The organism is Rhodobacter calidifons (assembly GCF_011174775.1).
GTDB classification, from domain to species: Bacteria; Pseudomonadota; Alphaproteobacteria; order Rhodobacterales; family Rhodobacteraceae; genus Tabrizicola; species Tabrizicola calidifons.
Map to the genome: position 1 here is coordinate 1 of NZ_JAANHS010000013.1, position 55,286 is coordinate 55,286.

General features: G+C 67.8%; 55 protein-coding genes and 1 pseudogene (1 of these 56 running past the window's edge). 38 read left to right on the forward strand and 18 right to left on the reverse strand.

Annotation, left to right across the window (positions count from 1 at the left end; genetic code table 11):
* The 3 genes and pseudogenes from G8O29_RS14405 to G8O29_RS14415 all read left to right on the forward strand — a co-directional run.
* Window positions 1-198: pseudogene (locus G8O29_RS14405) on the forward strand (Sec-independent protein translocase protein TatB); the annotation flags it as partial.
* Entirely contained in the window at window positions 195-1,094 is a 900-nt protein-coding gene (tatC, locus tag G8O29_RS14410) for a twin-arginine translocase subunit TatC (RefSeq protein WP_166403929.1), read from the forward strand. The pseudogene G8O29_RS14405 and the gene tatC, both read left to right, overlap by 4 nt.
* On the forward strand, window positions 1,091-1,930 hold the full coding sequence (locus tag G8O29_RS14415; protein WP_367890184.1) for an ATP-binding protein: 840 nt from the start codon (window positions 1,091-1,093) through the stop codon (window positions 1,928-1,930). The genes tatC and G8O29_RS14415 overlap by 4 nt, the downstream gene beginning before the upstream one ends.
* Before the next feature lie 84 nt (window positions 1,931-2,014).
* Here G8O29_RS14415 and G8O29_RS14420 read toward each other — a convergent pair whose 3' ends face one another.
* From G8O29_RS14420 to G8O29_RS14500, 17 genes are all read right to left on the reverse strand, one after another.
* Entirely contained in the window at window positions 2,015-3,202 is a 1,188-nt protein-coding gene (locus G8O29_RS14420) for a M23 family metallopeptidase (protein ID WP_207623844.1), read from the reverse strand.
* 57 nt (window positions 3,203-3,259) lie between these two features.
* Entirely contained in the window at window positions 3,260-3,931 is a 672-nt protein-coding gene (locus G8O29_RS14425) for a protein-L-isoaspartate(D-aspartate) O-methyltransferase (protein WP_166403930.1), read from the reverse strand.
* Window positions 3,928-4,713 (reverse strand): 5'/3'-nucleotidase SurE, encoded by a 786-nt coding sequence (surE, locus tag G8O29_RS14430; RefSeq protein WP_166403931.1) that lies wholly within the window; start codon window positions 4,711-4,713, stop codon window positions 3,928-3,930. Before surE ends, G8O29_RS14425 begins: the two co-directional genes overlap by 4 nt.
* A gap of 149 nt (window positions 4,714-4,862) precedes the next feature.
* Window positions 4,863-5,669, reverse strand: a complete 807-nt coding sequence (gene iolB, locus G8O29_RS14435; protein ID WP_166403932.1) for a 5-deoxy-glucuronate isomerase — start codon at window positions 5,667-5,669, stop codon at window positions 4,863-4,865.
* A gap of 10 nt (window positions 5,670-5,679) precedes the next feature.
* Complete coding sequence (iolE, locus tag G8O29_RS14440) at window positions 5,680-6,591, reverse strand: myo-inosose-2 dehydratase (protein WP_166403933.1); 912 nt, start codon at window positions 6,589-6,591, stop codon at window positions 5,680-5,682.
* A 7-nt stretch (window positions 6,592-6,598) separates the two neighbouring features.
* On the reverse strand, window positions 6,599-8,425 hold the full coding sequence (iolD, locus tag G8O29_RS14445) for a 3D-(3,5/4)-trihydroxycyclohexane-1,2-dione acylhydrolase (decyclizing) (RefSeq protein ID WP_166403934.1): 1,827 nt from the start codon (window positions 8,423-8,425) through the stop codon (window positions 6,599-6,601).
* Entirely contained in the window at window positions 8,422-10,332 is a 1,911-nt protein-coding gene (locus G8O29_RS14450) for a bifunctional 5-dehydro-2-deoxygluconokinase/5-dehydro-2-deoxyphosphogluconate aldolase (protein WP_166403935.1), read from the reverse strand. Before G8O29_RS14450 ends, iolD begins: the two co-directional genes overlap by 4 nt.
* Window positions 10,333-10,408: 76 nt before the next feature.
* Window positions 10,409-11,245: a MurR/RpiR family transcriptional regulator gene (locus G8O29_RS14455; protein ID WP_207623846.1), complete on the reverse strand. Its 837-nt coding sequence runs from the start codon at window positions 11,243-11,245 to the stop codon at window positions 10,409-10,411.
* 154 nt (window positions 11,246-11,399) lie between these two features.
* The gene (locus tag G8O29_RS14460) at window positions 11,400-12,494 is read right to left on the reverse strand and encodes a LysM peptidoglycan-binding domain-containing protein (RefSeq protein ID WP_166403936.1); all 1,095 of its coding nucleotides are present in this window, start codon (window positions 12,492-12,494) and stop codon (window positions 11,400-11,402) included.
* A gap of 197 nt (window positions 12,495-12,691) precedes the next feature.
* Window positions 12,692-13,801 (reverse strand): transporter substrate-binding domain-containing protein, encoded by a 1,110-nt coding sequence (locus tag G8O29_RS14465; RefSeq protein ID WP_166403937.1) that lies wholly within the window; start codon window positions 13,799-13,801, stop codon window positions 12,692-12,694.
* 95 nt (window positions 13,802-13,896) lie between these two features.
* Complete coding sequence (locus G8O29_RS14470) at window positions 13,897-14,082, reverse strand: hypothetical protein (protein WP_166403938.1); 186 nt, start codon at window positions 14,080-14,082, stop codon at window positions 13,897-13,899.
* A gap of 20 nt (window positions 14,083-14,102) precedes the next feature.
* On the reverse strand, window positions 14,103-16,364 hold the full coding sequence (locus G8O29_RS14475) for a serine/threonine-protein kinase (RefSeq protein ID WP_166403939.1): 2,262 nt from the start codon (window positions 16,362-16,364) through the stop codon (window positions 14,103-14,105).
* Window positions 16,365-16,687: 323 nt separating this feature from the next.
* Window positions 16,688-17,956, reverse strand: coding sequence for an amidohydrolase family protein (locus G8O29_RS14480; RefSeq protein ID WP_166403940.1), 1,269 nt, complete (start codon window positions 17,954-17,956; stop codon window positions 16,688-16,690).
* A complete protein-coding gene (locus tag G8O29_RS14485) occupies window positions 17,957-18,901 on the reverse strand; it encodes an ABC transporter permease (RefSeq protein ID WP_166403941.1) in 945 nt (314 codons plus the stop codon).
* Window positions 18,898-19,941: an ABC transporter permease gene (locus tag G8O29_RS14490; protein WP_166403942.1), complete on the reverse strand. Its 1,044-nt coding sequence runs from the start codon at window positions 19,939-19,941 to the stop codon at window positions 18,898-18,900. The genes G8O29_RS14485 and G8O29_RS14490 overlap by 4 nt, the downstream gene beginning before the upstream one ends.
* Window positions 19,931-21,463, reverse strand: coding sequence for an ABC transporter ATP-binding protein (locus G8O29_RS14495; RefSeq protein ID WP_166403943.1), 1,533 nt, complete (start codon window positions 21,461-21,463; stop codon window positions 19,931-19,933). Before G8O29_RS14495 ends, G8O29_RS14490 begins: the two co-directional genes overlap by 11 nt.
* On the reverse strand, window positions 21,460-22,473 hold the full coding sequence (locus G8O29_RS14500; protein WP_166403944.1) for a BMP family protein: 1,014 nt from the start codon (window positions 22,471-22,473) through the stop codon (window positions 21,460-21,462). Before G8O29_RS14500 ends, G8O29_RS14495 begins: the two co-directional genes overlap by 4 nt.
* Window positions 22,474-22,724: 251 nt before the next feature.
* On the opposite strand from G8O29_RS14500, the gene G8O29_RS14505 reads away from it, so the two are divergent.
* The gene (locus tag G8O29_RS14505; RefSeq protein ID WP_166403945.1) at window positions 22,725-23,390 is read left to right on the forward strand and encodes a GntR family transcriptional regulator; all 666 of its coding nucleotides are present in this window, start codon (window positions 22,725-22,727) and stop codon (window positions 23,388-23,390) included.
* Here G8O29_RS14505 and G8O29_RS14510 read toward each other — a convergent pair.
* Window positions 23,387-24,094, reverse strand: a complete 708-nt coding sequence (locus tag G8O29_RS14510) for a type 1 glutamine amidotransferase (protein ID WP_166403946.1) — start codon at window positions 24,092-24,094, stop codon at window positions 23,387-23,389. The two genes, G8O29_RS14505 and G8O29_RS14510, sit on opposite strands and share 4 nt — an antisense overlap.
* A gap of 62 nt (window positions 24,095-24,156) precedes the next feature.
* Between G8O29_RS14510 and G8O29_RS14515 the strand changes: the two genes are divergently transcribed.
* The 34 genes from G8O29_RS14515 to G8O29_RS14680 form a co-directional block, all read left to right on the forward strand.
* Window positions 24,157-25,413: a cytochrome P450 gene (locus G8O29_RS14515; RefSeq protein WP_166403947.1), complete on the forward strand. Its 1,257-nt coding sequence runs from the start codon at window positions 24,157-24,159 to the stop codon at window positions 25,411-25,413.
* Between the two features lie 16 nt (window positions 25,414-25,429).
* Window positions 25,430-26,722, forward strand: a complete 1,293-nt coding sequence (locus G8O29_RS14520; RefSeq protein ID WP_166403948.1) for a type I glutamate--ammonia ligase — start codon at window positions 25,430-25,432, stop codon at window positions 26,720-26,722.
* A 10-nt stretch (window positions 26,723-26,732) separates the two neighbouring features.
* Window positions 26,733-27,059: a 2Fe-2S iron-sulfur cluster-binding protein gene (locus tag G8O29_RS14525; protein ID WP_207623848.1), complete on the forward strand. Its 327-nt coding sequence runs from the start codon at window positions 26,733-26,735 to the stop codon at window positions 27,057-27,059.
* Between the two features lie 94 nt (window positions 27,060-27,153).
* Window positions 27,154-27,912: an inositol monophosphatase family protein gene (locus G8O29_RS14530; RefSeq protein WP_166403950.1), complete on the forward strand. Its 759-nt coding sequence runs from the start codon at window positions 27,154-27,156 to the stop codon at window positions 27,910-27,912.
* Window positions 27,913-28,029: 117 nt separating this feature from the next.
* Entirely contained in the window at window positions 28,030-30,000 is a 1,971-nt protein-coding gene (locus G8O29_RS18840) for an aminotransferase class V-fold PLP-dependent enzyme (RefSeq protein WP_367890185.1), read from the forward strand.
* A gap of 54 nt (window positions 30,001-30,054) precedes the next feature.
* Window positions 30,055-30,534 carry a homoprotocatechuate degradation operon regulator HpaR gene (hpaR, locus tag G8O29_RS14540; RefSeq protein WP_166403951.1) on the forward strand — a complete coding sequence of 160 codons (480 nt, stop codon included), beginning with the start codon at window positions 30,055-30,057 and terminating at the stop codon, window positions 30,532-30,534.
* Between the two features lie 86 nt (window positions 30,535-30,620).
* On the forward strand, window positions 30,621-30,917 hold the full coding sequence (locus G8O29_RS14545) for a DUF993 family protein (RefSeq protein WP_242679126.1): 297 nt from the start codon (window positions 30,621-30,623) through the stop codon (window positions 30,915-30,917).
* Window positions 30,917-31,807 carry a substrate-binding domain-containing protein gene (locus G8O29_RS14550; protein ID WP_166403953.1) on the forward strand — a complete coding sequence of 297 codons (891 nt, stop codon included), beginning with the start codon at window positions 30,917-30,919 and terminating at the stop codon, window positions 31,805-31,807. Before G8O29_RS14545 ends, G8O29_RS14550 begins: the two co-directional genes overlap by 1 nt.
* Entirely contained in the window at window positions 31,807-33,054 is a 1,248-nt protein-coding gene (locus G8O29_RS14555) for a glycerate kinase type-2 family protein (RefSeq protein ID WP_166403954.1), read from the forward strand. The genes G8O29_RS14550 and G8O29_RS14555 overlap by 1 nt, the downstream gene beginning before the upstream one ends.
* Window positions 33,055-33,421: 367 nt before the next feature.
* On the forward strand, window positions 33,422-35,053 hold the full coding sequence (locus G8O29_RS14560; protein ID WP_367890186.1) for a GMC oxidoreductase: 1,632 nt from the start codon (window positions 33,422-33,424) through the stop codon (window positions 35,051-35,053).
* On the forward strand, window positions 35,053-35,838 hold the full coding sequence (locus G8O29_RS14565) for an SDR family oxidoreductase (RefSeq protein ID WP_166403956.1): 786 nt from the start codon (window positions 35,053-35,055) through the stop codon (window positions 35,836-35,838). Before G8O29_RS14560 ends, G8O29_RS14565 begins: the two co-directional genes overlap by 1 nt.
* 100 nt (window positions 35,839-35,938) lie before the next feature.
* Window positions 35,939-36,868: an ACP S-malonyltransferase gene (gene fabD / locus G8O29_RS14570; RefSeq protein WP_166403957.1), complete on the forward strand. Its 930-nt coding sequence runs from the start codon at window positions 35,939-35,941 to the stop codon at window positions 36,866-36,868.
* 11 nt (window positions 36,869-36,879) lie between these two features.
* Complete coding sequence (fabG, locus tag G8O29_RS14575; RefSeq protein ID WP_166403958.1) at window positions 36,880-37,617, forward strand: 3-oxoacyl-[acyl-carrier-protein] reductase; 738 nt, start codon at window positions 36,880-36,882, stop codon at window positions 37,615-37,617.
* A gap of 134 nt (window positions 37,618-37,751) precedes the next feature.
* A complete protein-coding gene (locus G8O29_RS14580; RefSeq protein ID WP_128515501.1) occupies window positions 37,752-37,985 on the forward strand; it encodes an acyl carrier protein in 234 nt (77 codons plus the stop codon).
* Window positions 37,986-38,207: 222 nt separating this feature from the next.
* Complete coding sequence (locus G8O29_RS14585; protein ID WP_166403959.1) at window positions 38,208-39,155, forward strand: arginase family protein; 948 nt, start codon at window positions 38,208-38,210, stop codon at window positions 39,153-39,155.
* A gap of 171 nt (window positions 39,156-39,326) precedes the next feature.
* The gene (gene fabF / locus G8O29_RS14590; protein WP_166403960.1) at window positions 39,327-40,586 is read left to right on the forward strand and encodes a beta-ketoacyl-ACP synthase II; all 1,260 of its coding nucleotides are present in this window, start codon (window positions 39,327-39,329) and stop codon (window positions 40,584-40,586) included.
* Between the two features lie 3 nt (window positions 40,587-40,589).
* Entirely contained in the window at window positions 40,590-41,768 is a 1,179-nt protein-coding gene (mltG, locus tag G8O29_RS14595; protein ID WP_166403961.1) for an endolytic transglycosylase MltG, read from the forward strand.
* A gap of 261 nt (window positions 41,769-42,029) precedes the next feature.
* Window positions 42,030-42,287 carry a hypothetical protein gene (locus G8O29_RS14600; protein WP_166403962.1) on the forward strand — a complete coding sequence of 86 codons (258 nt, stop codon included), beginning with the start codon at window positions 42,030-42,032 and terminating at the stop codon, window positions 42,285-42,287.
* The gene (locus G8O29_RS14605) at window positions 42,280-43,575 is read left to right on the forward strand and encodes a DNA-packaging protein (protein WP_166403963.1); all 1,296 of its coding nucleotides are present in this window, start codon (window positions 42,280-42,282) and stop codon (window positions 43,573-43,575) included. Before G8O29_RS14600 ends, G8O29_RS14605 begins: the two co-directional genes overlap by 8 nt.
* An 89-nt stretch (window positions 43,576-43,664) precedes the next feature.
* A complete protein-coding gene (locus tag G8O29_RS14610; protein ID WP_166403964.1) occupies window positions 43,665-44,840 on the forward strand; it encodes a phage portal protein in 1,176 nt (391 codons plus the stop codon).
* Window positions 44,837-45,082 carry a GTA head formation protein, RCAP_rcc01685 family gene (locus G8O29_RS14615; RefSeq protein ID WP_166403965.1) on the forward strand — a complete coding sequence of 82 codons (246 nt, stop codon included), beginning with the start codon at window positions 44,837-44,839 and terminating at the stop codon, window positions 45,080-45,082. Before G8O29_RS14610 ends, G8O29_RS14615 begins: the two co-directional genes overlap by 4 nt.
* 4 nt (window positions 45,083-45,086) lie before the next feature.
* Complete coding sequence (locus G8O29_RS14620) at window positions 45,087-45,638, forward strand: HK97 family phage prohead protease (RefSeq protein ID WP_166403966.1); 552 nt, start codon at window positions 45,087-45,089, stop codon at window positions 45,636-45,638.
* A 37-nt stretch (window positions 45,639-45,675) separates the two neighbouring features.
* A complete protein-coding gene (locus tag G8O29_RS14625) occupies window positions 45,676-46,872 on the forward strand; it encodes a phage major capsid protein (protein ID WP_166403967.1) in 1,197 nt (398 codons plus the stop codon).
* 81 nt (window positions 46,873-46,953) lie between these two features.
* Window positions 46,954-47,550 carry a head-tail connector protein gene (locus G8O29_RS14630; RefSeq protein WP_166403968.1) on the forward strand — a complete coding sequence of 199 codons (597 nt, stop codon included), beginning with the start codon at window positions 46,954-46,956 and terminating at the stop codon, window positions 47,548-47,550.
* Entirely contained in the window at window positions 47,547-47,885 is a 339-nt protein-coding gene (locus tag G8O29_RS14635) for a head-tail adaptor protein (protein ID WP_166403969.1), read from the forward strand. The genes G8O29_RS14630 and G8O29_RS14635 overlap by 4 nt, the downstream gene beginning before the upstream one ends.
* Complete coding sequence (locus G8O29_RS14640) at window positions 47,882-48,277, forward strand: DUF3168 domain-containing protein (protein ID WP_166403970.1); 396 nt, start codon at window positions 47,882-47,884, stop codon at window positions 48,275-48,277. Before G8O29_RS14635 ends, G8O29_RS14640 begins: the two co-directional genes overlap by 4 nt.
* Window positions 48,278-48,363: 86 nt before the next feature.
* The gene (locus G8O29_RS14645) at window positions 48,364-48,777 is read left to right on the forward strand and encodes a phage major tail protein, TP901-1 family (protein WP_166403971.1); all 414 of its coding nucleotides are present in this window, start codon (window positions 48,364-48,366) and stop codon (window positions 48,775-48,777) included.
* A gap of 1 nt (window position 48,778) precedes the next feature.
* Window positions 48,779-49,099 carry a gene transfer agent family protein gene (locus tag G8O29_RS14650; protein WP_166403972.1) on the forward strand — a complete coding sequence of 107 codons (321 nt, stop codon included), beginning with the start codon at window positions 48,779-48,781 and terminating at the stop codon, window positions 49,097-49,099.
* The gene (locus G8O29_RS14655) at window positions 49,096-49,347 is read left to right on the forward strand and encodes a rcc01693 family protein (RefSeq protein ID WP_166403973.1); all 252 of its coding nucleotides are present in this window, start codon (window positions 49,096-49,098) and stop codon (window positions 49,345-49,347) included. Before G8O29_RS14650 ends, G8O29_RS14655 begins: the two co-directional genes overlap by 4 nt.
* The gene (locus G8O29_RS14660; protein WP_166403974.1) at window positions 49,304-49,954 is read left to right on the forward strand and encodes an RcGTA-type gene transfer agent tail tape measure protein; all 651 of its coding nucleotides are present in this window, start codon (window positions 49,304-49,306) and stop codon (window positions 49,952-49,954) included. The genes G8O29_RS14655 and G8O29_RS14660 overlap by 44 nt, the downstream gene beginning before the upstream one ends.
* A gap of 9 nt (window positions 49,955-49,963) precedes the next feature.
* Window positions 49,964-50,596 carry a DUF2460 domain-containing protein gene (locus G8O29_RS14665; protein ID WP_166403975.1) on the forward strand — a complete coding sequence of 211 codons (633 nt, stop codon included), beginning with the start codon at window positions 49,964-49,966 and terminating at the stop codon, window positions 50,594-50,596.
* The gene (locus G8O29_RS14670; RefSeq protein ID WP_166403976.1) at window positions 50,593-51,489 is read left to right on the forward strand and encodes a phage/gene transfer agent baseplate hub protein; all 897 of its coding nucleotides are present in this window, start codon (window positions 50,593-50,595) and stop codon (window positions 51,487-51,489) included. Before G8O29_RS14665 ends, G8O29_RS14670 begins: the two co-directional genes overlap by 4 nt.
* Window positions 51,486-51,929, forward strand: a complete 444-nt coding sequence (locus G8O29_RS14675) for an NlpC/P60 family protein (RefSeq protein WP_166403977.1) — start codon at window positions 51,486-51,488, stop codon at window positions 51,927-51,929. Before G8O29_RS14670 ends, G8O29_RS14675 begins: the two co-directional genes overlap by 4 nt.
* Window positions 51,930-55,286, forward strand: partial view of a baseplate multidomain protein megatron gene (locus G8O29_RS14680; protein ID WP_166403978.1) — the 5' portion only. The gene runs 537 nt beyond the window's last position; the window shows 3,357 of its 3,894 coding nt (coding positions 1-3,357); the start codon lies at window positions 51,930-51,932; the stop codon falls past the right edge of the window. It begins immediately after the preceding gene.

Here is a 55,286-nt window from a genome sequence, read left to right on the forward strand (position 1 = left end):
GCACCGGCCGCTGCCGGCCCGGCCACGGCCGCGCTGTACGAAAAGAAGGCCGCGCGCAAGGCGGTGCTGGACGAGGCTGCGGCCAGGCTGCGCGCCATATCGGAGCCGACGCCGACCGGCGCCGCCCCGGCGCCGGCCGCCAAGGCCCCCGGTCGCCGCCGCAGGAAGGCCGACCCGCAGGATGGTGACGCCGCATGAGCGCGAAGGACGACATCGACGACAGCTCGGCCCCCCTGGTGGAGCATCTGGCGGAACTGCGCAACCGGCTGATCTGGTCGGTTTCGGCCTTCATCGTGGCGATGCTGGCCTGTTTCGTGGTGGCCGATCCGATCCTCGATTTCCTGCTGGGTCCCATCGAACGCGCGATGCGCGATCTGGGCAACCCGAACCCGGTGATGCAATACACCGCACCGCAGGAATATTTCTTCACGCTGGTCCATATCTCGGTGGTGGCCGGGCTGATGGTCAGCTTTCCGGTGATCGCCTACCAGCTGTGGCGCTTTGTGGCGCCGGGGCTTTACCGCAACGAGAAGCAGGCCTTCCTGCCCTTCCTGATCGCCTCTCCGGTGCTGTTCCTGCTGGGGGCGACCTTCGCGCATTACGTGGTGACGCCCATCGCGATGCGGTTCTTTCTGGGCTTCGCCGACAGCGCCTCGATCCTGTCGGTGCTGGCGCCCCTGGTCACCGATACGCCGCCGGATGTTCCGGCAGCCGCACCGAGCTCTGGCATCGAGATCATCTTCCAGGGCAAGGTGAACGAGACCCTGGACATCAGCCTGAAGCTGATCATCGCCTTCGGCCTGTGCTTCCAGCTGCCGGTCCTGCTGACGCTGATGGGCAAGGCGGGGCTTGCCTCGTCGCGCGGTCTGGCGGGGATGCGCAAATATGCCATCGTCCTGATCCTGATCGTCGCGGCCCTGGTCACGCCGCCCGACGTGATGAGCCAGCTGATCCTCTTCTTCGCCGTCTATCCGCTCTATGAGGTCTCGATCTTCCTGATCCGCCGGATCGAGAAGAAGCGCGAGGCCGAGCTGCGTGCCGAGGGCCTGTGGGACGAGGACGAGGACAGCGACGAGACGGAGAAGCCGGCGTGAACGACCCCCTGGACCGGATCGCGGCGGCGCTGGAACGGCTGGCCCCGGCGCCGATGCCCGCACCGGACTTCACGGCCGAGGCCTTCGTCTGGCATACGGGGCCCGACCGGCTGGAACCCGTCGCGCAGGTGGCGCGGGTGGACCTGTCGCTGCTGGTGGGCGTGAACCGGGCGCGGGACACGCTGCTGGAGAACACCCGGCATTTCGCCGCCGGGCTGCCCGCGAACAACGCGCTGCTCTGGGGCGCGCGGGGGATGGGGAAGTCGAGCCTGGTCAAGGCGGTCCATGCCGCCGTGCGGGCGGAAGGCCATGACCTGAAGATCGTCGAACTCAGCCGCGAGGATCTGCCCTCGGTCCAGCGCCTGCTGGCGCATCTGCGCGCCGCGCCGCACCGGTTCCTTCTGTTCTGCGACGACCTTTCCTTCAGCCACGATGACCAGCATTACAAATCGCTGAAGGCGGTGCTGGACGGCGGCATCGAGGGCCGACCGGAGAATGTGCTGTTCTACGCGACCAGCAATCGCCGCCATCTGATGCCGCGCGACATGATCGAGAACGAACGCTCCACCGCGATCAACCCGTCCGAGGCGGTAGAGGAGAAGGTCTCGCTGTCGGACCGTTTCGGGCTGTGGCTGGGGTTCCATCCGTGCAGCCAGGACGACTATCTGGAGATGATCCGCGGCTATTGCGCGGCGCATGGGGTCCAGATCCCCGAAGAGCGCCTGCGCGCCGAAGCGGTGGAATGGCAGGCCACGCGCGGGGCGCGGTCGGGCCGGGTCGCCTGGCAGTTCTTCTGCGACCTTGCCGCCCGCGAAGGGGTGCGCCTGCGGGCCTGACCGCGCGGACAGGCCGATTTCCTTCGGAAATCGGTCCGGAGCCCGCAGGGGCTCCGGTGCGGAGTTTTTCAAACTCCGCCTTCCCTACTGAAGGTAGCCCACCGGATCGAAGCTCTGCTTCGAGGTGTTGCGCACCTCGAAATGCACGAAGGGCGGATCGCCGGGTGCCACCTTGCCGATCGTCTGGCCGCGCTTGACCGTGTCGCCCTTCTTCACCGTCATGCCGTTCAACCCGACATAGACCGTCAGCAGGTCGCCCGGATGGCGGATGATGACGATACCCTTGCCGGTGGTATCCGACGAGATCACCGTCACCGTCCCCGCCTCGGCCGCCACGACAGGGCTGCCGGCTGCGGCGGCGATGTCGATGCCCTGGTTCTTCTTCGCGTCATAGCCGCGGATAATCTTGCCCGAGGCCGGCATCGCCATCTTCGAGGGTGTGGATTTCGCCGCACCGAGGTCCGGCGACGGCGGCGTGCCCTTGGGCTTGGTGCCTGTCGGCTCGGTCTTCTCGTCGGGCAGGGGTTTCTTCGCCGACGGCGGCTCGGGCGTGGGGCTGCCCGCCCCCGGAGGCGTGGGCACCGGTTCGGGGTTCGGCGCCGGACCGGTCGCGACCGGAATGATCAGCGTCTGACCTTCCCGCACCGCCATGTCCGGGCCAAGCTGGTTCCAGTCGGCCAGCGCCTTGGCCGAGACATTGTAGGTCCGCGCGATGGTGAAGGCGGTCTCGCCCCGCGCGACGCGGTGGGTCAGCGGCTGACCCGCGACCGGCTTCGAGGCCGCGGGCGAAGCCCCGCCTGCCGGTCGTGTCGCCGGGGCGGCAGTGTCCAGCGCCGTCGTCGCGATCGCGGTCACGTCGATTGCGCCAGCGGTGCCGCCTCCGGCCATGGGGGCGCTGCCGCCGATCACGACCGGCTGCGGACTGGCCGCCACGCGCCTCGGCAGCAACAGCATCTCGCCTTCGCGCAGGGGATCGGTCGCGCGCAGCGCGTTGGTCCGCGCCAGTTCCTCGGGGTTCATGCCCAGCCGGCCCGCCATGGTGGCGACGGTCTCGCCGCGCCGCGCCGTGGCCATCTGATAGCCGGGATAAGAGATGATCCCGTTCGCGTCCGGTGTCGGCGCCGCCGCAGTCGCCTGGCGTGCCGCTTCCGAGGTATCGCCGGCGCCCCGCCGCAGATCCCAGTCCAGCGCCCCGGTGTCGATGCAGCCCGACAGGGCCAGCGCGCCCGCGCCCATAAGGATGCCCGCCCGAAATCTTGTGGTTCTTGCCATCTGGTCCCGCCTGATCTTCCGTCGCCCGGGTTTGCCCCGGTTCTGTGGCCCCGCAGTCTACTCGGAGCCCATCCCCTCTACCAGTGGAACAAAGCGCACTGGGCGAAGTTCCTCGTAATCAAACCCGCGTGAGGTCCGCGTGACCTTGATCAGCGCCTGCACCGTATCGGACTGGCCGACCGGCACCACCATGATGCCGCCGGGCTTCAGCTGCTCCAGCAGCGGCCCGGGCGGATCCTCGGCCGCGGCGGTCACGATGATCCGGTCGAAGGGCGCCTGATCTGGCAGCCCGTGCGAGCCGTCGGCCGGGATCGCGGTGATGTTCACCAGGTCCAGCCGGCGGAACAGCTCGGCCGCCTCGCGCACCAGCCGTCGGTAGCGATCCACCGTATAGACCCGCCGCGCCAGCTGCGACAGGATCGCCGCCTGATAGCCGGACCCCGTGCCCACCTCCAGCACCGTGTCGCGCGGGCTGACCTGCAAGGCCTGCGTCATCAGCCCTACCACCGAGGGCTGGCTGATCGTCTGGCCGCAGGCGATGGGCAGCGGCATGTCCTCGTAGGCGCGGTCGGCAAAGATGTTGCGCACGAAGAGGCCGCGGTCGATCTTCTCCATCGCGGTCAGGACGCGGGTGTCGGTCACCCCGCGCGAGCGGAGGGCAAAGAGAAAGCGCATCTTGCGTTCGGCAAGCTCTTCGGAGGTCGGATGGTCCTCCGCTCCGTCGCTCATGCGAGCCGGGCCTCGAGGTCAGACAGCAGATCATGCGCCGTCAGGTCGGCGCGCATCGGCGTGACCGAGATGAAGCCATCCAGGTTCACCGCCGCATCGGTGCCGGGCAGGGTGGGCGTGTGCTGGTGCCCGCCCTTGATCCACAGGAACCGCCGGCCCGAGGGCGAGATATGCGGATCGACCGAGAAGGCGGTGTCGCGCCGGAAACCCTGGGCGGCCACCTTCATCCCCCGTGTCATTGCCGCAGGCAGGGGCGGGAAGTTCACGTTGTAGAAGACCCGGTAATCGGCTTCGGTCCAGAGCCCCTTGTCCAGCAGCGCCCTGACCACGCTCGCGCCATGCACCCGGGCGCTTTCGAACGGATCGGCCAGACGCGCATTCTCCGGCCCGAAGAACTGCGACAGCGCGATGGCGGGCACCCCCTGCAAGGCCGCCTCCATCGCCCCGCCGATGGTGCCGGAGTAAAGCACGTTCTCGGCCGCGTTGTTGCCCCGGTTCACGCCCGACAGCACGAGGTCGGGTTTCGCCCCGTCCAGCACGTCGTAGATCGCCGCCAGCACGCAATCGGCCGGGCTGCCTTCGGCGGCAAAGCGGCGCGGAGCAAGCTCGGCGATCATCATCGGGTGGGTGTAGCTGATGCAATGCCCGACGCCCGATTGTTCGAAGGCCGGGGCGACGGTCCAGACCTCTCCGTCCGGCCCGGCAATCTGGGTGGCGATCTCGGTCAGAACCTCCAGCCCGGGCGCGTTGATGCCGTCGTCATTGGTGATCAGGATGCGCATGGTCTGGGGGGTTCCTTCCGGTCTGCCCCTGATTAGACGAGGCCCGCGCGGCCTTCAAGGCAAAGGCGGCTGGTCGTGCGACGTCGTCTTCTCCTCGCGCGCGGCCCGGCGAGGACAAGCGACCACGCACGACGAGCGGACGACATCAGTCAGGCGTCGCGCTGGGCGATCCAGTCGTGATCGGGGTCGTTCTGGAACCGCCACTTGCGGATCGGCCCGGCCATGACGTTCAGGTAATACATCTCATAGCCATAGGGCGCCCCGCAGGGGTGATGCCCTTTCGGCACCAGCACGACATCGTGGTTCTTTACCGCCATCGTCTGATCCAGCGCCCCGTCCTCGGTATAGACCCGCTGGATGCCGAAGCCCTGGGCCGGGTTCAGCCGGTGATAATAGGTTTCCTCCAGATAGGTCATCCGGGGAAAGTCGTCCTCGTCGTGCCGGTGGGACGGATAGGACGACCAGTGCCCGGCGGGCGTGAAGACCTCGGTCACCAGCAGGCTGTCGGCCACCTCGCGGCCCTCCATCGCGATGTTGTTCACATGGCGCGTGTTCGTGCCCTTGCCACGCGGGGTCAGTTCGATCCCCTCCGGCCCCAGCCGCCGCGCCGGGTGGCCGCCCCTGCCGGGCGCCTTGCAGACGGCAAGCGTGCAGGGGGTGGTCGCCACCGCCCGCCAGCTCTGGCCGTTCGGAACGTAAAGACAATGCGGCGGGGTCTTCTCGAACACATCCATCCGCGCGCCCATCTCGCCCCAGTCCTGGCCCGCCGCCTGAACCGTCGCCTTGCCCTCGACCAGGACCAGGATCACCTCGGTCTCGCCGGTTGCTTCCTCGGCCACATCGCCCGGCTCCAGCCGGTAGAGCGTGAAGCCGACATAACCCCAGCCCGCATTGGCCGGGGTGATCTCGTGCACCTTGCCGCGGGTGCCGGTCGGGTGGCGGAGGAGGTCGGGCATGGCGTTCCCCTTACGTCGGGCGCGAATGGTCGATGGTCAGCCCGGCCTGGGCGCAGACCTTCAGGATGTGCTCGTAGCCCATCTTGGAATACTCGTAGGGCGGGGCCTTGGCCGGGTCCTGCTCGGCCTCGACCACGATCCAGCCGTGGTAATCCATCGCCTTCAGCTTGTCGGCCACCGCCTGAAAGTCGATGCAACCGTCGCCCGGCACGGTGAAGGCCCCGGCGATCACTGCATCCAGAAAGCTGCGGTTATTCGCCCGCACCTCCGCCACCACATCGGGCCGGATGTCCTTGAAATGGACATGATGCACCCGGTCCGCCCAGCGGTTCAGCACCCGCATCACATCGGCCCCGCCGAACAGCAGGTGCCCGGTGTCGAACAGCAGCTTCACCTCCGGCGTGGAGCCCTCCATCAGCGCGTTCACGTCGTCTTCGCTTTCGATGAACGACCCCATGTGGTGGTGGTAGGCCAGCGTCACGCCCTGATCCGCCATCCATTTCGCCAGTTCCGACAGCTTCGCCCCATAGGCCCGCACGTCGGCGGCGGCGAATTTCGGGCGGTTGTTCACCGGCACGGCGATGTTGCCCTGCACGGTGTTGGAACATTCCGCATAGACGATGCAGGGGGCCTTCAGCGCCGCGAACTGCTGGACCTGCTGGCGCACCGCCTCGATTTCCGTCTTCACGTCGTTGACGAGAAGATTGCCGGAACACCAGCCGCCGCACAGGAACAGCCCGTTCGCGGTCAGATAGGACCGCAACCCCTCGGTGTCCGCCGGCATCCGCCGCCCGCGTTCGACGCCGGTATAGCCGATCTCGCGCGCCTCGCGCAGGGCCTGCTCCATCGTGTAGGCGGCGGTCAGGTCCGGCAGGTCGTCGTTCTGCCAGCTGATGGGGGAAATCCCGATCCTTACGGTCATATTGTCCTCAGTTCACAAGCCTTTGGGCGCGGGCCGCCGCTTCATGTTCCTTGCGGGCCGCCAGCACTTCCTTGCGGGTAGAGACCTCGGGCACGCCGACCTCCCACCACGACCCGCCCGCGCCGGTGCCCGGACCGGGATCGGTGTCGATCACGATGACCGTGGGGATGCTGGCGCCGCGGGCATCGGCCAGAGCCGCCTCCAGCTCGGCGATCCCGCCCGCCTTCACCACCTTCGCCCCCATCGACCCGGCATGGGCGACAAAGTCGATCCGGCTCGCGTTCACATGCCAGGCATCGTCCAGCAGGTTATTGAACGGCGCGCCGCCGGTGTGCTTCTGCAAGCGGTTGATGCAGCCGAAACCGCGGTTGTCGGTCAGGACCACGGTGAAGGGCACGCCCATCATCACCGCCGTCGCCAGTTCGCTGTTGGCCATCATGTAGGACCCGTCGCCCACCATGCAGATCACCTCGCGGTCGGGCAGCGCCATCTTGATCCCCAGAGCCCCCGCGATTTCATAGCCCATGCAGGAAAAGCCGTATTCCATGTGATAGCCACCCTCCGACCCGCGCCAGAGCGTGTGCAGCACCCCCGGCATCGAGCCCGCTGCCCCCATCACCAGCGTCTGCGGCGTGGCCGCGCGGTTCACCGCCCCCACCACCTGCGCATCCGAGGGCAAAAGGTTGCGGTTCGGCGCCGCCATCACCGCGTCGGTCGCCTTGAACCAGGCCTCCCGCGCCGCGAAATCGGGGTCGGCAAAGCGGTGAGCGCCCAAAGCCGCCGACAGCTTCTCCAGCGCGACCCTGGCATCGGCGACCAGGGGCTGCGCGCCGCGCTTGGTCGCGTCATGCGGCTGCACGTTGACCGACAGGATCCGGCGCCCCGGTCGTTTGAAGATCGTCCAGCTGCCGGTGGTGAAATCCTGCAACCGCGTGCCCACGGCAAGCACCACATCCGCCTCGGCCGCCAGCTTGTTGCCGCAGTCCGAGCCGGTGACGCCCGGCGTGCCGAAGTTCAGCCGCTCCTCCCACGAGGCGATGCCCTTGCCCGCCTGGGTTTCCACGAAGGGGATGTTGTGGGTGCGGGCAAAGTCGCGCAATGTTGCCTCGGCACCGGAATAGATCACCCCGCCGCCCGCCACGATCAGCGGGTTCTGCGCGGCTTTCAGGGTTGCCACCGCAGCCTCCAGCTCGCGCTGGTCGGGTTCCGGGCGGCGGATGTGCCAGACGCGCGGCTGGAAGAATTCCACCGGGTAATCAAAGGCTTCGGCCTGGGTGTCCTGGCAGAAGGCCAGACAGACCGGCCCGCAGGTCGCGGGGTCGGTCATCACCTGCAAGGCGCGGGGCAGGGCGGTCAGCACGTGCTCCGGCCGGCTGATCCGGTCGAAATAGCGCACCACGGGGCGGAAGCAGTCGTTCGCGCTGACGATCCCGTCGCCGAAATCCTCGACCTGTTGCAGCACCGGGTCGGGGGCGCGGCTGGCAAAGACATCGCCGGGGATGAACAGGACCGGAATCCGGTTCACATGCGCCAGCGCCGCCGCCGTGACAAGGTTCGTCGCCCCCGGCCCGATCGAGGTCGTCACCGCCATCGCCTTGCGGCGCCGCGATGCCTTGGCATAGGCGATGGCCGTATGCGCCATGGTCTGCTCATTGTGCCCGCGCCAGGTGGGCAGCGCGTCGCGGTGGGCATGCAGCGCCTCGCCCAGGCCGGCCACGTTGCCGTGGCCGAAGATCGCCCAGACGCCCTCGATGAAACGGCTGCCGTCCTCGGCCTGTTGCAGCGACAGCCAGCGCACCAGGGCCTGGGCAGCAGTCAGGCGGATCGTGGTCATTTCTTCCCTCCCTCGCGCGCCGCGTCCCACAGGGCGCACAGCCGCGCATATCTCTCTACCATCACCGAGACCGCCGCCCCATCGGTGATCTCGCCCTTGAACCAGGCGCGCGCCGCGTCGGCAAAGATCGTGCGGCCCACGGCAAAGCCTTTCACCAGCGGTTGCCGCGCCGCAAGCCGGAACGAGGCGGCCAGGTCGGCCTCGGCGGCATCGAGGCCAAGGACCACGACGCCGCGCACATGGGGGTCGTTCCGTTCGATGGCGGCGCAGGCGTTCTCCCAGGCCTTCGCGGTTGCGAAAGGCTCCAGCTTCCACCAGTCGGGATAGATGCCCAGATCGTAGAACCGCTGGATCACCTGCGCGCTGGTCTCGTCCGTCACCGGGCCGACCTTCGAGGGGATGATCTCCAGAAGCAGCTCCAGCCGGTTGCGGCGCGCGGCATGGAACAGGCGACGGACGGTGTCCTCCTGCGCGGCCTTCATCTCGGCGCTGTCGTCGGGGTGATAGAAGCACAGCACCTTCACCACATGCTCCAGCGGCCATTCCTGAAGGCCGCCGAAATCCGGCCCAAGCTCGGGTTCCAGCGTCAGCGGGCGCGAGCCCGGCCATTCCACCGGCCGCCCGATCCACAGACCCGTGCCGGCAGCGCGATAGAGCGCCTCGCGCCCCAGACGGCTGTCGCAGAGGATGCCATGGCCCGGCTTGCCGTCCGCCACAGTCAGCGCGGCTTGCAGGCACAAGGCCTTGAACGCGCCGATCCTTTCCGGCGTCGCGCCCTCCATCTCCTCCAGCTGCATCCGGTGGTCGAAGGCGAAGACGCGCATCGTGGACCAGTCGCCATGCCGGTTCGTGGCCCAGTGGATCTGCTCCAGCGCCGCATCCTTGCGCAGGGCCTTTTCCACCACGCCGCGGCGCAGGAAGAACTGCAATTCCTCCCAGCTGGGATAGGCCGGGGTGCAGCCGTGGCGGCTGACCGCGAAGGCCCCGCAGGCATTGGCGTATGTCAGGGCGACCGGCCAGGGCTCGCCATCCAGCCAGCCTTTCAACAGGCCCGACATGAACCCGTCGCCTGCGCCCAGGACGTTGAAGACCTCGATCGGGAAACCGGGGCCGGTCTCGCCCGCGTCCAGACTGTCGGGGATCGCGCCGGTGAAGGCCACGGCCCCCATCGGCCCGCGCTTGCAGACCAGCGTCGCCTGCGACACCGCCCGCACCGCGCGCAGGGCCGCGATGGTGTCGGTCGTGCCGCCGGCGATGTGGAACTCTTCCTCGGTGCCGACGATCAGGTCGAACAGATGCAGCGTCGATTGCAGCTTGGCGGTGACGGCGGCGCTTTCGATGAACCGGCTTTCCCCGTCGCCATGCCCGGCCAGCCCCCAGAGGTTCGGGCGGTAGTCGATGTCCAGCGCCGTCTGCAACCCGTGCTTCCGCGCCAGCGTCAGCGCCTTCAGCACCGCCGCCTCGGTGCGCGGATGGCTGAGGTGCGTGCCGGTGGCCACGACCGACCGCGCCTCGGCGATGAAGCCTTCGTCGATGTCGTCCTCGCACAGCGCCATGTCGGCGCAGTTCTCCCGGTAGAAGATCAGCGGGAACTGCCTGTCGTCGCGGATGCCCAGCAGGACCAGCGCCGTCAGCCGTTCAGGGTCCGTCTTCACGCCCCGCACGTCCACGCCCTCGCGCGCCAGTTCCTCGCGGATGAACCGGCCCATGTGCTCATCGCCGACCCGGGTAATCAGTGCCGAACGCAAGCCCAGTCGCGCGGTCCCTGCCGCCATGTTGGTAGGGGACCCGCCGATGTATTTCTGGAACGACCCCATGTCCTCCAGCCGCCCGCCCACCTGCGCGCCGTAAAGGTCCACCGAGGACCGGCCGATGGTGATGACGTCAAGGGTCTTGGACTGGGACATGACGGGCAGCTCCGGCGGGGGCCGAGTCGCCCCTGATGATGGAATGTTTATTCCATTTCTCCGGGTCGGGAAAGCGCTAAGTGTCGCGCCGCGCGGCCACGGCGACGGCCAGCGACAGGGCCAGCGCGATGGTGGCGGACAGGGACCGGAAGGCGCCGAAGTCGATCTCGGTCACTGTCAGCACGATATCCGCGACCGGGGCAAGCCGCGTCGCGGGCGGATCTGTCAGCAGGACCACCGGCATCCCCGCCGCCCGCGCATCCGCGGCCAGGGCCAGCGTTTCCTCGGAATAGGGCGCGAAGGTGATCGCCAGCAGCGCATCGCCCGGCCGCAGCAGCGACCGCTGGCCCAGACCTGCGACTCCATCGTGCAACACCGCCGCAACGCCCAGCTTGTCGAAGACATAGCTCAGATAGCTTGCCACCGGAAACGACCGCCGGAAGCCTGCAAGATGGATCGTCCGCGCCCGCGCAAGCAGGTCAACCGCTTGAGTCAACGAAGTTTCATCCAGATCCCGCGCCAGAGCCTCCATCGACTGGCGCCCGGCCTCGACGAATTCGGCCACCAGGGTCGAGGCGTGGCCCGCCCCTCCCGCTTTCAGGTTGGCAAGCCGCGTCGCATAGTCCGGCATGCCGCGCGACAGGGCCTCGCGGAACAGGCGCTGCATCTCGGCATAGCCGGAAAACCCCATGATCTGGCAGAACCGCATCATTGCCGAAGGCGGCACCTCGGCCGCCTGGGCGACCTGTGCCACCGTGGACAGCGCGATGCTGTCCAGATTGCGCGCGACATGATCGGCGCATTGCTGCAACCGGCGCGGCAACCGGCCGTTCAGCTCTCGCAGCCGGTCCCGGAACGCCGCGACCGTCCGGGGCGGGTCGCGCGGGACGATGGGGTGCAGGTCGGTCGGCATGGCGGCTCTCGGTGGTGCGGCAGGGCCAACATAGCACATGGAACGAACGTTCCAAGCATCCATGTTGCGATCCGGCCCCTCCCGCCGCAAATGCAGAAGGCCCCGGTCGCCAGGACCGGGGCCTTCGGATGCAGGCGGGAGGAACCCGACAGGTTTACTGGGTCATCTTGTTGTATTCCGCCAGCCCGGTGGCCAGGATGTCATACCATTCGCCGGATTCGCGCATCTCGGTGATGCCGCGGTTCAGCATGGCGATATAGACCCGGCCGCGCGGATTGCTCTTCGAGGTCAGGAAGTGGTACGAGATGAAGGTGGCCAGGGCCGGGTTGGTCGCGATCTGGTCGGTCACACCAAGTTCCTTGAAGTTGGCCACCGAGGTTTCGGTCTCGATCGAATAGATGTCCACCTCGCCCTTCAGCAGCATGTTGGCGCAGTCGATCGGGTTCTTCGGCGCGACATATTCCACGATGGGCGGAGTCAGGCCCTGCACTTCCAGGTCGCCCAGCGGCCAGGCCTCGGGACGGCAGATCCTGGCGCCGGCATATTCCGCGAAGGACCGCGCATTGGCATATTTGCTGTCGGGCAGGGTGTTGAAGGTATAGGCGGCCTCGTAGATCGGCAGCGAGAAGTCGAACTCGGTGCACATCCGCGCCGAGAACTCGCCCAGCATGTCCAGCTTCGAACAATCCGGCGCTTCCCAGGCGATCGACACGTCGAAGGCGCCCGAGGGCAGCAGCACGTCGATATGCGACATCCAGTGATCGACATAGGCGACGGTATAGTCCCGGTCGTTGCCGCCGCGCTGCATCGCGGTGGCGGCCATGCGCACGAAGATGCCGCCGCCGGGCAAGGATTCGTCGGTGAAGGGCTTCCAGTTGTTCGAGGTGACGAACTTCAGCGGCGGCTCGTAGACGTTGGACTTCTTGGCGGTGGCCGCCTTCTTCTGCGTTTCCGATTCGATGACTGCACTCAACTGCTGGTCGGGCGTCAGACGGCCGTCCTCGCAGGGCAGGATCAGTTGCAGCCCGGCCGGCAGGCTGTTCGGGTTCGCGGCCAGCGCGTCGCGGTTGGCGTTGAAGATCATCTGGTAGTCGAAGGTGCCGTAGGCGGCCTGGGCGATCGAGCCCAGCGTGTCGCCGACCTGAACGGTATAGGTGGTGCAGGCTTGCTGCGCCGAAGCGACGAAGGGCAACGCAATCATCGCAGCCGCGAGGATCGGAAGCCGGTGCAGTTGCGAAGTGGTCTTCATGGCAGGGTTCCTCATCGTGTCTCTAGGGGGCTGATACCGTGCTGCTACAGAAACAATACCAAATCTGTTGCAGCTTAGGATTGCAGACATGGCGCGAATAAGGCGAAGGCATGGTCAATTGGCGCAAGTGCGGAAACACCGGGGCGCGACCATCCGGGGGTGACGCTTTCGGCCTGGCGGGCTTCGGTCCGCATGGTCTATTCCGCCTGGCGCTGCTTGCTCAGCGCGGTGGAGACGATGTCGTACCATTCGCCGGATTCGTACATCTCGATCACCCCGGCATCCAGCTTGCCCAGCATGGCCACGGCGCGGGGGTTCGACTTGTGCGCGATCACATGCAGGCTGAGGATCGTCGAAAGATGCGGGTTCTGGCCGATGGTCGAGATCAGCCCCAGCTTCGCGATCGTGGCGTCGCCGACCTCGGAATCGACTGAAACCAGGTCCACCTCGCCCGCAGCCAGAGCGCGGAAACATTCCTTCACATTCTCGCCGCGCACCAGCGTCACCGTGCTTGCGGTCAGGCCGGCGGCCTCCAGCACGCCCGCGGTAAAGCCCTCGGGCCGGCAGATCCGCTTGCGCTCGAACTCGGCATAGCTGGTGGCGCCCAGCAGGCCGCTGTCGCGGGTGGCGAAATAGGCATCGACGATCTCGTAGAACGGGCCGGAAAAGGCAAAGTCGTTGCAGCGCACCTGGTCGCCGGGCGACAGCATGCCGCTCTCGCAGTCGGGGCGGATCCAGGGAAAGCTCAGGTCATAGGCGCCCGAGGGCAGAAGCGCGTCGATATGCGCCTGCCAGTCCGAGACGAAGCTCAGGTTGTACGGGATGGCGGGGTCGGCGCGGAAGATCGCCATCTCGACCAGCTGGGTCATCATGCCGCCGCCCGGCAGGGACTTGTCGGCAAAGGGCGCGTAGCCGTTGCCGGTCACGAAGGCGATCGGCCGTTCGGCCGGGGCAGGGGCGGCGGGAAGGGTTTCGGGCGTCGCGCTGACCGGGATGACGCTTTCGGGCTGGGCCTCGAACGGGGCTTCGGCTGGGGCTGCGGCCGGGGCTTCGGCCGCCGTTTCGGCGCAGGGGATGACCAGCATGGCCCCGATCTCGATCAGATCGGCCTTGGCGCCGATCACCTTGATGTTGGCGTCATAGATCCGCCGGTAGAGATCGCTGTCGCCATAGGCCTTGTTGGCGATCCGGCGCAGGTTGTCACCGGGTTGCACCTTGTAGGTCGTGCAGGCCTCTTGCGCCTGCGCCGCGCCGCCGCAAAGCAGCAGGGCCGTGCCGCAAAGCAGAAGAATGCGCGAGACTTTCATGTTCCTTGCTCCTTGTTCCGTCGGACCCTTCTGCGTCCGCGCGGCGATTGTCGTCCTGACCTGCATCGCTCCGGGGCATTCGTCAGCCATCGGCTTCAGCCCTGCCGACCGGCCGGACCTGCGCCGTCCCGGGCGGCGGCCTGCGCGCGACGGGCCGCCTGGCCAAGCGCCAGCACCAGCGGGTCCAGCGACGGCGGTCGCGACTCGCTCCTGGCGCCAGGGCGGGCGGGGGCAAGACGCTCGGCCGCCTGCTGCGGGGCAGAGCCGGCCGAATGGGGCATCGGTTGGCCGCCTGCCATGGTCATGGAGCCTCGGCTGCCGCCAGCTGCAGGGTGGCCGCGTCCACCTTGCCATTGCGGATGATCGAGAATTCGGTCTGCATCGCCCCGCGCGCCACCAGGTCGCGCAGGATGGTTTCTAGCGCATCCGGCGTGCTGAGCGGGATGCCGGTGGTCTTGTCCCGGAACAGGATGTCGCCCTGGCGCAGCGTGGTAAGCTGGGGCCGGGTGACGCCGGTGACTGTGGTGGTCCAGGCGCCGTCGATCACGGCGGTGCGGACGCTGACACCGTTCACCAGACCGACAAGGCGCACGGCGCCGACGGTCAGCAGGCCGGTCTGCCGTTTCAGGTCCGACCCGGCATATTCCACCACAAGCCGCGCCTTGCCGTCCGGATCGACCTGCATCGCATTCAGGATGGCCGCGGTCAGCGCAGTGCCGGTCGGGGTCGGCGTTCCGTTCACGCCGTAGATGAGCAGGCCGCGTTGCAGCCAGTTGCCGACCTCGGCCAGATTGGCGTCTGGAGACACGCGCAGCACGACGGGGGTCGGCTTGCCGCCCATGATCCGGTCATCGGCGGTGAAGGGAAGTTCGGCGTCCCAGGCCGCAAAGGCGATCTGATTCGCGGCAGGAGTGCCTTTGACTTCAACCGCGGGCGCGGCGGCAGGCTCGGCCGCCGGCTCGGGCGCGGCGGCGGCGGTTTCGGTGACAGCCGGTTCGGTTGCGATGGCTTCTGCCGTGGCGGTTCCGACGGCCGCTTCTGGGGCGGCTTCCGCGGCGGGTTCCGCCGTCGCCGCAGCCGTTTCCGCCGCGGGGGCCGGATCGGACGCAACCTGCGCCGCCTCGGCCACGGTCGAGGATTCGGGCGCTGGTGCCGGCTCGATCGCCGGTGCCGCCGATGTCGTCAGGCCAGGCGCGCTGACGGTCGCTGCGGCGGTCTCCACCGCTGGCGCGACTGCGGTTTCTGTCGCAGGTTCCGATGCCGTCGCCGTGGCAGTATCGGGGGCGGTACCGCGGGTCGGGGTGCCTGCAGTGCTGCCTTGCACGACAGCCGCGGTGCCGGTTGCCGCACCGGCCTCGCGGGCTGCACCCGGGGCCTGCGGGCCGCCCCCGAGGAAGGCATAGACCCCACCTGCCAGGGCCACGACGAGAACCCCGCCGGCCAGCATGGGCAGCGGGCTTTTTCGGGCGGGCGCGACCGCCGCCGGCGCCGCGGAGGCGGCTGGCTGCGGCTGCGAGACCGGCCGCGCGGGCGCGACCGGCTGGGCCGCGACCTGCGCTTCCTCGCGCTGGAAGTCATTGACCAGGCGATGCACCGCGTCCTCGGTGCCCGGCTCGGGTTCGGCCGCCGCCGGCTGCCTGCTGAACATCGCCAGCCAGGCGTCGGCCGTCTGCAACCGCTGCTTCGGCAGCGTGCACAGGGCGCGGTCGATCGCCTCGAGGAAGCCGGCGGGATAGCCCGGGAAGCGGCCGGCCAGCGGGGTGTAGGGATCGGGCCGGTCCTCGGCCAGCGCCCCCAGCCGGGCCTGCCCGTTGACCGGGGCCTCGCCGGAAATCAGGTGGTAGAGCGTGGCCCCCAGCGCGTAGAGGTCGCTCCACGGTCCCTGTTCGGACCCGGCGATGTAGAATTCCTGCGGGCTGTAGCCATCCTTCACCACCCGCAGCGCCGACATGGCGCGATTGGTCTGGCTGGCCTTCTCGCGCGCGGCGCCGAAGTCGATCAGGATCGGCTCGCCCTTCTTGTCGATCAGCACGTTGTCGGGCGAGATGTCGCGGTGCAGCATGTCATTCTGGTGGATGAAGCCCACCGCCTTGAGCAGCTTTTCGGTCAGCACCACGATCTCGGCCGGTGTGGGGCGCTTGCCTTCGCCGTCGATGATCTGTTGCAGGTCCAGCCCGTCGATGTAGTCCAGCGCCATGTAGGCGGTGCCGTTGTCCTCGAACACCTGGTGGACCGAGACGATGTTGGGATGCACGATCTTGGCCAGGCTGCGCGCCTCGCGCACGAAAAGCTGGACGATCGCCCGCAGTTCTGCCGTATGTGCCCGCGACCGGGCCGCGACCATGACCTTCGACCGGCGGCAGACCGAAGAGGGGAAACACTCCTTGATCACCACATCGCGGTCCAGGCTGTCCTTGGCCAGATAGGTGATGCCGAAACCGCCCGAGTTGATGTATCGGGTGATCGTGTACTGACCCTTCAGCAGCTTGGCCCCTGGCTGCAGTTCGTCGATCAGGTCATCGACCTCATCGCTCGCGGGTTCTGCCGCCGTTTGCTGCGCCATCTCGCATTTCCTTCTGCCACGGGTGCCTGATTTCCGGCGCCTTGGACCTCCTGGATGCTATGTCCCTATCGACAGACCCCGGCGCACGAACAATCGTCCACACAAACGCACCAATTCACTTCAACCGTCATGGTTGTGGATGACGGCGAAAATGGGGCGATCCAGAGGAGTTTTGAAGGATGGGGATACTCAACCTTTGCGAGAAGGGTGTCCACGCGACCCGTGCCGCGGGCAATGCCGGCCTGCTATCGGCCCTGTTGTTTCGCAACGGGAACGAATTTTGCGCGGCGCCTCTGATGGGGCGGCGCGCGCCGCCCGCCGGCTCAGTTCAGCCTGCGGCGCAGCGTTTCGGGCCGTCCCGCCAGGCGCATCCGGGCGTCGTTGCGCTGGCGGCTGGCCACCAGCCGGCCCTTCGACACCACGGCCAGCCGGTCCGGTCGCAGGCGCAAGGCTTCGACCGGGGTGCCTGCGTCCAGGACGACGAGACTGGCCAGGCAGCCGGGGTGCAGCCCATAGTCCGGCAGGCCCATGATCTGCGCATTGGTCTCGGTCACCATGGTGAAACAGCGCGCCATTTCAAGGGGATGGGTCATCTGCGCGACATGCAGGCCCATGAAGGCCACATCCAGCATGTCCGCCGTGCCAAGCGAATACCAGGGGTCCAGCACGCAGTCCTGTCCCCAGCCTACGGGGATGCCCAGGGCCTGCATCTCCTTCACCCGCGTCAGCCCCCGCCGCTTGGGGTAGCTGTCATGGCGGCCCTGCAACGTGATGTTGATCAAGGGGTTCGGGATCGCCGTCATCCCGCTTTCGGCGATCAGCGGCAAAAGCTTGGACACATAGTAATTGTCCATCGAATGCATGCTGGTCAGATGGCTGCCCGCCGCCCGGCCCCCCAGCCCGTGCCGCGTCACCTCGCGCGCCATGGTTTCCACATGGCGGCTCATCGGGTCGTCGGTCTCGTCGCAATGCACGTCCCACATCAGCCCGCGCTCGGCGGCGATCCGCGCCAGATCGCGCAGCGACTCGGCGCCTTCCTCCATCGTGCGCTCGAAATGCGGGATGCCGCCCACCACGTCGCAGCCCATGTCCAGCGCGCGCAGAAGGTTCTGCCGCCCGGTCTTCGTCCGGTAAAGCCCGTCCTGCGGGAAGGCCACCAGTTGCAGGTCCAGATAGGGCGCCACCCGACGCTTCACCTCCAGCATCGCCTCGACCCCGCGCAGATGGTCGGGCGTGGTATCGACATGGGTGCGGATCGCGAGTAACCCCATGCTGACCGCCCAGTCGCAGTAGCGCAGCGCGCGCTCCACCATCTCCTCCACCGTGGCGATCTCGCGCAGCTCTCCCCACAGCGCGATGCCTTCCAGCAGCGTCCCGCTCGCATTCACCCGCGGCAGGCCGTAGCTCAGCGTCGCGTCCATATGGAAATGCGGATCGACGAAGGGCGGGGACACCAGGTCTCCGGTCGCGTCGATCACGCGCGCCGCCTCGGCCTCCAGCTTGCCCACCGCCGCGATCCGGTCGCCCCTGATGCCGATATCGGCCACCGTCCCGTCGGGCAGGGTGCCGCCCTTCACCAGCAGATCGAACATCTACCGTTCTCCCTTGTTGTAGGGCACCATCAGCGCCGCCGGCACCTCGGCCCGCCGCGACATCAGGATCAGTGCCAGGATCGACAGCAGGAAGGGCAGGGCCAGGAACAGCTGATAGGGCAGCACCGCCCCCAGCGCCGTCTGCTGCAACCGGATCTGAAGCGCGTCGAAGGCCGCGAACAGGATCGCCCCCAGCACCGCCTTGCCGGGCTTCCAGGCGCCGAAGACGACCAGCGCGATGCAGATCCAGCCCCGCCCGTTCACCATCTCGAAGAAGAAGCTGGAGAAGGCCGACAGCGTCAGGAACGCGCCCCCCACCGCCATCAGCCCCGATCCCACGATCACCGCCCCCATCCGCAGGCCGGTGACCGACAGCCCCTGCGCCTCGACCGCCGCCGGGTTCTCGCCCACCGCCCGCACCGCCAGCCCCAAAGGTGTGCGATAAAGCGTGAAGGCCACCAGCCCCGCCACCGCAAAGGCGAACCAGGTCAGCGCGGTCTGCGACAGCGCCGCCCCCAGCCAGGGCAGGTCGGACAGGCCGGGAATGTAAAGCGGCTGGAAGGGTGTGATCTTCGGCGGGCTGGTCACCTGCGGCAGCATAAGCCGATAGGCGAAAGAGGCCGAGGCCGTGGCCAGCAGCGTCACCCCCAACCCCACCACATGCTGCGACAGGCCGAAGGGCACGGTCAGCACCGAATGCAAGAGCCCGAACAGCATCCCCGCCGCCATCGCCACCGCGACCCCGCCCCAAAGCGGCATCCCCTGATAGACCGCCATCCAGCCGGTGAAGGCGCCGATGACCATGATCCCCTCGATCCCGAGGTTCAGCACGCCCGCGCGTTCGCAGATGAGTTCCCCCATGGTGGCCAGGATCAGCGGAGAGGCGATGCGGATCACCGCCGCCCAGAAACTGGCCGAAATGAGGATATCGACAATCTCGCTCATCCCCGCACCACCCGCACCCTGGTGAGAAGGATCGCCAGCACCATGAACAGCAGTGCCGTCGCCAGCAGCATGTCGGCGATATAGGTCGGCACCCCCGCCGCCCGGCTCATCGCGTCCGACCCGACGAAAATCCCCGCCACGAAGATCGCCGTCACCACCACGCCCAGGGGATGCAAGAGCGCCAGCATCGCCACGATGATCCCCGTGTAGCCGAAGCCAGGCGACAGGTCCGACGACAGATGCCCCTTCAGCCCGGCCACCTCGGACCACCCGGCCAGCGCGGCCAGCCCCCCGGACAAAAGGGCGGTTTTCACCAGCACCGCGTTGACCGGCATGCCTGCGAACCGCGCGGCCTCCGGGTTCTGCCCAACGGCGCGGATTTCGAAGCCCAGCGTGGTACGGGTCTGGATCACCCAGACCGCGACCGCCGCGATGATCGCCAGCGCAAAGCCCCAGTGCAGCCGCAAGCCCTCCACGATGCGCGGCAGGCGGGCCTCGGGGATCAGGGCAGGGGACTTCGGCCAGCCCATGCCCATCGGGTCCTTCATCGGGCCTTCCAGCAGGTAGCTGACGAAGAGAAGCATGATGAAGTTCAGCAGCAGGGTCGTCACCACCTCGTCCACCCCCAGCCGGGTTTTCAGCAGCACCGGCCCCAGCAGCAGCGCCGCCCCCGCCAGCATCGCGGCCCCCGCCGAGACGGGCAGGACCAGCGGGCTTCCCAGCGCGCCGGTGCCCAGCACCACGGCCATGATTGCGCCCGCGTAAAGCTGCGCCTCCGCACCGATGTTCCACAGCTTTGCCCGGAAGGCCACGGCCACCGCCAGCCCGGTGAAGATCAGCGGCGTCGCGCGATTCAGGGTTTCGAGAATCGCCAGCTTCGACCCCAGCGCCCCCCGCGCGATCTGGCCCAGCACCGCGAAAGGGTTCGCCCCCGCGATCAGCGCCAGCAGCATGGCGACTCCCAGCGTGGCGAGCAGCGCCAGCGCCGGCAGCCCAATCTTGCGCGCCGCCGAGGGGTTGGGGATCGCCTCAAGCCGCATGCGCTTCCTCGAACTTCTGCCCTGCCATCCACAGGCCCAATTCCGCCGCCGTCATCGTCCCACGCGCAAAGGCCGGGGAAAGACGGCCTTGAGAAATCACATGAACGACGTCAGACAAGCTCATGATTTCATCCAGGTCTTCCGAAATCAGCAACACCGCCGCCCCCCGGTCGCGCGCCGCGATCAGCTGCGCCTGCACATAGGCAATCGCGCCCACATCCAGCCCCCGCACCGGCTGGTTGGCCAGGATGATCTCCGGCCCCGGCGCCAGTGCGCGGCCCAGGATCAGCTTCTGCATGTTCCCGCCCGAGAGCAGCCTGATCCGCGTCTCCGGCCCCGGACAGCGCACGTCATAGCCCTTGATGATCCCTTCCGCAAAGGCCCGCGCCGCCCGCCAGTCCATCCAGCCGCGCCGCGAGAATCGCGTGCGATACCCCTCCAGCACCGCATTCTCGGTCAGGTCAAAGTCCGCAATCGACCCCTGATGGTGCCGGTCCTCCGGGATCCGCGCCACGCCGCGCGCCAAGGCCTCGCGCGGGGTCCAGGTCTCCGGCTCCTGCCCATGCAGCCACAGGTGCCCCGCGGCGGGCAGGGCCAGCCCGCCCACGATCTCGGCCAGCGCCGCCTGCCCGTTGCCCGAGACCCCGGCAAGCCCGGTGATCTGCCCCGCCCGCAGCTCCAGCGTCACCGCCTTCAGTCCCGGCGCCGCGCCGCGGTCGGGCGTCGAGACTTGGTCCAGCCGCATCAGCACCGCCCCCGGCACCCGCGCCTCGGCGCGCGGCAGGGACAGTTCCCCCCCGACCATCAGCGCCGCCAGCGCGGCCTTGTCGGTCGCATGGGTATCCACTTCGCCCACCACCCGGCCATGGCGCAGCACCACGCAACGGTCGGCAATCGCCATCACCTCGTGCAGCTTGTGGCTGATGAAGATCACCGACAGCCCCCGCGCCGTCGCCTTCCGCAAAGTGGCAAACAGCGCCTCCGCCTCCTGCGGGGTCAACACCGCCGTCGGCTCGTCCAGGATCAGGATCCGCGCGTCGCGGTAAAGCGCCTTCAGGATTTCCACCCGCTGGCGTTCGCCCACCGACAGGCGGCCCACCCTGGCATCGGGATCGACCGCCAGCCCGAAGTCCCGCGACAGCCGCGCCACCTTCTCCCGCGCGCCCGCACGCGACCGAGACCACAGCCCCTCGGTCCCCAGACGGATGTTCTCCAGCACCGTCAGGTTGCCCGCCAGGCTGAAATGCTGGTGCACCATCCCCACCCCCGCCGCCAGCGCCGCGCGCGGGTTGCCGGGGGGCAGGGGGCGGCCGAACACCTCGACCGACCCCGCATCGGCCACATAGTGACCGAAAAGGATGTTCATCAGCGTGGTCTTGCCCGCGCCGTTTTCCCCAAGCAGCGCCACCACCTCGCCGCGCCGCAGGGTCAGCGACACGGCGTCGTTGGCCGTCAGCGCGCCGAAGCGCCTGGTGATCCGGTCAAGGCGAAGAACGACTTCCGCCCCGCTGTCCCGGCTCACGACGATTTCGGCTCGCTGTCGTCGATGGTCACGGTAAAGCTGCCGTCGCGGATCGCCTTTTCCTTCTCGGCCACCAGAGCCTTGATCTCGGCGGGAACCTTGTCCTCGAAGGTGCCCAGCGGTGCCAGCGAACAGCCGCCCTCGCGCATGAAGGAATAGGTGCCGTAATTCGCCGCCTTGAACGTCCCGGCCTGCACCGCAGCGACGGCGGCGTTCAGCGTGGGCTCGAAATGCCACAGGGCCGAGGTGACGACCGTCTCCGGGTAATCCGGTTGCGTGTCGATCACGTTGCCGATGGCCAGAACGCCCCGCTCCTTGGCCGCGTCCGACACGCCGAAACGTTCAGCATACATCAGGTCCGCGCCCCCGTCGATCATGGCAAAGGCGGTCTCCTTGGCCTTGGGCGGATCGAACCAGGACCCGATGAAGCTGACCTGGAATTTCGTCTCCGGCTTCACCTCGCGAACGCCGGCCATGAAGGCGTTCATCAGCCGGTTGACCTCCGGTATCGGGAAGCCGCCGACCATGCCGATATTGCCCTTGGTCATGCCGCCCGCGACGATGCCCGAGAGATAAGCCGCGTCCTGGATGTAGTTGTCGAAGACCGCGAGGTTGGGGTTCGCGGCCTCGTCCGGCATGAAGGACGACCCCAGCAGGAAGGCCACATCCGGGTATTCCGCGCAGACCTCGCGCGCCTCGGCCTCGGCGCCGAAGATCTCGCCCACGATCAGCTTGACCCCCGCCTCGCAATATTCGCGCATCACGCGGGGATAGTCGGTGTTCGCCACATTTTCGGTGTAGGTGTAATCCACCGTCCCCGCCGCCTTCAGCGCCTCGGCGGCGATGTGGATGCGGCTGACCCATTGCTGTTCCACCGGCACCGTGTAGATGCCCGCCATCCTGATCGGCTCTTGTGCCAGGCCAGCGCGCGGCAGGTTCGCCGCCACCGTTGCCGCCGCCCCACCCAGAAGCAGCCCGCGCCGCGATACCGTGAAGGTTCCCGTTGTCATCTGATGCCTATCCCTGTTGCTGGTCTTCGGTTGGAATTTTTACCAAGAGGTAAAACTCTTTCCCGATTCGTTACAAGCGGCAGTTTCCCCGGTCAAATCGCGCGGCGCGCCTGCGACCGCGCCGGTAGAAATTGCCGGAAAATATGGCATTTCATGGCCTTGCCGGTCAATGCGAAAGCATTGTCTGAAGTCGGGACGGGCATCGACGCCGCGCCCGCCGCATGGCAGGGTCGCCAGGAAGGAGGTTCGCCATGTCCATTCCCTTCGCCGGTCCGCAGATCCCGACCCTCGTCCAGCACATCCTGGACCGGATCGACCTTGGCCAGCTGAACCCGGGCGACCTTCTGGACGAGGCCGAACTTTCGGCGACCTACGGCGTCTCCCGCACGCCGGTGCGCGAGGCGATCCTTTATCTCGAAGCCCTCGGCCTCGTCCGCCGCCTGCCGCGCAAGGGGGCCGCGATCTTCCGGCCCACGCTGGAGGAATTTCTTGCCATCATCGAGGTCCATGCCAAGCTGGAAGGCCAGGCCGCGGGCCTTGCTGCCCGCCGCCTGTCGCGGCAGGGGGCCGAGGATCTGGAAGCCGCCGTCCGCGCCTGCGAGGCGCAGGCCGCCGCCAATCCGACCGGCGACCCGGACGGCTATTACCAGTTGAACCTGCGGTTTCATGCCTGCGTGGCCACCGCCTCGGGCAATGGCGTGCTGCTGGAAAGCCTGAAGACCAACGCCCGCCGCCTGCTGGCCTACTACCGCGCCCGCTACCGCTTTCAGGGTGCGATCCCGAAATCCGCCGCCGAACACCGGGCCATCGCGCGCCTCATCACCGACCGCGATTCGGCGGGGGCCGAGGCGATGATGCAGGCCCATGTCCAGTTCGATCAGGTGACGGCGATGGACCTTCTGGCCGCGCTCTCCTAGCCCTTCGCCTGTTCGAAGAACCGCGCGATCCATTCGGCAAAGCGCGGCCCTTCGGTTCTCTGCGAGAGTGAGTCCCTTGCGGCCCGCCCCACCTCATCCGGGAGCTTCGGTGCAAATTCCTCGACCAGCGCGGCCAGGAAATCCAGCGTCATCTCAGGGTGATACTGCGTGGCAAAGACCCGGTTGCCGATCCGGTAGCACGCCGCTGGACACCCCGGCGTGACCCCCACCACCTCCGCGCCGGGGGGCAGCGCCGTCACCTGCTCGCCATGCGCCGCCGCCAGCCGGAACGATGCCACGGGCTCCATCCAGGGGGCAGGGCAGGTGACCCGGGTCTCCGCCGTCCCCAGCACGAAGGCCCCCGGATTAGGCCCCACCGTTCCCCCCAGCGCCTTGGCGATCGCCTGATGCCCGAAACAGGCCCCGGCCAGCGGAACCCCCGCCGCAAAACCGTCGCGGATCAGCTGCATCAGCCGGTCGATCCAGGCCTCCCCGTCATGCACCGAGGCCGGGCTGCCCCCGATCAGCGCCCCGTCAAACCCTTGCAGATCATCGGGAAACTCACCTTTCGGCAGATCGAAGGCCGTGACCCGCCACCCCGGCCGCACCCCCTGCAACAGGGCCTTGAACTTCTCCACATCGCGCGGATGGCGGGCGGCGAAATCGCTGTCATCGGTGTTCGTGGCCAGCACCGCGATATGCATGAGATTTCCCTTTACATATTTAACATGCGTATCATTATGCAAATCGCAGGAGGGAGCAACCCATGACAGTCTGGACACCCACCGACGACGGTTACGCCGACCTGACCAGCCACGACACTTTCCTGAACGGCGCCCCCCACAACACCTTCGCACGCCTCCGCCGCGAGGACCCCTGCCACTGGACCCCATACCCGCAAGGCCAGGGCTTCTGGTCCCTGACCCGGCACGAGGACATCCTGCGCCTGAACGGCCAGCCCGACCTCCTGTCCTCCGCCCGCGGCATCCGTATGGAGGATCAGAGCTACGAGGAATACCTCGCCCGCCGCACCTTCCAGGAAACCGACCCGCCGGACCACATGCTGACCCGGGTGAAGGTCGCCAAGGCCTTCTCGAAACCCGTCATCGCCACCTTCGAACAGGCGATCCGCGACCTCTGCACCACGATCCTCGACGCGGCCCTGCCCAGGGAAACCTTCGACGCCACGAGGGAAATCGCGCGCGAACTGCCGATGCGGATGCTCGGCCGCATCGTGGGCCTGCCGGACGAAGACCTCCCCTGGCTGGTCGAGAAGGGCGACGCGCTGATCGCCAACACCGACCCCGACTTCACGCCCCACGTCCTTGACAAACTCACCACCGACGAATTCCGCATGATGCCCTTCAACTCTCCGGCAGGCGCGGAACTCTTCGTCTACGCCAAGGACCTGATGGCCCGCAAAGCGGCCATCGGCGACACGAACGGCGTCCTCCACATGATCCTGCAACCCGGCCACGACGGCCAGGTCATGCCCGAACACGAATTCCGCAACTTCTTCTGCCTGATCGTCGCCGCCGGGAACGACACCACGCGCTACTCCATCGCCGCCGGGATCCAGGCGCTCGCCCACCAGCCCGAGCTTCTCCCCCTCATCCAGTCCGGCGCCGTCGATGACACCATGGCCGACGAGATCATCCGCTGGGCCAGCCCCACCTCCTACTTCCGCCGCACCGCCACCCGCGACTTCGACCTGCACGGCAAGACCATCCGCGCGGGCGACAAGGTGCTCTACTGGTTCGCCTCCGCCAACCGCGACGAGGCCGTGTTCGACCACCCCTTCCGCGTCAACCTCGCCCGCAACCCGAACCGGCACCTCGCCTTCGGGCAGGGTGGGCCGCACCTCTGCCTCGGCATGTGGCTCGCCCGCCTCGAAGTCCGCGTCCTGTTCCAGGAACTCGCCAAACGCATCACATCCATCGAACCGGCCGGAGAGCAGAAATTCCTGCGCTCGAACTTCGTCGCCGGATTGAAAAGCCTGCCCGTCCGCGTGACGCTGCAATAAACAGGGGGAGACCGAAATGCCCGACCGCCTGCGCGCGATGTTCTGCGACCACCTCAGCCTGATGCGCGGCAAATACCTGCCCGCGGCCAAGCTGAAATCCGACGGCACCCGCATGGCGCGGCCCACCTTTTCCGTCCACTGGGACAAGGACCTCATCCTCGACGCGCCCCACACCAGGTGCCGCGAAGGCATCCCGGACATGGAGCTGCGCTGGGAGGCCTCCGACATCCGCGACGGCTGGGAGCCTGACACCAAGGTCGTCACCGGCGACCTCTACGACAGCGAGGGCGAACGCATCCCCCTCTGCCCCCGCTCTGCCCTGAAACGCGCCGTTGCCGCCTGGGAAGCCAGGGGCCTCACCCCCAAGGTCGGCGTCGAACTGGAAGCCTTCGCCTTCGAGATCGCCGAGGACGGCTCCATCGCCCCCATGCACGCCCCCGGCGGCATCGTCTACGGCACCGGCCCCTTCGCCGACCCCGCCGGTTTCACCGATGCGATCTGGCTAAGGGCCGAGGAAGCAGGCTTCCGCCTCGACCTCATCACCGCCGAATACGACACGCCGCAGTTCGAATTCACCCTCGCCTACGACACCGCCGTCAAGGCCGTGGACGAGATGGTCCTCTTCCGCCAGATGGCCCGCGAAGTGGCCCTCGAACACGGCATCCTGTTGACCTTCCTGCCGAAACCGATCCTGGAAAAGGGCGGCTCGGGCCTGCATTTCAACCTCTCCTTCGCCGCCAAGGCGGGCAAGAACGCCCTGATGACCGGCCCCAAGGGCGGCCCCGACCACATGAACGACCTTGCGAAAGGCGTCGTCGCGGGCTGGCTTCATCACCACAAGGGCCTTGCCGGGCTGCTGGCCCCCACGGTCGGCAGCTACCTGCGCCTGCAACCCGCCTCGATGTCGGGCTACTGGTGCAACTGGGGCGGCGACCATCGCGGCGTCACGGTTCGGGTGTCGGAAGAGGGCGGCCCCAAGACCCGCCTCGAACACCGCATGGCCGACGCCAGCTGCAACCCCTACACCGCGCTTGCGGCCCTGTTGCAGGCCGGGCTTCTCGGCGTCGAAAAGGCCTACAATCTCCCCGCGCCCGAGGCCGGCGACGGCTTCGACCGCACCGACGCAGGCTATGGCGTGGCAGGCTCACTGTCCGAGGCGATGGACGATCTTGAGGCCGACAAGGCCCTCGCCGCCGCTCTCGGCCCGGAGCTTGTCGAACACCACCTCTTCATGAAGCGGATCGAGGTGACCAAGACCGAGGGCCTCGAAGGCGCAGCCTTGCGCAACTATTACATCTGGTATGTCTGAGGGTCCGCCAATGACTTTGACACGGAAAGCCACCTGGAAACTGGCCGATGGCCGCGCGATCACGCTCGACGTGCCCGAGGGCCAAAGCCTGATGGAGGCCGCCACCCGGCACGGCGTCCCCGGCATCATCGGCGAATGCGGCGGCTCGATGTCCTGCGCCACCTGCCATGTCGTCGTCGCCCCCGACTGGGCCGAACGGGCAGGGACCCCCAGCGCCTTCGAGGAAGACATGCTCGACATCACCGAGGCCGGCCGCCAACCCACCTCGCGCCTCTCCTGCCAGATCAGGATGACTGCCGCGTTGGACGGGATCGTCCTGTCGGTGCCCGAGGCTTGAGGAAAACGAAATTTCTGCAAGATTCCCGATTCTTTGCAGAAAAATCGTGACTCTGGTGGTGTAAGGCTTCCGTCCCCGTCTCCATGAGAAGCCGATGATCCTGGACACCCTCACCCCGATCCTGACCGATGCCGCCGCCCAGTCGCTGGCCTTCTTCAACAGCCTCGCCGCCCGCCGGATCGACGCGAAATCCCCCGGCGATCTCGTCTCCGACGCCGACCGCGCCGTGGAGCAGACCCTCCGCCAGCGCCTGACCGAAGCCTTCCCCGACTGCACCATCCTGGGCGAGGAATACGGCGGTGCGCCCACCGACCGCTTCTGGGCCATCGACCCGATCGACGGCACCGCGAATTTCCTCTCCGGCCTGCCGTTCTGGACCGTCTCCCTCGGCCTGATGGACCACGGCCAGCCCGTCGCGGGCGGGATCATCGCCCCCGCGCTGGGCCTCTCCGCCATCGGCGCCCCCGGCCAGCCCCTGCGCCTGACCGGCTTCACCCCCGGCTCCCGCCCTGCCGACCCGCCCTGCATCGGCCTCGGTCGCAACCCCCGCTGGCCCGCCGCCGACCGCCACGCGGTGGAGGCCGCCGCCGATGCCCGGAACCTCGGCGTGCGCCTCCTCGGCTCCTGCGCGCTCTCGCTGATGCTCGTCGCCACCGGCCGCCTGAAAGGCTATGTCGAGGCAAACGTCGGCGGCCTCTGGGACTGCGCCCGCGGCCTCGCCCTCTGCCGCGCCGCAGGCCTGCCGACCGCGTTCAAGCTCCACGAGGACGGCACCGTCGATATCCTCGCAGGCTTGGTTTTCGGCATCGCCCAGGCCGCCGGATGGCGCGGCGAAATCCTTGACGACAGGTAAACGCCCGCAGCCAAGCCCTTGATTTCAAACCGCACGAAAAAGCGCCGCGCGCGGCGCTTGCAGCCGCCGCGCCCCGCTGGCACTCTCGCCCCGGAAGGCCGGAGGGGACCACAGAACATGACCCGCAACACCACCCATGGGGGCTACTTCCTCTACCATTCCATCGGCATCTACCCCGGAAAAGAGGAAGACCTGGCCCGCGCCATGGCCGAGTTCTCCGAAATCTGGGCCGCCCCGAACGACAAGCAGTGGGGGTATGTCCTGCGCAAGCGGCAGGACTTCATCGACCGCTGGCGGCGGCTGATCGGGGTGCCGAAGGGCAGCCTGACCACGGTGGACAACGTGACCGAGGGCCTCCAGAAGATCCTCCGCGCCCTGCCCGAAGGCTATCTCAAGGGCAAGCGCGTCCTCGCCGCCGCCGACTGCTTCCCCTCGCTCCACTTCCTCCTTCAGGGCCTCGCCCCGAAGATGGGCTTCACCGTGACCACCGTCCCCCTCTCCGCAGGCCGCGCCTGGGTGGAGACCGAGGATTTTCTGGCCCACTGGACCCCCGACGTGGGCCTCGCCCTTCTGACCTGGGTCACCTCGATCGGCTCGTCGAAGATGGACTACCCCGCGCTGGTCGCCCATGGTCGCGCGATGGGCAGCCTGATGGTCGCCGACATCACCCAAGGCGCGGGCCTGATGCCCTTCGACGCCCTGAACCCGCGCGTCGATTTCGTCGTCTCGACCAGCCTGAAATGGCTCTGCGGCACCCCCGGCGCGGGCATCCTTTACGCCGACAAGGACCTTATCCCGAGCCTGACGCCAGAGGGCCGCGGCTGGTTTTCCCAGAACAATCCCTTCTCCTGGGACCTGGACAAGTTCGACTACGCCCCCGACATCCGCCGCTTCGACACCGGCACGCCGGGCTCGGTCGCGGCCCTGGCCTCGCTGCCGGCGCTGGAGTGGTTCTCCAGACAGGACCAGACCGAGGTCGCCGCCCACAACCGCCGCCTGGTGGACCGGGTGATCGAACGGGCCGACCGTCTGGGCCTCCCCCTCCATTCCCCGCGCGACGCGGACAAACGGGGTGGCGCGGTGATGATCCGCATGCCCGACAAGGCCGAGGCCGCGGCCTGCGTCGGCGCCCTGGGGGTCGAGGGCTATTCGGTCGATTGCCGCGGCCCGATCCTGCGCATGTCGCCCGGTTTCGTGACCGAGGAACGCGCGGTGGACGCCGTCTTCGATCTGGTCGAAGAGGTGATGGCCCGCCGCAAACGGCGCTTCGCGGGGCAGGGGGAGCGGAGCGGAAACCCGACCGAAACCCTTGCCGCGCTTGCGTCGGGCCTCGCTTCGGGCAGCGTGACAGTCGTGGACCTGACCGCCGAGCTTGGCCCGAACACACCGATCCTGCGCCTGCCCGAGGATCTGGCGCGGAACACGCCGAAAGTCGCGATCCACCGGATCAGCGAATACGACAAGGACGGCCCGTTCTGGGCCTGGAACTGGCTGGAACTGGGCGAACATTCCGGCACCCATTTCGACGCGCCGCACCACTGGCTGTCGGGCAAGGACCACCCGGACGGCTTCACCGACACCCTCGATGTCCAGCGCCTGATCGCACCCGCCAACGTGATCGACTGCTCGAAGGAAGCCGCCGCCGACCCGGATTTCCTGCTGACCGCCGACCATGTGAAGGCCTGGGAGGCACAGCATGGGCAGATCGGCCCCGGCGAATGGGTGCTGATGCGCACCGACTGGGACAGGCGATCCCATGACGAGGAACTGTTCCTGAACGAGGACCCGGACCCCCACGAGGACGGATCCCATTCTCCCGGCCCCTCGACCGACTGCATCGACTATCTCCTGGGCAAGGGCATCGTCGGCTGGGGCACGCAGTGCATCGGGACGGATGCGGGGATGGCCGGCAAGTTCAGCCCGCCCTTCCCGGCGCACAACTTCCTGCACCGGGACAACTGCTTTGGCCTGGCCAGCCTGTGCAACCTCGACCAGCTGCCGCCCAAGGGCGCGCTGCTGATCGTGACGCCGCTGAAGATCAGGAACGGGACGGGCTCTCCCATCCGGGCGCTGGCGCTGGTGGCCTGACCCGGCGCGAAACCTTGGATTGAGGCCGCGCGCGAAACGCGCCATAAGCGGAAGATGACCGACACGACCAGCTTCCGCCAGACCCGCCGCTCGTTGCCCATCGCGCTTTTGCGGGCGCGGGAAACGGTGATGGGGCCGTTCCGCGACATGCTGGCCAGTTCCGGCGTCAACGAACAGAAGTGGCGCGTCCTGCGCGTGTTGCAGGAACGCGGGCCGCTGGAGCTGAGCCAGGTCGCCGCCGAGGCGGTGCTCCTGCTGTCCAGTCTGACGCGGATGGTCGGGCCGATGGTCGAGGAAGGCCTGATCTCGCGGATGACCCCGCCCGAGGATCGCCGCAAGTCGGTGATCGCGATCACGCCGGCGGGGCTTGCGCTGGTCAACGCCCATGCGGCGGCAAGTGCCGCGATTCTGGGCCGGATCGAAGCCGAATTCGGGCGCGAGCGGCTGGAAACGCTGCTCGACCTGCTGGAGGACCTCCAGAAGCTGGACCTGCGCGGGACAGCGCCGCAGAGCGGGCACCGGACCCGCCGCTAGGCCGGGGTGCCCCGGCCCGCAGTTCAGCGGCCGCCTCCTTACTGAAAAAGTTTGGAAGCTTCCATCATGCGTTTGGAATGCGCCAAATGCGGGGGAATCATGCGCTGGGCACTTGTCGGGGCAAGCACGATCGCGGCCGAGCACATAGTCGGCGAGCTGCGAACGGCACCTGGTTCTACAGGGCCGGCATCGCCTTCCTGTCCTGGCTGAAAGGCCACCAGACCGATTTCATCATGCCCGCAGGCTTCCAGTCGTCCCGCGACATCACCCATTATGCCCAGGTCTTCCGCCTTGCCGATGCCGCGGGCTTGCTTTCCGACCCCGATCTGGCAGAAGCACGGATGCAGACGCTTCTCGCACTCCACGGGATCGACCAGGACTGATGGGCAAACGGCCGACGATCATCGATGTGGCGACGCTGGCGGGCGTTTCCAGATCGACCGTCAGCCTGGTGCTGCAACACAGCCCGCTGGTGCGCGAGGAAACCCGCGAAGAGGTCCGTCGCGCCATGGCCCGGCCGGGCCATGTCTGCAACCGCGCCGCCGCCAATCTGCGTCGCGCCAATGCGGGCCTGATCGGCCTGGTCATCAACGATCTGCGCACCCCGTTCTTCACCGAATTCGCCACCTCGCTGCAAATGGCGCTTTCGGCGCGTGGCCATGCGACCGTCCTTGCCAATACCGACGAAGACCCCGCGCGACAGGCCCGGGTGGCGGGGGCGATGCCGGAACACGGGGTCTCTGCCCTGATCGTGTCGCCCGCCCAAGGCGAAGACAGCGCCTTCGAGGCCATCCTGCGCGCCAGGGTGCCGGTGCTTCAGGTCCTGCGCCAGGTCGTCCCCTCCGCCCGCGTTCCCTTCGCCGCGCCCGACTGCCCGACCGGGTCGCGCCTGGCCACCGAACACCTTCTGGCCCGCGGCGCGCGGCACATCGCCTCTGTCGGCGGCCTGGAAGGCCGGGCCGTGACGCAACTGCGCATGTCGGGCCATGTCGAAACCCTCGCCGCAAGGGGCCTGACCCCCCTCCACCTTCCCGGCCGCCCCTGCCGCCCCGGACAGGGCCGCGCGGTCGGCCCGGGCCTCAGGATCGCCGGCTTCGACGACATCGAGGATTGCGCCCAGGTCTTTCCTGCGCTGTCCCCGGTCCGCTGCGACATCGCGGGGTTCGGGCGGCAGATGGCGGAAACGGTGCTCGACTGGCTGGAAAACGACCGCCGCCCGCCTGCAAGAACCGTTACACCCGTCACATTGATCCCCCGCGCGTCGAGCCTTTGATGATCCCCGACCCCGCCCGCTTCCTGCGCCAGCTCTTCGATCGCGCGGTCGAGGTGGCCGACCCGATGCGCTCTCTGGCCGGTTTCCTGCCCGAAAGGCCGAAAGGCCGCGTTCTGGTGATCGGGGCCGGCAAGGCTTCGGCCCGCATGGCCGAGGCGGTCGAGGCCGCCTGGGGCCCCTGCGCGGGGCTGGTCATCACGCGCTACGGCTACGCGCGCCCCTGCCGGGGAATCGAGATCGTGGAAGCCGCCCATCCCGTGCCCGATGCCGCCGGGGTCGCAGCCACCGCGCGCATGCTGGCGCTGCTGGAGCACCTGACGGCAGAGGATTTCGTCCTCGCCCTGATTTCCGGCGGGGCCTCCGCGCTCCTCTGCGCCCCCGCCGAGGGGCTGACGCTGGCCGACAAGCAGGCGGTGAATGCCGCGCTTCTGGCCTCGGGCGCGCCGATCTCGGCGATGAACACGCTGCGCAAGCATCTCAGCCGGGTGAAGGGCGGCCAGCTGGCCGCCGCCGCCTATCCCGCGCGGATGCTGGCGCTCATGATTTCCGACGTGCCGGGGGACGATCCCGCCTTCATCGGCTCGGGCCCCACCGTCGGCGATGCCAGCAGCGTCCGGGACGCCCGCGCGATCATCGAGCGCTGGCAGATCCCGCTGCCCGATGCCGCCCTGGCAGCGCTGGCCCGATCCGGCGTCGTTCCGCCCGGTGACCCGCGCCTGTCGCGGACCGAGAACGTGATCTACGCCGCCCCCGCCCAGTCGCTTGCCGCCGCGGCCGCGCTGGCCGCGCCGCTCTGCGCGGTGCGCACCCTGGGCGACCGGCTGGAGGGCGAGGCGCGCGAGGTCGCCCGCGATCAGGCCGCGATGGCGGTCGGCATCGCGGCAGAGCTGAGCCCCGGCGACCGCCCGGTTCTCTTGCTGTCGGGGGGCGAGCTGACCGTCACCCGCCGCGGCGACGGGATCGGCGGCCCCAATGCCGAGTTCTGCCTGGCGCTGGCGCTGGCGCTGGACGGCCATCCCCGGATCCACGCCATCGCCTGCGATACCGACGGTGTGGACGGCGCGGCCGAAGTCGCGGGCGCCCTCATCGGCCCGCAGACGCTGACCCGGGCCTCCGGCGCCGCCGATGCGCTGCGGCGCAACGATGCGCATGGCTATTTTGCCCGCGCCAACGCCCAGGTCGTGACCGGCCCGACCCTGACCAATGTCAACGATTTCCGCGCGGTGCTGATCCTGCCGCCGGGCTGAGGTGACGCCTTTCCGCCCGGGAACGCGCCACCGGGCGGCATGACTTTGCTCAGGCCTGACCACTCTCCCACAAAATGCTTGAAACGAAACGGTTTCAGAGCCAGCTTGCCCGAAAAACCCGGCAAGGATGGCGGGCGGGAAAGTGGATCATCTGAAAAGGTTTGCACGTGCAACGCGGTGTCGGTGGCGCGCAGCGGTGCGGTGCGGTGCGGTGCGGTCGGCCTCTGTCGCTGTCTTGCTTCCGTCCTGCCGCAGCGGCGGCGCTTCCGGGGGGGCAGTCAGCTCGTCTCCGGTTGCAAGGCCTGTGCCATGGGCGGTCTGACGCGATGCGGCCGATGATTTGCCATGGCCTGCGGGATCTGTCCTGATGCCGATGCGGTCCTGGATCCCCTCGGTCATTGCCGGGCAGGCGCCGGCCCAGCTTGTGGCCGGCCAGGAATGGGACGTCATCGTGATCGGCACCGGCATCGGCGGGGGAATCGCCGGGCGGCGGTTGGCCGAAAGCGGACTTTCGGTGCTGTTCATCGAAAAGGGGCCACTTGGCTATCGGACCGAAAGCCAGGATCTGCGGCTTGACGTCGAGGACTACAACGCCCGGCAGATGCGGGGCTTCTGGCCGACCAGGGTCGAGGCGCAGATCGACGGCGGCCGGCCGCAGCGCTTCTTCGCCCCGATCGGCAGCGGGGTCGGCGGCACCTCGGTCTTCTATGCGGCGGCGGCGGAACGGCCCGAACGGCACGATCTGGAAACCGTGGGTGCGATGGCGCATCCGACCGGCGGCTGGCCGGTCGGCTACGATGCCTTTGTCCCCTATTTCGATCAGGCAGCCCGGCTTCTGTCGGTCCGCGGCGGGGCGGATCCGGCCTCCGGGCTGCCCGCGCCGCCCTTCGAACCGCCGCCGCTCAGCGCGGCCGAGACGGCCCTGTTCCAGGACCTGCGGGCTCTCGGCCTGCATCCCTACCGCGCGCACGAGGCGCTGCGCCGCCTGCCCGGCTGTGCGGGCTGCCTGGGCCGCAAATGCCCGCTGCCGTGCAAGATGGACGGCCGCTCGGCCGGGATCGAGCCGGCGATGGAAACCGGGCGCGCGACGCTGATGGCCAATGCCTCGGTCGAAGAGCTGATCGAAAGCGGCGGCCGGATCACCCAGGTCCGGGTGCGCCGGGCGGGCCATGACCTGCTGCTGACGGCGCCGGTCGTGGTCCTGGCCGCGGGTGCGCTGCATTCGCCGCGCATCCTTCTGGGCTCGACGGGGACGCATCCCGAAGGCTGCGCCAATTCCAGCGGCTGGGTCGGGCGCGGGCTGATGTTCCACCTCAGCGAGATGGTCGCGCTTTGGCCCCGGCGCGGCCAGCCTGCCTTCGGGGCGACGCGGGCTCTGGCCTTCCGGGATCTCTATGCCCATGGCGGCATGCGGCTGGGACTGGTGCAGTCGATGGGTCTTTCGGCCGATGCCGGGCATATCGCGGCCCATCTGAAGGACCGGATCGCGAAATCCCGCCTGGCGCGCCTGCCGGGGGTGGGGCGGCTGGCAACCCTGCTGGCCCGGATCGGGGGGCTGGTGTTCGGCAAGGCGACGGTTCTGGTCGGCGTGCTGGAAGACCTGCCCTATTTCGACAACCTGGTGCAGCGTCATCCCGAGGATCCGGACGTGCCCTTGATCCGATACCGGCTGCACGACGAGCTGCTGGAGCGCCGGGCCGTGTTCCGCCGGGCGATCCGCCGGGTGCTTGGCCGTGGGCGGACGCTGCTGCTCGGCTTCTCTCCGGCGCTGAACTTCGGTCATCCCTGCGGCACGCTGCGCTTCGGGTCCGATCCGCGGACCTCGGTGCTGGATGCCAACTGCAAGGCGCATGACCTGGACAACCTCTACGTCGCCGATGCCTCGTTCCTGCCCACGTCGATGGGGGTGAACCCCAGCCTGACGATCGCGGCCAATGCCCTGCGGGTCGCGGACGTTATCGCGTCCCGCCTTCAGGCAGAAAGGCGGAAAGCGGTGTGATGCAGGACAGTCCGATCAGGACCGGCGCGCCGGACGCGGTGGCGGTGGTCACGGGGGCAGGCAGCGCCATCGGTCGCGCGCTTGCGGCGGCGCTTGCCTTGCGCGGCGTGGCCGTGGCGGCCATCTCTGCCGCGCCCCATGACGCCGACCCGGCCGCCGACCTGCCCGCCGACCTGCCCGCCATCCTGACCCTCGTCGCCGATGTCCGCGACCCGGCGGCGGTCAGCGAGACCTTCGACCGGATCCGCGAACGCCTGGGCCCGCCCACGATCCTGATCAACGGGGCCGAGGTCTATCCGCACCGCGACATCCTGGAAGAGACGCCGCAAAGCTTCATGGATACGGTGCAGCTCAACCTGGGCGGGGCCTTCAACTGCTGCCACGCGGTGCTGCCGCAGATGGTGGCCGCGGGCCGAGGGCGGATCATCAACATCGTGACCTTCGCCGACATCCAGCCCGCGCCGCTGGCCGCGGGATATTCGGTGTCCAAGGGTGCCCTGCGCATCCTGACCCGGGCGCTGGTCGCCGATCTGGGCGACCGCTTTCCCGGTATCGTCATCAACGACTGGATTCCCGGCACCCATACCCCGCGCAGGGGGATTCCGGACGGGGTGGACCCGCGCCTTGCCGCCGAATGGGGCGCCGACCTCGCGCTGCTCGACGACCGGTCGATCAACGGTCGCCTCTTCCTGCGCGACTGCGAACATCAGCCGGCCCAGACCCTGCGCGGCCGGCTGAAGGATCGGGTGCTGGGCCGGGGCAGGGTGCGGGTGCGGCTGAAATAGGCCGGCAACCCGGCGCGTCGCGCCCCCCGGTGTGCCCCCAGGGTGATTGCAGAACCGCGCCCGCCGCGCTATCCCGGTCCTGACCGCGACAGGGGGAAACATGAGCCGCGCATTCGTCTTTCCGGGGCAGGGCGCCCAGACCATCGGCATGGGCAAGGCGCTTGCCGCGGCCTATCCGGCCGCCAGGGCCGTCTTCGACGAAGTGGACGCAGCACTTGGCGAGAAACTCTCGACGCTGATCTGGGAGGGCGACATCGCCGAGCTGACCCTGACGCAGAACGCCCAGCCCGCGTTGATGGCCACCTCGATCGCCGCGCTCCGGGCGCTGGAGGCCGAAGGCTTCGGCCTCGATCAGGCCAGCTTCGTCGCCGGGCATTCCTTAGGCGAATATTCCGCCCTCTGCGCCGCCGGTTCGCTGACCCTGTCCGACACCGCCCGCCTTCTGCGCATCCGCGGCCGCGCGATGCAAGAGGCCGTGCCCGTGGGCGTCGGCGCGATGGCCGCGCTTCTGGGCCTGGACTTCGAAACCGCGACCGCCGTCGCGCAAGAGGCCGCCCAGGGCGAGGTCTGCCAGGCCGCCAACGACAACGACCCCGCGCAGGTCGTCGTGTCCGGCCACAAGGGCGCCGTCGAACGCGCGGTCGAGATCGCCAAGGCCAGGGGCGCGAAACGCGCGCTGCTGCTCCCCGTCTCCGCCCCCTTCCACTGCGCCCTGATGCAGCCCGCCGCCCGGGTGATGACCGAGGCGCTGGCCGCCGTCCCGATCATGAAGCCCGCCGTCCCGGTGGTGGTCAACGTCCGCGCCGAAGCGGTGATGGAGCCCGACCGCATCAAGGACCTGCTGGTGGCGCAGGTCACGGGGTCCGTCCGCTGGCGCGAAAGCGTGCTGTGGATGGAAACCGCCGGCGTCACCGAGTTCTGGGAGATCGGCGCCGGCAAGGCGCTGTCGGGCATGATCAAGCGCATCGCCCCCGCTGCGGCGACCCGCGCCATCGGCACCCCCGAAGACATTGCCGCCCTCAAGGCGTGAAGGAGAAACCCATGTTCGACCTGACCGGCAAATCCGCCCTTGTCACCGGCGCTTCCGGTGGCATCGGCGCCGAGATCGCCCGCGCTTTGCACGCCGCCGGGGCCACCGTCGGCCTTTCGGGCACCCGGGTGGAACCGCTGGAGGCGCTGGCGGCCGATCTGGGCTCCCGCGCCCATGTCCTGCCCTGCAACCTGTCGAACCCCGAAGAGGTCGAGGGCCTGGTGAAACGCGCGGCCGAGGCGATGGGGTCGGTGGATATCCTTGTCAACAACGCAGGCATCACCCGCGACGGGCTGGCCATGCGGATGTCGGACGCGGACTGGCAAGCGGTGATCGACGTGAACCTGACGGCGCCCTTCCGCCTCTGCCGCGCGGCGATCCGAGGCATGATGAAGGCGCGCTGGGGGCGGATCGTCAACATCTCCTCGGTTGTGGGGCGCGCGGGCAATGCGGGACAGGCGAACTATGCCGCCTCGAAGGGTGGCCTCGTCGCCATGTCCAAGTCGCTGGCCGAGGAAGTCGCCAGCCGCGGCATCACGGTGAACTGCGTGGCGCCCGGCTTCATCGAAACCGCGATGACCGAAAAGCTGAACGACCAGCAGCGCGAAACGATCCTCGCCTCGGTCCCCACAGGCCGGATGGGCACGCCGCAGGAAATCGCCGCTGCCGTCGTCTATCTCGCCTCGCCGGAAGCCGCCTATGTCACCGGTGCGACGCTGCATGTGAACGGCGGGATGGACATGGTGTGACGCGTCCCGCGCAAGTCAGGTTAAAGCGTTTGCCATAGGCGCGGACCCTTGCTATAGGCGCGCAGGAACGACGCCCGGCGACGGGCAGAACGAAAGGGCCGGACCGGAGTCCGGCCGCAGATAGAGGAACGGACATGAGCGACATCGCTGATCGCGTGAAGAAGATCGTCGTCGAGCATCTGGGCGTCGAAGCCGACAAGGTGACGGAATCGGCCTCGTTCATCGACGACCTGGGTGCGGATTCGCTCGACACGGTCGAGCTGGTCATGGCTTTCGAGGAAGAGTTCGGGATCGAGATCCCCGATGACGCCGCCGAGACCATCCAGACCTTCGGCGACGCGGTGAAATTCATCTCGGAAGCCGCCTAAGGCGCTTTCGTCCGGTTTCGGACCGCAGGGCACCCTTCGGGGTGCCTTTTGCGTTCAGGGTCGGGCAAGGCGGTGCAAATCTTTTCGAAAAGATTTGCAAAATCCTTCGAAGGATTTTGGCCCGGCCGCGCCGTATCGGCGAAGGTGCGCCGCTGCGCCCGTCGATGGCCTTGCCAGCCTGTCAGCCGACCCGCAGAGTGAAGTCGGGATGAGGAGGCGCGCATGACCGGCAACAGCGCACTTGGCACCATGTTCGGCGCGTCCGGCGTCGAAACCTTCATGGGCATCCCGCGCAGCCGCGACCTGTCGCGCCTGACGGCCAGGATGGCGCTGATCGGGGCGGATGGCTCCACGCCTTACCCCTCGGTCGGTTTCTACTGTGCGGGCGGCCCGGCGGCGATCCGGGCGGCGGGGGCGGCCTACGCGGCGAACCTCGGGCACATGAATTTCGATCTGGGCGGGCCGGTCTTTCCCGGTGGCGTCGCTGCCGTGGATGCGGGCGACCTGCCGCAGGACATCGCGGACCCGGCGGGAAACCGGGCGCGGATCTTCGGGGCGGTCAGCCAGGTGCTGGACCGGGGCGGGGTGCCGATGCTGATCGGTGGCGACGACAGCCTGCCGATTCCGATGATCGAGGCTTATGGCGCGCGGGGGCGGGGCTGCACGATCCTCCAGATCGACGCGCATATCGACTGGCGCGACGAGGTGCGGGGCGAACGGCTGGGCCTGTCCTCGACCATGCGGCGGGCCTCCGAGATGGAGCATGTCGAGGCGATCATCCAGGTCGGCCAGCGCGGCATCGGCTCGGCCCGGGTGCAGGATGTGGCGGATGCAGAGGCCTGGGGCGTGGGCTTCGTCCCGGCCGGAGAAGTCGCGCGTTACGGGATCGCCCGGGCGCTGGACCTGATCTCGGACGGGGCCGAGGTGATCATCTGCCTCGACCTCGATGCGCTTGACCCCTCCGTGATGCCTGCCGTGATCGGGCGGACGGCGGGGGGGCTTGGCTACTGGCAGGTGCTGGAGCTGATCGCGGGCGTGGCAGAAAAGGCGCGGATCGTGGGGTTCGACATGGTGGAATTCATGCCGGACCGCGACATCGACGGGCAGGGTGCGGCGGTGGCGGCGCAGCTTCTGGCCGCCGTCATGGGCATCGTGGCGCGGCAGGGGTAAGGGTTAACCGATCCTGAACGCCCACAGGCAAGCCTTTGATTTCGCTGCATCCCAAAAAGGCGCCGCGCGCGGCGCGCCCCTCGCCCCGCCGATCCGCCCGCCCCAAGGTTGCGCGGGGCAGGGGGGCCGTGTATCACCCGGGGCAAAGCCTGATCCGTGAGGGAGAAGAGAATGCGGCGTGTCGTCGTCACCGGTCTTGGAATGGTCACCCCTCTGGCCTGCGGGGTGGAAGAGACCTGGAGCCGCCTTCTGGCCGGCCAGTCCGGGGCCGGGACGATCACCAGGTTCGACACCTCGAATGTCGTCACCCAATACGCCTGCGAGATCCCGAAGGGCGACGGCAGCGACGGGACCTTCAACCCCGACGACTGGATGGAGCCGAAAGAGCAGCGCAAGGTCGATGACTTCATCATCTACGGGATGGCCGCAGCCGTGCAGGCGGTGCGGGACGCCGGGTGGGAGAACCCGTCGGAAGAGGAAAAGCTGCGGACCGGGGTGATGATCGGCTCGGGCATCGGCGGGCTGAACTCGATCGCCGAGACGGCGGTCATGATCAAGGAGAAGGGGCCCAAGCGGGTCTCGCCCTTCTTCATCCCCGGCGCGCTGATCAACCTGGTCTCGGGGCAGGTGTCGATCCGCTTCGGCTTCAAGGGGCCGAACCATGCGGTGGTGACGGCCTGCTCGACCGGCGCCCATGCCATCGGCGATGCGGCGCGGCTGATCCAGTGGGGCGATGCCGACGTGATGATCGCGGGCGGGACGGAAAGCCCGATCAGCGAGATCGGGATCGCCGGGTTCAACGCCTGCAAGGCCCTGTCCACCAAGCGGGCCGATGAGCCGCAAAAGGCGTCCCGCCCTTATGACGCCGACCGCGACGGGTTCGTGATGGGCGAGGGCGCGGGCATCGTGGTGCTGGAGGAATACGAGCACGCCAGGGCGCGCGGCGCGAAGATCTATGCCGAGGTGCTGGGCTATGGCCTGTCTGGCGATGCCTACCACATCACCGCGCCCAGCGAGGACGGCGATGGCGGGTTCCGGTCCATGTCGGCGGCGCTGAAGCGGGCGGGGCTCGCGCCCTCGGCCATCGACTACATCAACGCGCATGGCACCTCGACCATGGCCGACACGATCGAACTGGGCGCGGTGGAGCGGCTGTTGGGCGACCACGCGCCGAATGCCACGATGTCCTCGACCAAGTCGTCCATCGGGCATCTTCTGGGGGCGGCGGGCGCGGTGGAGGCGATCTTCTGCGTGCTGGCGATCCGGGATCAGGTCGCCCCGCCGACGATCAACCTGGACAACCCGGCCGTCCAGCCGAAGCTGGACCTGGCGCCCAACAGGGCGGTGAAGCGCCGGATCGACGTGGCGCTGTCCAACAGCTTCGGCTTTGGCGGGACGAATGCAAGCCTTGTCCTGGGCAAGGTGCGCTGAGCGATGTGGCGGTCCATCGCCTCGAACGCGCTGACGCTGTTCATCGTGATCCTGATCGGGATGGCGGCGCTGGTGGCCTGGGGGCGGAACGAGTTCTTCGCCGCCGGCCCGCTGCAACAGCCGATCTGCCTTGAGGTGGAGCGCGGCGCCTCGCTTTCGGCGGTCAGCCGGACGCTGGAACAGCGCGGTGCGATCAGCGATGCCCGGATCTTCCGGATCGGAGCGGAATATGCCGACCTGGCAGGCGATCTGAAGTTCGGCAGCTACAAGCTGCCAGCCGGCGCCAGCATGGCGCAGGTGCTGGAGGCCATCACCACCAGCGGCAGATCGACCTGCGGACGCGACCTGAATTTCCGGATCGGGGTGACGCGTGCGGATGTGGTGCTGAGCGAACTGGATCTGGCGACAAACTCCTATGCCGAAGTGGTCCGGTTCGATGCCGGTGCCACACCCCTGCCGCCGGAATATCTGGAGGTTTCGGACGACCCGGCGCTGACACTGCGCATCACGGTGGCAGAGGGCGTGACAAGCTGGCAGATCGTGGATGCCCTGAAGAAGGCGGACTTCCTGCAAGGTGCGCTGGAGACGGTGCCCCCGGAAGGCAGCCTTGCACCCGGCGGCTACGAGGTCGAACGCGGCACGCAACGCGCGGCGGTGATTGCCAGCATGACCGCCAAGCAGGCCGCGATCCTGGCGGCGGCCTGGGAGGCGCGGGCGCCGGACCTGCCCTATGACACGCCACAAGAGGCGCTGATCATGGCCTCGATCATCGAGAAGGAGACCGGGGTGCCCGAGGAGCGCGGCAGGGTGGCCAGTGTCTTTGTCAACCGTCTGCGCCAGGGGATGCGCTTGCAGACCGACCCGACGGTGATCTACGGCATCACCAGGGGCGAAGGGGTGCTCGGGCGCGGCCTGCGGCAAAGCGAACTGCGCCGCGAGACGCCCTACAATACCTATGTGATCAACGGCTTGCCGCCGACCCCGATTGCCAACCCGGGTGCCGAGGCGATCAGGGCCGCCGTGAACCCCGACAAGACGGACTATCTGTTCTTCGTGGCCGACGGCACCGGAGGCCACGCCTTCGCAGCGACCCTTGAAGAGCACAACCGGAACGTCGCGGCCTGGCGCAAGATCGAGGCGGCCCAGGGTGCGACGGAAGAAGGGGGCGTGCAGGGGGAATAGCGGTTAACGATCCGTGAAGCCGGCGCGCGCCAAGTCATTGATATAACGCAGTTTCATCTTGACTCTGCGCGCGGTCTGATGTAGAGATCGTGGCATGCTTGAAGAAGTGTCGAAGCGGCCCGGGGTGCCCCCCGTCGGCCGCTTTTCCATTTCTCTCGTGCGGGGCAGCATGAGGGGTGTCGGGACCAGATGACAGTGCGGTTCACGGGGGACGGGCCCACTCCGGAAGAAGTTCTGGGGAGCGCGGAACGGCTTTACGGCATGGCGGTGATGGAGCTGGAGCGCACCATCGACGCGATCCGTGCCGGGGAATTCAACGAGGTTAAGGCAGCACAGACGGCGATCCGCGAGCTTCGCGCGACAGCGCTTGCCGTGTTGCAGGAAAGGGGAAAAGTTGACCAACTTCGCAAGCAGATCGCCGGCCATGTCGGAGCCGGAGGAGCGCTCGACCTTGACGAGGCCCGAGCTGAAATCGGGCGCCGCCTGGCTTGCCTCCGCAGCGCCGGAGGAGGTGGATGAGTTTTTGGGTGGCCTGAGCCGGAATGCGCTTCTGGCGCTGCCCTGGGTGTTCGAGTTCTGGGCGTTGCCGCATCAGTTGCCGCCACGGGGGGCCTGGAAGACCTGGGTCATCATGGGCGGGCGCGGCGCGGGCAAGACGCGGGCGGGCGCGGAATGGGTGCGGGCGCAGGTCGAGGGTGCGGGGCCTGCAGACCCCGGGAAATGTCGGCGGGTTGCGCTGGTGGGCGAGACGATCGACCAGGTGCGCGACGTGATGGTGCTGGGGGAGAGCGGGATTGTCGCTTGCTCTCCGCCCGACCGGAAGCCGGAGTGGCTGGCATCGAAGAACCAGCTTCTGTGGCCGAACGGGGCGGTGGCGCAGGTGTTCTCGGCGCATGAGCCCGAGGCGATGCGGGGGCCGCAGTTCGATGCGGCCTGGGCGGACGAGCTGGGCAAGTTGAAGAAGGGGGCGGAGGCCTGGGATCAGTTGCAGTTCGCGCTGCGGCTGGGGCGGAACCCGCAGCAGGTGGTGACGACGACGCCGCGCAATGTGGCGGTGCTGAAGGCGATCCTGAAGAACCCCTCGACCGTCATCACCCATGCGCCGACCGAGGCGAACCGGGCCTATCTGGCAGAAAGTTTCCTGGCGGAAGTGCAGGCGCGCTATGGCGGGACGAAGTTCGGCCGGCAGGAGCTGGAGGGCGTGCTGATCGAGGAGGCGGACGGGGCGCTGTGGACGCACCAGATGCTGGAGGCGGCGCGGGTGGACGAGGTGCCGGCGTTCAACCGGGTTGTGGTGGCGGTGGACCCTCCGGTCACGTCGATGAAGTCGAGCGACGAGTGCGGGATCATCGTGGTCGGCGCCGATACGCGGGGCGAACCGAAGGACTGGCGGGCGGTGGTGCTGGAGGATGCCTCGGTCAAGGGGGCGACGCCGGAGGGCTGGGCGCGGGCGGCGCTGGCGGCGATGGAGCGGCACGGGGCGGACCGGCTGGTGGCCGAGGTGAACCAGGGCGGCGATCTGGTGGAGCAGATGGTGCGGATGATCGACCCGCTGGTGCCGTTCCGGGCGGTCCATGCGACGCGGGCGAAATGGCTGCGGGCCGAGCCGGTGGCCGCGCTTTATGAGCAGGGGCGCGTCAAGCATGTGCGGGGGCTGGGCGCGCTGGAAGAGCAGATGGGCATGATCACGGCGGTGGGCTGGCAGGGGGCGGGGTCTCCGGACCGGCTGGATGCGCTGGTCTGGGCGTTGACCGACCTGATGATCACCCCGTTGCAGGCCGGGCGTCCGAGCGTTCGGTCGCTTTAGCGGATCCAGAGGAATTGCGGGTCATATGGCCGGGCGCATCAGGCGGCCCGGACGGTCGGGCACGGCCCGGGGCATGAAGGAGTGCGAGGATGGTCTTCGATTTTCTGCGGAAGGCGCCGGTGGCGGTTCCGGAACGCAAGGCTTCGGCCGTGGGTCGGGTGATCGCCTGGGGAAGCGCGGGCCGCGTGGCCTGGAGCCCTCGGGACACGGTCAGCCTGACGCGGACGGGGTTTCAGGGCAATCCGGTGGGGTTCCGCGTCGTGCGGCTGATCGCCGAGGCGGCGGCGGCGCTGCCTCTGGTGTGCCAGACACATGAGCAAAGGTTCGAAAGCCATCCGGTGCTGGACCTGATCTCGCGTCCCAATGGCGCGCAGGGGCGGGCGGAGTTTCTGGAGGCGGTCTATGGCTATCTGCTGTTGTCCGGGAACGCCTATGTCGAGGCGGTGCCGGGCGTCGGCGCGATGCCGGGCGAGCTGCATGTGCTGCGGTCGGACCGGATGAACCTGGTCCCCGGCGCGGATGGCTGGCCGGTGGCCTATGACTACACCGTCAGCGGGCGGACGCATCGCTATGACGTGACGGGCGAGATGAGCCCGATCTGTCACCTCAAGACCTTCCATCCGCAGGACGACCATTACGGCTTTTCGCCGATGCAGGCGGCGGCGGTGGCGGTGGATGTGCACAACAGCGCTTCCAGCTGGTCGAAGGCGTTGCTGGACAACGCCGCGCGGCCTTCGGGGGCGATCGTCTACAAGGGGGCGGACGGGGCGGCGAGCCTGTCGTCCGACCAGTACGAGCGGCTGGTGGCCGAGATGGAGGCGCATCATCAGGGCGCGCGCAACGCTGGCCGTCCGATGCTGCTGGAGGGGGGCCTCGACTGGAAGCCGATGGGGTTCAGCCCATCCGACATGGAGTTCCAGAAGACCAAGGAAGCCGCCGCGCGGGAGATCGCGATTGCCTTCGGCGTGCCGCCGATGCTGCTGGGCATCCCGGGCGACGCGACCTATGCCAATTATCAGGAGGCCAACCGCGCCTTCTTCCGGCTGACCGTGTTGCCGCTGGCGACCAAGGTCCTGGCGGACCTGGCGCATTGGCTGTCACGGTTCGCCGGCGAGGAGGTGGACCTGAAACCCGATCTGGATCAGGTCCCCGCGCTGGCCTCGGAGCGCGACCAGCAATGGGCGCGGGTGGCGGCGGCCGATTTTCTGACGGTGGCGGAAAAGCGGATGCTGCTGGGTCTGCCGAAGCTGACGGAGGCGGAATGACCGCGCGACGGAGCGAGGGCGGATCGCGCTTTGTCTACGACAGTTTCGATGCGGCCGCGGCGCGGATCGAGGCGAACGAGCGCGTGGCGAACGAACGCTGGGCGGCGCTGGAGTATCGGCTGGGGCTGATCGAGGCCACGCTGGAGCGGCTGGAGAAACGGATCTGGGTCGGCGTCTACGGTGTGGCGGCGTTCATGTTGGCGCAGATGGCCGAGACGGTCATCAGGGCAGGGATGAGGTGAGGCGATGAGCGAATACGGAGCGCCGGAGCGGAAGTTCCAGCAGAGTGACGCGGGCCTGGTGGTGACGGAGGGCCATTTGGTGGAGGGCTATGCGTCCCTTTTCGGTAAGACCGACCAGGGTGGCGACATCGTGCAGAAGGGCGCCTATGCCGCGAGCCTGAAGCGGCTGGCGGCGCGGGGCGGGCGGGTCAAGATGCTGTGGCAGCACGATCCGGGCCAGCCCATCGGCGTCTGGGACGAAGTGCGCGAGGATGCCACCGGCCTCTGGGTCAAGGGGCGCATCCTGACCGAGGTGGAGCGGGGCCGCGAGGTGGCGGCCCTGGTTCAGGCCGGGGCGATCGACGGGCTCTCCATCGGCTATCGCACGGTCAAGGCGGAACGCGACCGCAAGGGCAGGCGCCTGTTGTCGGAGTTGGAGCTTTGGGAAGTGTCGCTGGTGACCTTCCCGATGCTTCCCGAGGCGCGGGTCGCGGCCAAGGCAGATGACCTGGACGACGGTTGGCGCCATATCGCGACGGTCTTCGAAGCCGCGCGCCGCAGTCTGGCCGGGCAATAGCGCGGGCCGTCCCAACTGACAGAAGAAGGATGAAGAGATGACCGAGACGAAGGCTCGGGCCGGGGAAGGCTTGCCCCAGGCCCAGACGGCAGCCGCCGAGGCGAAGGCGGCCATGACCGGGTTCCTGACAGAGTTCAACCGCTTTCAGGACGAAGTGAAATCCAAGCTGAAACATCAGGAAGAGCGACTGACCATGCTGAACGCAAAGACGATGTCCTATGGCCGCCCGGCGCTTTCGGCCCGCGCGGAAACCGAGGCCCCGCATCAGAAGGCGTTCAACGCCTATCTGCGCACGGGCGACGATGACGGCCTGCGCGGCCTGGCGCTGGAAGGCAAGGCGATGAGCACCACGATTGCCGCCGACGGTGGCTATCTGGTCGATCCGCAGACCGCCGACCGCATCCGGTCGATGCTGTTCGCGACTTCGAGCCTGCGCTCGGTGGCCAATGTCGTGCAGGTGGAGGCCAGCTCGTTCGACGTGATCGTCGACCGGTCGGAAGTGGGCTCGGGCTGGGCCACCGAAACGGCGGCCACCACCGAGACCGCGACGCCGATCATCGAGCGCATCTCGATCAAGCTGCACGAACTGGCGGCGATGCCGAAAGCGAGCCAGCGGCTGCTGGACGACAGCGCCTTCGACGTCGAAGGCTGGCTGGCCGAGAAGATCGCGACCCGCTTCATCCGGGCGGAGGCCGCGGCCTTCATCAGCGGCGACGGAGTGGACAAGCCGCGCGGCATCCTGGACCCGACCAAGGTGGCCAATGCGTCCTGGACCTGGGGCAACATCGGCTATGTGCCCACGGGTGCCGCATCGGACTTTGCCACCACCAATCCGGCCGACTGCATCGTCAACCTAGTCTATGCGCTGGGCGCGGATTATCGCGCGAACGGAACCTTCGTGATGAATTCGAAGACCGTGGGTGCAGTGCGCAAGATGAAGGACGGCGACGGCCGGTTCCTGTGGTCGGATGGCCTGGCGGCGGGCGAGCCCTCGCGGCTGATGGGCTATCCGGTGCTGGTCTGCGAGGACATGCCCGACGTGGGCGCGAACGCCTTCCCCATCGCCTTCGGCGATTTCCGCGCCGCCTATACCGTGGCAGAGCGGCCTGACCTGCGGATCCTGCGCGACCCGTTCTCGGCCAAGCCGAATGTCCTGTTCTATGCCAACAAGCGCGTGGGCGGCGACATCACCGATTATGCGGCGATCAAGCTGCTGCGCGTCGCGGTGTCCTGATGACATCGGCCCGGTCCCCGTCCTGGGGCCGGGCCGCACCTGCCCAAATGCAATGTCCCGGCCGCTGGCGGAGATAAGAACATGATGTTGACCGAAGAGACCCCGGTGCCCTCGGGCGCACTGCCGGTGGAAGAGTTGAAGGACCATCTGCGGATGGGATCGGGCTTTGCCGATGACGGGATGCAGGACGGGCTGATCGAGACCTACCTTCGCGCGGCCCTGGCGGCGATCGAAGGTCGGATCGGGAAGATGCTGTTCCAGCGCCGGTTCCTGTGGGTGCTGGAGTGCTGGCGAGACGAGGAACAGGCGCTGCCGGTCGCGCCTGTCAGCGCGATCGTCAGCGTCACGCTGGTCGATGCGGCAGGCGGTGAGGTCCTGGTGCCTGCCACGGCATACCGGCTTGTCCCGGACCTGCACCGGCCTCGTCTGGCGGGGAAGGGCACAAGCCTGCCGACGATCCCGAGCGAGGGGTTGGCGAAAATCGTTTTCGACGCCGGATTCGGCGCGGCCTGGACGGATATCCCGGTCGACCTGCGGCAGGCGGTGCTGCTTCTGGCCGGAGAATTCTACGAGCATCGTCATGACGATGGCGCGCAGGCCGCAGGGCTGCCCTTCGGCGTCGTGACGCTGATCGAGCGCTGGCGGACGGTGCGCATCCTCGGCGGGGGCAGGAAATGAACGCGCCGCACCTGAATCGCGCCCTGGTGCTGGAAGGGGTGGTGCGCAGCCCGGACGGCGCCGGGGGCTTCACGACGACCTGGACGGCGCTGGGCAGGCTGTGGGCCGAAGTGCTGCCGGGATCGGGCAGCGACACGCAGGGCGAGGAGCGGATGCTGTCGGCGGTGCCCTACCGGATCACCGTGCGCGCCGCGCCCGTCGGGTCGGACTCGCGGCCCCGGGCCGGACAGCGGTTCCGCGAGGGGACACGGTTGTTCCTGATCCAGGCCGTGACCGAGCGCGACCCGTTCGGTCGTTATCTGACCTGTTTCTCGCGCGAGGAGGTGCCGAAATGAGCTATGGTGCAGCCCCCGCCCTGCAAACGGCGGTCTATCAGCTGTTGTCGGCGGCGCCGGCCCTGGCCGGGGTGGCCATCTTTGACGCCGTGCCTCCGAACGTCACGGGAACCTTTGTGCTGATCGGCCCCGAGGAGACGCGCGACCAGTCCGACAAGTCGGGCGCCGGAGCGGAACATCAGCTGGTCATCAGCGTGATTACGGATGCGACGGGATTCCTGTCGATCAAGACCATCGCTGCCGACATCTCGGACGCGTTGATCGGGGCGCCGCTGACCCTGAGCCGTGGGCAGCTGGTCAGTCTGTTCTTCCTGCGCGCAAGCGCCCGCCGGATCGAGGAGGGCGAGACGCGGCGGATCGATCTGACCTTCCGGGCGCGGGTCGCATTGTAACCCGCCAGCCCCCACCCCCAGACCCTCCCCTCCCGGGGGAGGGGAGGCGCGAGGCGCCACGCAACATTGCAGGACGGAGAGCGAACATGGCTGTGCAAAGCGGCAAGGATCTGCTGATCAAGATCGACCAGACGGGGGACGGCCAGTTCGTCACCATCGCCGGGCTTCGGGCGACGCGGATCAGCTTCAACGCGGAATCGGTGGATGTCACCAGCCTGGAAAGCCAGGGCGGCTGGCGGGAGCTGCTGGCCGGCGCCGGCGTGAAGTCGGCGGCCATCTCGGGCTCGGGCGTGTTCCGGGACGAGGCCACGGACGAGCGGGCGCGTCAGGTGTTCTTCAACGGCGAGATCCCGGATTTCCAGGTGGTGATCCCGGATTTCGGCGTGATCGAGGGGCCGTTCCAGATCACCTCGATCGAATATTCGGGCAGCCACAACGACGAGGCCAGCTACGAGATGGCGATGGCCTCGGCGGGCGCCCTTACCTTCACGGCGCTTTGAGATGGCAAATCCCTGGGCGGGCGAAGTGGCGATCGTCCTCGACGGTCAGCGCCATGTGGCAAAGCTGACGCTGGGGGCGCTGGCCGAGCTGGAAGAGGCGATGGAGACGGGATCCCTGCTCGACCTTGTGCAAAGGTTCGAGGAGCGGCGGTTTTCAACCCGCGATGTGCTGGCGCTGATCGTGGCCGGTCTGCGCGGCGGCGGCTGGCAGGGGACGGCGGCGGATCTTCTGCGCGTGGAGATCGGCGGCGGGCCGGTCGAGGCGGCGCGCGCCGCGGCCGAACTTCTGGCGCGGGCCTTTGCGCTGCCGGGCGAGACATGAGCCGGTCTGGTTCCGGTATCGACTGGCGGGGACTCATGCAGGCGGGCCTGCATGGGCGGGGGCTGGAGCCGTCGGTGTTCTGGCGGCTTACCCCGGTGGAACTGAAGATCATGCTGGGGCGGGAGGGTCTGGTCCCGCCCCTGACACGCGCGCGGCTGGCAGAACTGGCGGCAGCGTTCCCCGATGTGCGGAAGGATCAGGGCGATGGCGGAAATCGGAACGATGAAGGAGCAGCTTCAGGCGCTTGAGGCGCAGCTGGGCTCTTCGGTGTCGATGGTGGCGGCATTCGACGGCGAGCTTGCCCGGATGCGGGAGACGATGATCTTTACCGGGCGGGAAGTGAACACGCTGTCAAGCGGCATCAGCGGCGGGCTGCGGAAGGCGTTCGACGGGCTTGTGTTCGATGGCATGAAGCTGAACGACGCCTTGAAGACCGTGGCGAACACCATCGTGGACACGGTCTATTCCATCGCGATGAAGCCGGTGACCAACGCGTTGGGCGGGTTTCTCGCGCAGGGCGTCGCCGGCCTGATGGGGGGCGGCATGCCCTTCGCCAAGGGGGGCACGTTCAGCCAGGGCAAGGTGATGCCTTTTGCCAAGGGCGGCATCGTCGGTGCCCCCACGACATTCCCGATGCGAAGGGGAACCGGATTGATGGGCGAGGCGGGACCCGAGGCCATCATGCCTCTGGCGCGGGGGCCGGACGGCAGGCTGGGCGTGCAGGCGGCGGGCGGGCGGGCGGTGAGCGTCGTCATGAACATCACGACGCCCGACGTTCAGGGCTTTCAGCGCAGCCAGGCCCAGGTGGCCGCCCAGGTCAGCCGCGCCCTGGCGCGCGGACAACGTAACCGGTGAGGAAGAGACATGGCCTTTCACGAGATACGTTTCCCGGCGAACCTGAGCTTCGGCTCGGTCGGAGGGCCGGAACGCCGCACCGAGATCGTCACGCTGGCCAATGGCTTTGAAGAGCGGAACACGCCCTGGCAACATTCGCGCCGGCGCTATGACGCCGGGGTCGGTCTGAGGTCGCTGAATGATGTCGAGACCCTGATTTCGTTCTTCGAGGCGCGCGCCGGGCAGTTGCACGGGTTTCGCTGGAAGGATTGGTCCGACTACAAGTCCTGCGCTCCGCTTTCCACGCCGGCGCCGGACGACCAGCTTGTCGGCATCGGCGATGGTGTGACCAGGGTATTCCAGCTGAGAAAGACCTATGTGTCGGGCTTGCAGAACTATGTCCGGCCCATCCTGAAACCTGTCGCTGGAACGGTACTGGTCGCGATCGAGGGTGACCAGAAGATCGAGGGGCTGGAGTTTTCCGTCGATCCGGCGACAGGAGAGATCACGTTCACTCTGCCACCCGACCTTGGCACACGGATCACGGCCGGCTTCGAGTTCGATGTGCCGGTGCGCTTTGATACCGATGCGATCCAGACGTCGGTCGCCTCGTTCCAGGCGGGCGATGTGCCTACGGTTCCAGTGGTGGAGATCCGGATATGACGCGGGAAACCTTGCTGGCGCATCTGGCGAGCGGTTCGACGACGGTCTGTCGGGCCTGGACGGTCCGGCGGCGTGACGGGACTGTGCTGGGCTTCACCGACCATGACCGGGATGTCGTCATCGAGGGGGTGGTCTGCCGGGCCGATTCCGGACTGACGGCGCGAGTTCTGCATCAGACCACCGGCCTGTCCGTCGATAACACGGAAGCCTACGGGGCGCTGAGCTCTGCTTCGATCTCCGAGGCCGATCTGCTGGCCGGCCGTTTCGACGGGGCGGAAGTCCGGGCCTTTCTGGTCAACTGGGATGCCCCCGGCGACCATATCGAACAGTTCCGGGGCCACATTGGCGAGGTCAGCAGGTCCGGCGGCGCCTTCAAGGCCGAGCTGCGTGGGCTGAGCGAACGGCTGAACCGGCCATTCGGCATGGCCTACACGCCCGGCTGTTCGGCGGTTCTGGGTGACAGCCGCTGCCGGTTTGACCTGAACCAGCCGGGCTTCACGGCGGAAGCGACCGTGCACCAGGTCGATGACGGAGCCGGCTATGTCCTGGCGGGCGTCAGCGGGTTTGACGATCACTGGTTCGAGGGGGGCCGGTTGGAGATCCTGGCAGGAGCCGCGGCCGGGCTGTTCGGTGTCGTGAAGAACGACCGTCAGGAAAACGGTCTGCGGCGGATCGATCTTTGGCAGTCGATCGGCGCCGAGGTTATTGCAGGAGAGCGGGTCAGGCTGCGTGCGGGATGCGACAAGAGGCCGGCGACCTGTCGCGAAAAGTTCTCCAACTTCCTGAATTATCGCGGGTTTCCGCATATTCCCGGTGAGGACTGGCTGGCGTCCTATCCAGTCCCTGACCGCGAGTCCGGCAGCGTCCGGAGAGCGGGAGGAAGCGGCACATGACCGTTGCGGAGGCCGTTCTTGCCGAGGCCAGGCTCTGGCTTGGCACGCCTTACCAGCATCAGGCCAGCATTCGGGCGGTCGGGGCCGATTGTCTTGGCTTGCTGCGTGGAATCTGGCGGAAGGTTTACGGCGAGGAGCCGGAACCTGTTCCCGCCTATACCGAGGATTGGGCTGAGCCCGATCACAGGGAAGTGCTGCTCTTTGCCGCCCACAGGTGGCTTCAGGCAAAGCACTTGGCGGATGCGGCGGCGGGTGACGTTCTGCTGTTCCGGATGCGGGAGGGCAGCATCGCCAAGCATCTGGGCATCCAGTCGCATGTCGGGGCGCATCCGAGGTTCATCCATTCCTACACGGGCCATGGCGTCATCGAAAGCTCGCTTTCCATGCCCTGGCAGCGCCGTATCGCGGCGCGTTTCTGCTTTCCAGAAGGAGCCAAGTGAATGGCAACGCTGCTACTTTCCGCCGCAGGGGCCGCAGTCGGTGCCGGTCTTGGCGGGTCCGTCCTGGGGCTTTCCGGGGCCGTCATCGGCCGGGCCATCGGCGCGACGATCGGACGTGCCATCGATCAGCGCGTCCTCGGGGCCGGATCGGAACCCGTCGATGTCGGTCGCATCGAGCGGCTGCGCCTGACCGGGGCCGGGGAAGGGGCACCTATCGGGCGGATCTGGGGTCGGATGCGGGTTGCAGGTCAGGTGATCTGGGCCACCGAATTCGTCGAGACTGTCCGGCGTCGTCGGACCGGGAAGGGCGCCCCCAAGCCGAAGGTGAACGAGTACAGCTACTCTGTCAGCCTTGCCATCGGCCTGTGCGAAGGAGAAATCCTGCGTGTCGGCCGGATCTGGGCGGACGGGAACGAGATATCGGCGCAGGACCTGAACCTGCGCGTCTACACCGGCAGCGAGACGCAGTTGCCCGATCCCCTGATCGAGGCCGTCGAGGGCAACGGCCGGGCGCCTGCCTATCGCGGGCTGGCCTATGTCGTCATCGAAGACCTGGAACTGGCCTCTTACGGCAACCGGGTGCCGCAGTTCAGCTTCGAGGTTGTGCGGGCCGCTCAGGGGCCTGCTGTCGGGCCGGGTGAGACTCTTCAAGGGGCGATCCGGGGGGTTGCGCTGATCCCGGGCACCGGCGAATACGGATTGGCCACGACGCCGGTCCATTATGCCGAGGGCCCTGGCCGCAATCGCAGCGCGAACGTCCATTCGCCGTCGGGCAAGACGGACTTTGCGACAAGCTTCGAGCAGTTGCAGCAGGAATTGCCCCGCGCGGATGCGGTGTCGCTGGTCGTGTCCTGGTTCGGTGACGACCTGCGTTGCGGCACCTGCACAATTCGACCCAAGGTCGAACAGAAACAGCGGGATGGTGTGGGCATGCCGTGGCGAGCGGGCGGGATCTCGCGCAGCCAGGCAATGGTGGTCCCGAAGGTCGAGGGTGCGTCGATCTACGGCGGCACGCCATCGGATGCCTCGGTGATCGAGGCCATCCGCGCGATGCGAGACGCCGGCAAGGATGTGATGTTCTATCCGTTCATCCTGATGGACCAGATTTCTGGCAATACCCTGCCCGACCCGTGGACCGGCGCAGCGACGCAGCCGGCTCTGCCATGGCGTGGCAGGGTCACGCTGTCGATGGCCCCCGGGCGACCGGGATCGCCGGATCGTACGGCGGCCGCAGAAGCCGAGGTCGCGGCTTTCTTCGGAGCGGCGCAGCCTTCGCACTTTGCAGTCAACGGCACCACGATCACCTATTCGGGCCCGAACGAATGGGGCCTTCGCCGGTTCATTCTGCATTACGCGCACCTCTGCGCTGCGGCGGGCGGGGTTGAATCCTTCTGCATCGGATCCGAAATGCGCGGCCTGACGCAGATCCGCGGGGCTGGTGACACGTTCCCGGCCGTCCAGGCCTTCCGAGCCCTTGCCGCCGATGTCAGGTCGATCCTCGGGGCCGGGGTGAAGATCAGCTATGCGGCAGACTGGTCCGAGTATTTCGGCCACAGCGCCGACGGCAATCTCTACTTTCACCTGGATCCGCTGTGGGCGGACCCGAACATCGATTTCATCGGCATCGACAACTACATGCCGGTATCGGATTGGCGCGATGGAGAGGATCATGCGGACGCGGCCTTCGGCTCGATTTACAACCCTCTGTATCTGAGGGCGAATATCGCCGGTGGAGAGGGTTTCGACTGGTACTATGACGGCGAGGAAGGCGCACAGGTTCAACGTCGGCTGCCCATAACCGACGGCGCCTATGGCGAGCCCTGGGTCTTCCGCTACAAGGACATCCGGTCCTGGTGGTCGAACGCCCACCACGAGCGCATCGATGGTGTCCGTTCCCCGACCCCGACGGCCTGGGTGCCGCAGTCCAAGCCGATCCGGTTTACCGAATATGGCTGCGCGGCCATCGACAAGGGCAGCAATCAGCCGAACAAGTTCATTGACGCCAAGTCATCGGAGTCGGCCCTGCCTGCCTGGTCGAACGGGCGCCGCGACGACCTGATCCAGATGCAGTATCTGATCGCCACGGCATCGTTCTGGGCAGAGGCAGCGAACAACCCGGTATCCCCCCTCTACTCCGGGCCGATGGTCGACATGCAGCACGCCTATGCCTGGGCCTGGGATGCCCGGCCGTTCCCCGAGTTTCCCGGCCAGAGCGACATCTGGAGCGATGGCGGGAACTATGCGCGCGGTCACTGGCTGAACGGCCGGGCATCGAACCAGCCGCTTGCGTCAGTCGTCCGCGAGATCTGCAAGTCATCTGACGTGGAAGCGATCAATGTGCAGTCGCTTTTCGGTCTGGTGCGTGGTTTTCAGCAGGCGGATGTGACGACAGGACGCGCAACGCTCCAGCCCTTGATGCTTGCCCATGGGTTCGATGCCTTCGAGCGCGAAGGCCAGATCGTCTTTCGCAACCGGACGGCGCGCATCCAGGACTGGGTCACCGATGAGGATCTGGCGCTGTCACCCGATGTGGACAACGCAATCGAGAAGACAAGGCTAGTGGATTTCGAGACTGCCGGTCAGATCCGGCTGGGCTATGTCGACGCGCAATCGAGCTATGAAGTGCGCACCGTCGAAACGCGGTTCCCGGAAGATGAAACCGCAACGGTATCGCAAACCGACCTGCCGCTGGCCCTGACCCGGCTGGAAGCTCTGGCAGCGGTTGAACGTTGGATGGCGGAAGCAAGGGTCGCCCGAGACACGCTTCGCTTCGCGCTGCCGAAATCGCGGATCGGTATCGGCGCGGGGGATGTCATCGGCTACGCGGGGCGTCGGTTCCGAGTGGACCGGGTTGAGCAGGCGGAAGGTCAGATCCTCGAGGCGGTCCGCGTCGAGCCGGGCGCCTTCCTGCCATCCAATCGCTTCGATGAGGTGATCTCCGTTCGACCCTACTCTGCTCCGGTCCCCGTGCTTCCGGTCTTCCTTGATCTGCCCCTGCTGACGGGTGAGGAAGTGCCGCACGCCCCGCATGTGGCCGTGGCAGCCCAGCCCTGGCCAGGATCCGTGGCGGTCTGGTCGTCGAATGAGGATGCGGGCTACGAGATCAACCGCCTGCTGCCTGCTTCGGCAATCGTTGGTGTGACAGAGACACCCCTGTCTGCCCACCGCCCCGGGATCTGGGACAATGGCCCCCCGCTGAGGGTAAAGCTTGTCGGGGGCGAACTTTCATCCGCCTCTGCACCTTCGGTGCTGAACGGAGCGAACGCCTTGGCGATCGGCGACGGCAGCGCCGCAAGGTGGGAGATCCTCCAGTTCCGGGAGGCGCAGCTTGTCGCCCCCGACACCTACGAGCTTTCG

What these genes read in the sequence shown, in the direction of transcription:
- tatC (WP_166403929.1), top strand. Translation starts at nt 195, where the DNA reads ATGAGCGCGAAGGACGACATCGACGACAGCTCGGCCCCCCTGGTGGAG.
- G8O29_RS14420 (WP_207623844.1), bottom strand. Translation starts at nt 3,202, where the DNA reads ATGGCAAGAACCACAAGATTTCGGGCGGGCATCCTTATGGGCGCGGGC.
- G8O29_RS14425 (WP_166403930.1), bottom strand. Translation starts at nt 3,931, where the DNA reads ATGAGCGACGGAGCGGAGGACCATCCGACCTCCGAAGAGCTTGCCGAA.
- surE (WP_166403931.1), bottom strand. Translation starts at nt 4,713, where the DNA reads ATGCGCATCCTGATCACCAATGACGACGGCATCAACGCGCCCGGGCTG.
- iolB (WP_166403932.1), bottom strand. Translation starts at nt 5,669, where the DNA reads ATGCCCGACCTCCTCCGCCACCCGACCGGCACCCGCGGCAAGGTGCAC.
- iolE (WP_166403933.1), bottom strand. Translation starts at nt 6,591, where the DNA reads ATGACCGTAAGGATCGGGATTTCCCCCATCAGCTGGCAGAACGACGAC.
- iolD (WP_166403934.1), bottom strand. Translation starts at nt 8,425, where the DNA reads ATGACCACGATCCGCCTGACTGCTGCCCAGGCCCTGGTGCGCTGGCTG.
- G8O29_RS14450 (WP_166403935.1), bottom strand. Translation starts at nt 10,332, where the DNA reads ATGTCCCAGTCCAAGACCCTTGACGTCATCACCATCGGCCGGTCCTCG.
- G8O29_RS14455 (WP_207623846.1), bottom strand. Translation starts at nt 11,245, where the DNA reads ATGCCGACCGACCTGCACCCCATCGTCCCGCGCGACCCGCCCCGGACG.
- G8O29_RS14460 (WP_166403936.1), bottom strand. Translation starts at nt 12,494, where the DNA reads ATGAAGACCACTTCGCAACTGCACCGGCTTCCGATCCTCGCGGCTGCG.
- G8O29_RS14465 (WP_166403937.1), bottom strand. Translation starts at nt 13,801, where the DNA reads ATGAAAGTCTCGCGCATTCTTCTGCTTTGCGGCACGGCCCTGCTGCTT.
- G8O29_RS14470 (WP_166403938.1), bottom strand. Translation starts at nt 14,082, where the DNA reads ATGCCCCATTCGGCCGGCTCTGCCCCGCAGCAGGCGGCCGAGCGTCTT.
- G8O29_RS14475 (WP_166403939.1), bottom strand. Translation starts at nt 16,364, where the DNA reads ATGGCGCAGCAAACGGCGGCAGAACCCGCGAGCGATGAGGTCGATGAC.
- G8O29_RS14480 (WP_166403940.1), bottom strand. Translation starts at nt 17,956, where the DNA reads ATGTTCGATCTGCTGGTGAAGGGCGGCACCCTGCCCGACGGGACGGTG.
- G8O29_RS14485 (WP_166403941.1), bottom strand. Translation starts at nt 18,901, where the DNA reads ATGAGCGAGATTGTCGATATCCTCATTTCGGCCAGTTTCTGGGCGGCG.
- G8O29_RS14490 (WP_166403942.1), bottom strand. Translation starts at nt 19,941, where the DNA reads ATGCGGCTTGAGGCGATCCCCAACCCCTCGGCGGCGCGCAAGATTGGG.
- G8O29_RS14500 (WP_166403944.1), bottom strand. Translation starts at nt 22,473, where the DNA reads ATGACAACGGGAACCTTCACGGTATCGCGGCGCGGGCTGCTTCTGGGT.
- G8O29_RS14505 (WP_166403945.1), top strand. Translation starts at nt 22,725, where the DNA reads ATGTCCATTCCCTTCGCCGGTCCGCAGATCCCGACCCTCGTCCAGCAC.
- G8O29_RS14510 (WP_166403946.1), bottom strand. Translation starts at nt 24,094, where the DNA reads ATGCATATCGCGGTGCTGGCCACGAACACCGATGACAGCGATTTCGCC.
- G8O29_RS14515 (WP_166403947.1), top strand. Translation starts at nt 24,157, where the DNA reads ATGACAGTCTGGACACCCACCGACGACGGTTACGCCGACCTGACCAGC.
- G8O29_RS14520 (WP_166403948.1), top strand. Translation starts at nt 25,430, where the DNA reads ATGCCCGACCGCCTGCGCGCGATGTTCTGCGACCACCTCAGCCTGATG.
- G8O29_RS14525 (WP_207623848.1), top strand. Translation starts at nt 26,733, where the DNA reads ATGACTTTGACACGGAAAGCCACCTGGAAACTGGCCGATGGCCGCGCG.
- G8O29_RS14530 (WP_166403950.1), top strand. Translation starts at nt 27,154, where the DNA reads ATGATCCTGGACACCCTCACCCCGATCCTGACCGATGCCGCCGCCCAG.
- G8O29_RS18840 (WP_367890185.1), top strand. Translation starts at nt 28,030, where the DNA reads ATGACCCGCAACACCACCCATGGGGGCTACTTCCTCTACCATTCCATC.
- hpaR (WP_166403951.1), top strand. Translation starts at nt 30,055, where the DNA reads ATGACCGACACGACCAGCTTCCGCCAGACCCGCCGCTCGTTGCCCATC.
- G8O29_RS14545 (WP_242679126.1), top strand. Translation starts at nt 30,621, where the DNA reads ATGCGGGGGAATCATGCGCTGGGCACTTGTCGGGGCAAGCACGATCGC.
- G8O29_RS14550 (WP_166403953.1), top strand. Translation starts at nt 30,917, where the DNA reads ATGGGCAAACGGCCGACGATCATCGATGTGGCGACGCTGGCGGGCGTT.
- G8O29_RS14555 (WP_166403954.1), top strand. Translation starts at nt 31,807, where the DNA reads ATGATCCCCGACCCCGCCCGCTTCCTGCGCCAGCTCTTCGATCGCGCG.
- G8O29_RS14560 (WP_367890186.1), top strand. Translation starts at nt 33,422, where the DNA reads ATGCCGATGCGGTCCTGGATCCCCTCGGTCATTGCCGGGCAGGCGCCG.
- G8O29_RS14565 (WP_166403956.1), top strand. Translation starts at nt 35,053, where the DNA reads ATGCAGGACAGTCCGATCAGGACCGGCGCGCCGGACGCGGTGGCGGTG.
- fabD (WP_166403957.1), top strand. Translation starts at nt 35,939, where the DNA reads ATGAGCCGCGCATTCGTCTTTCCGGGGCAGGGCGCCCAGACCATCGGC.
- fabG (WP_166403958.1), top strand. Translation starts at nt 36,880, where the DNA reads ATGTTCGACCTGACCGGCAAATCCGCCCTTGTCACCGGCGCTTCCGGT.
- G8O29_RS14580 (WP_128515501.1), top strand. Translation starts at nt 37,752, where the DNA reads ATGAGCGACATCGCTGATCGCGTGAAGAAGATCGTCGTCGAGCATCTG.
- G8O29_RS14585 (WP_166403959.1), top strand. Translation starts at nt 38,208, where the DNA reads ATGACCGGCAACAGCGCACTTGGCACCATGTTCGGCGCGTCCGGCGTC.
- fabF (WP_166403960.1), top strand. Translation starts at nt 39,327, where the DNA reads ATGCGGCGTGTCGTCGTCACCGGTCTTGGAATGGTCACCCCTCTGGCC.
- mltG (WP_166403961.1), top strand. Translation starts at nt 40,590, where the DNA reads ATGTGGCGGTCCATCGCCTCGAACGCGCTGACGCTGTTCATCGTGATC.
- G8O29_RS14600 (WP_166403962.1), top strand. Translation starts at nt 42,030, where the DNA reads ATGGCGGTGATGGAGCTGGAGCGCACCATCGACGCGATCCGTGCCGGG.
- G8O29_RS14610 (WP_166403964.1), top strand. Translation starts at nt 43,665, where the DNA reads ATGGTCTTCGATTTTCTGCGGAAGGCGCCGGTGGCGGTTCCGGAACGC.
- G8O29_RS14615 (WP_166403965.1), top strand. Translation starts at nt 44,837, where the DNA reads ATGACCGCGCGACGGAGCGAGGGCGGATCGCGCTTTGTCTACGACAGT.
- G8O29_RS14620 (WP_166403966.1), top strand. Translation starts at nt 45,087, where the DNA reads ATGAGCGAATACGGAGCGCCGGAGCGGAAGTTCCAGCAGAGTGACGCG.
- G8O29_RS14625 (WP_166403967.1), top strand. Translation starts at nt 45,676, where the DNA reads ATGACCGAGACGAAGGCTCGGGCCGGGGAAGGCTTGCCCCAGGCCCAG.
- G8O29_RS14630 (WP_166403968.1), top strand. Translation starts at nt 46,954, where the DNA reads ATGATGTTGACCGAAGAGACCCCGGTGCCCTCGGGCGCACTGCCGGTG.
- G8O29_RS14635 (WP_166403969.1), top strand. Translation starts at nt 47,547, where the DNA reads ATGAACGCGCCGCACCTGAATCGCGCCCTGGTGCTGGAAGGGGTGGTG.
- G8O29_RS14640 (WP_166403970.1), top strand. Translation starts at nt 47,882, where the DNA reads ATGAGCTATGGTGCAGCCCCCGCCCTGCAAACGGCGGTCTATCAGCTG.
- G8O29_RS14645 (WP_166403971.1), top strand. Translation starts at nt 48,364, where the DNA reads ATGGCTGTGCAAAGCGGCAAGGATCTGCTGATCAAGATCGACCAGACG.
- G8O29_RS14650 (WP_166403972.1), top strand. Translation starts at nt 48,779, where the DNA reads ATGGCAAATCCCTGGGCGGGCGAAGTGGCGATCGTCCTCGACGGTCAG.
- G8O29_RS14655 (WP_166403973.1), top strand. Translation starts at nt 49,096, where the DNA reads ATGAGCCGGTCTGGTTCCGGTATCGACTGGCGGGGACTCATGCAGGCG.
- G8O29_RS14660 (WP_166403974.1), top strand. Translation starts at nt 49,304, where the DNA reads ATGGCGGAAATCGGAACGATGAAGGAGCAGCTTCAGGCGCTTGAGGCG.
- G8O29_RS14665 (WP_166403975.1), top strand. Translation starts at nt 49,964, where the DNA reads ATGGCCTTTCACGAGATACGTTTCCCGGCGAACCTGAGCTTCGGCTCG.
- G8O29_RS14670 (WP_166403976.1), top strand. Translation starts at nt 50,593, where the DNA reads ATGACGCGGGAAACCTTGCTGGCGCATCTGGCGAGCGGTTCGACGACG.
- G8O29_RS14675 (WP_166403977.1), top strand. Translation starts at nt 51,486, where the DNA reads ATGACCGTTGCGGAGGCCGTTCTTGCCGAGGCCAGGCTCTGGCTTGGC.